The organism is Cupriavidus sp. 05L310 (genome assembly GCF_056398185.1).
The window spans coordinates 1-55674 of the sequence record NZ_JBFTOX010000059.1 but is presented as its reverse complement, the minus strand read 5'-3'; the positions used below and the strand labels follow the sequence as shown (position 1 = coordinate 55674).

Genomic DNA, 55674 nt, shown 5'->3' with positions numbered 1-55674 from the left:
CGCCGTTGTCCTGCGTGGTCTCCAGCCACAGCGCACCGCCGAAATGGCGGATGATTTCCCGGCTGATCGGCAATCCGAGCCCGGTGCCCTGGGGCTTGCCCGCCAGCCTGTCGCCGCCCTGGCGGAACTTGTCGAAGATCAGCTCTCGATCCTGCGGGCGCACGCCGCAACCGTTGTCGCGCACCGCGACGCGCAAATCGCCGCCCGCCGCCTCCAGGCTCACCGCGACCCGGCCGTCCGCGCGGTCGCAGAACTTTGCCGCGTTCGACAGCAGGTTGAGCATCACCTGCATCAGCCGGTCGGGGTCGGCCAGTATCAGCGGGACCTGCGGCGGCAGGTGCAGCTCAAGCTGAATGCGCTGGTCCGCAAACAGTTGCCGGGTGGCGCTTACCGCATCCTCGATCACTTGTTTCAAGTCTAGTGGCACGGGGTGCCATTCGGTGCTGCCGGATTCGATCTTGGCAAGGTCGAGCACGTTGTTGATGAGACGTGTGAGGCGCTCGCTTTCCTTGATCACAATGTCAAGGTATTCGCTGCGCCTGGCAGCGGCAAGATCGGGATGGTCGCGAAGAATTTCGGAGAACGCGCGGATTGACGTAAGCGGGGTGCGCAACTCGTGCGTCACTGTCGAAATAAAGTCGTCCTTCATGTGATCAAGCTCGGTGAGCCGCATGTTGGCGGCCTTGAGTCCGGCCGATACCATCTCCAGTTCTCGCGATTTCTGTTCCAGTTGCCGGCTGTAGGCGACCGCTTGCGAGGTCTCATCCAGTATTGCCATGACTTCGTCCAGGCCGAGCGGCTCTTCATTCACCGCCGAGGCGATCATCGCGCGCGCCGATGCGGCGCCGATCGCACCTGCCAGCTGGATTTCCGCGAAATGCACCAGCGCGGCGTCGGCGGCCAGCGGGCTGGCGCCGGCACGCTCGCGGTGGAACCGCGCGTACGCTTCGTCGGCCCGTACGCCGCCAAGGAAGCGCCGCAACAACGCAAGTACCGCTTCGGCCGAAGCGCTGCCGCGCCACACATGGGAACCCAGTGCGCTGCCGCCGTGGGCATAGGCATCCACGAACAGGATGGCCTGCACCCGTTCCGCCGCGCTTTGCGGACTGGTGAGCGACACGCCGGCATAGCCGCCGACGTTCGCCAGCATGCTCCAGAACAGCGCATGCGAGACCGGGTCCAGCCCGGCCAGGCCAAACAGTTGCTGCGGCTTCAGCCACCCGATGCCGAACGGCCCGTATTCGACAAAACTGGCCGGCAGCCAGCCGGACTGCGCGAACGATGGCAGCAGGAGCGTGTACAGCCAGAGCAGGAAGCCTGCGCCGAGGCCAGCCAGCGCGCCGCGCCGCGTGCCGTTCTTCCAATAGATGGCGCCCAGCATCGCGGGCGCGAACTGCGCCACGGCCGCGAACGAGATCAGGCCGATCGAGACCAGCGCGTACGCTTCGCCGGCGAGGCGGAAGTAGGCGTATCCCAGCATCATCAACAGCACGATGGCCGCGCGCCGGATCGCGAGCAGCATCGCGCTGATATCGGCGCGATGGCCGAACCGCAGGGGCTTCAGGCGCAGCAGCAAGGGCATCACCAGGTCATTGCAGACCATGGTGCTGAGCGCGATGGTTTCGACGATGACCATGCCGGTCGCGGCCGACAGCCCGCCGATGAACACAAGGAGCGTCAGCGCCGGAGCGCCTTCCTGCAGCGGCAACGCCAGCACGAACATATCCGGGTCGACCTGGCCGCCCGGAAAGCGCAGCACGCCTGCGAAGGCGATCGGCAACACAAAGAGATTGATCGCCAGGAGGTACAAGGGCAGCATCCAGATGGCTTTCCTGAGGTGATTCTCGTCGACGTTCTCGACCACGGCGATCTGGAACTGGCGCGGCAGGAGCAGGATCGACAGCATCGACAGGAATACCAGCGCGGCCCAGCTGCCGAATGTCACGGTACCGCCATTCAATGTCAGGAGCGCCTTCAGCGCGGGAACCGCGCCCGCGCGCCCGAACAGATCCCCGAAGCCATCGTACAGGCCAAAGGTGACGAAGATCCCTACCGAGAGAAAGGCCGCCAGCTTTACCAGCGATTCAAACGCAATCGCGGCGACCATGCCCTCATGGCGCTCCGCAGCATCGATATGGCGGGCGCCGAACAGGATGGTGAATATGGCCAGCATCAGCGCGAGGTACAGCGTGGTGTCCGACCACACCGGCCCTGCCGTGCCGCGCCGGATGCCGATGTCGGCGGAATGCACCAGTACCGCCACGCTCGCCGAGACGGCCTTTAGTTGCAGCGCGATATAAGGCACGATGCCCACCACCGACACCAGCGTGACAAGGCCGCCAAGCAGCGCGCTCTTGCCGTATCGCGAAGCCAGGAAATCGGCAATCGACGTGATGCGGTTGTTCTTGCTGATACGGATGATCTTGCGCAGCACGGTCCACCATAGCGCCGCCATCAGTGTAGGGCCGAGGTAGATGGGCAAGAAGCCGATGCCGCTGACGGCGGCGCGGCCGACGCTGCCGTAGTATGTCCACGACGTGGCGTACACGGCCAGCGACAACGCATACAGGTATGGGTTGTTGATGACGCTGGCGCCCGCGTCCGAGCGCTTGTCGCCGTAATACGCAATGGCGAACAGCATGCCAAGGTACGTGAACGACGCCAGCGCAACGACCCAGCCCTGCAGCATGTCAGTCCCTCGGCGCAGGTGCGGGCGGGGCGAACTGAGGGTTTCCTTTTCGCGGTGCTTCCTGCTCCGCGGTGACTGCCAGCAGAACGATAAGCACCGCCCATGCGGCGAACAGATAGGCGTACAACAGCGGGATGCCGAACCAGGTGAGCGTGTTGTTGAACAGGGCCAGCAGCGGATAGTTGAACAGCAGCCAGCCCAGGGCAAACAGCGCGATCAGGCGGTGTCCGACAAGGTTGCGGCGCAACACGGCGCGTCCTTCAGTGGCCGGAAGCGCCCGACGCGCCAATGCCGGTTTCCGACCGGACTCTCTGCGCCTCGTACCCTGCGCGGTCAACCCGGGCACGATCGCTATTGTCGAGAATCGAGAACAGCCAGATGCCGACAAAGCCTGCGGTCATCGAAAACAAGGCAGGCGATGTGTACGGAAAGATCGCATCCTTGTAGCCGAATACATCCACCCAGACCGATTTGGAGACAATGGTCAGCCCGACCGCGGTGATCAGGCCGAGAAAGCCGCCGATGGTCGCGCCGCGCGTCGTGCAGTCTTTCCAGAGCACAGCCATGAACAGCACGGGGAAGGTAGCCGATGCCGCAACGGCAAAGGCCAGGGACACCATGAACGCGATGTTCTGCTTCTCGAACGCAATCCCGAGAATCACCGCCACGACGCCCAGCGCGACTGTCGTATACCGCGAAACGCGCAATTCCTTATCGCTGGCCGCCTTGCCTTTCTTGAACACGGTCGCATAAAGGTCATGCGAAACCGCAGTAGCGCCGGACAGCGTCAGCCCGGCGACCACGGCAAGAATCGTGGCGAAGGCCACCGCGGAGATAAAACCGAGGAACACATTGCCGCCAACGGCGTTCGCAAGGTGGATGGCAGCCATGTTGTTGCCGCCCAGCAAGCCGCCAAGCGCATCCTTATATACCGGGTTGGTGCTGACCAGCACGATGGCGCCAAAGCCGATGATGAATGTCAGCAGGTAGAAGTAGGCGATCCACGTCGTCGCCCAGAACACGGACTTGCGTGCTTCCTTGGCGCTTGGCACGGTAAAGAACCGCATCAGGATGTGCGGCAGCCCTGCCGTGCCGAACATCAGCGCCATGCCGAATGAAATGGCGGAAATCGGATCCTTGATGAAGGTGCCGGGACCCATGATGGCATCCTTCTTGGCATGGACGTCGACCGCCTTGGCAAACAGCGCTTCGGGATTGAAATGGAACTGCGCCAGCACCATGACTGCCATGAACGTCGCGCCCGCGAGCAGCAGGCCGGCCTTGATGATCTGGACCCATGTGGTCGCCGTCATGCCCCCGAACAGAACATAAACCATCATCAGCGTGCCGACGATCACCACGGCAAGCCAGTACTCCAGGCCGAACAGCAGCTTGATCAGCTGTCCGGCGCCGACCATCTGGGCAATCAGGTAGAACGCCACCACCACCAGCGTGCCCGAGGCCGCGAATACGCGGATCGGTGTCTGCTCGAAGCGATAGGCAGCCACGTCGGCGAAGGTGAAGCGGCCGAGGTTACGCAGCCGCTCGGCCATCAGGAAGGTGATGACGGGCCAGCCGACCAGAAAGCCGATCGAATAAATCAGGCCGTCATAGCCGTTCGAATAAACCGCGGCCGATATCCCGAGGAAAGATGCCGCGGACATATAGTCGCCCGCGATTGCCAGGCCGTTCTGGAAGCCGGTGATGCCGCCGCCGGCCGTATAGAAATCCGCGGCGGACTTGGTTTTGCTGGCGGCCCATTTCGTGATGAACAGGGTAAACACCACAAAGACAGCGAACATGGAGATCGCAGTCCAGTTGGTCGGCTGCTTCTGCATTTGGCCAAGGTCGCCGCCGGCTCCCCAGACCGCCCCGCACAGGGCAAGCAGCGTCAGTGTGCTCAGGATGCGGTTCCGGGTCGACATTACAGCACCTCCTTGCGAATCTGAGCCGTCAGGTCGTCGAATTCGCGATTGGCGCGCCAGACGTAGATGCCGGTGATGGCCACGGTAAATACGATCACAAAGAGTCCGATCGGAATACCCCAGGTCATCACGCCGTCGCCGATCCTGGTGGAAAGCAGGGTCTTGCCGAAGGCAACCAGGAGAATGTAGCCGTAATACACGACCATCATCATCCCGGCGAGCACCCATCCGTAGGTAGAACGGGTCGATACCAGCCGCTGATAGTTGGGATTGGACCGTATCCGCTGAACGAGATCTTCTTCCATGTCTTATCTCCGGTTCTTCGGGCAGGAGGTGCGCATGCGACGCGCTGTCTTCAGTCTTATGTCGAACAGCGGCAACAATCAATGGCGATATGCATGCAGCCCATGGGCAAGTGACGTAAAGCCGATCTTCGCTGCAGTCTCGTTCATGGCATCCGGCATGCGCGGAAAGTCAAAAGGCAACCGGCGGCATCATGCCCGGGATTGAAATAAGAATCGGTACGGTCCCGTACCGGTTGTCTTACGGCTTGATGCGCGCCCGCGTTTCGGCATTTCAGACTTCTTCTTCAGACATTCTCCGGACATTTGCCGGACAGTTTCCAGCTGAAGCGCGACGGCAGCAAAGCTGCCCGGCAGGACTGACACATTCGCTGGCGAGGCAGAGGCAGCAATGCGATATGGGTTCATCAGCCAAGTCCCGCAATCGCAAGCGGGCATGCCCGCTTGCGTACCGACGCGGTGCCGGCATTCACGTAGTGTCATGCGGAATGGCCGTGCCCCCATCGCGGGAATTTCCCGTGACGGCGCGCGAGACTGTTCCTCACGCCATCCGGCCCTGGATACGGCGACTGAAGAAGGCTCGCCAGACGGAGCCAGAGGAGACGGATGCCTGCGCCTGCGGCTTTTCATTCGCCCTGGGGCCGGGAGGCGGCGGCGCGATGTTTCCGCGCGCCGCGCATAGCAGGGTGGCATCGTCGCAATCGATCATCGCGGTGATGGTTTCACGCTGCAGGTCGGCAGGGTAGATCACGGGGAGGATTTCGCTAACGATGCGTTCACTCTCGAACGGCCCGAACCGGTAGATGTCATTGCCAGCCACTTCGGCAAAGAACCAGCTGGCCGGACTACTTCGATAGACAACGACGACGGCGCGACAAACTTCCTTTGACATACCCTTACCCCCAACCAGAATCTGGTTCTTTATCCCACATTCAATATGAAAATATCCGGACAGGGATCGATTCTATTTCTGTCAATTCTTATAAAATATCGCCAACCATCAAATCCGAATTTGAAACTGGTGGGGCCCCATACCGGACATCTTCCATAAAATCCCGGCGCCGAGTCTGGTATGTTGCGGCATGTGCGCCCCTACGTGTATTTATACCTTGTTTTTGAAATAATTACTGTCCGCAAGCGTACCAATTTGCAAAATCATATCGCCCTGGATTCCTGCCAAAAATCCGCCATCGCCGGTTGGCTCACCTATATTTCAATACATGGCCTTCCAACCCATTGCACGCATCTCGCCGGCAGAGAGCACATGTGACGGATCAACGGCCCCGGAAGGCTCAGGGGGGCGTGAGGCAGGCATTCGAAGAGCGTGACGCGTTCCGGCGCTGCCAAGAGAGGCACTCTGGCCGGGCTGGCGACGCAATCATGGCTCCGGTTCGGGCAAGAGAAGGATCATGGGAAACGCTGGCGGTAACTTGTGGATGCGATTCTGGGAAATCGCGAAACCTTACTGGTTCTCGCGGGAAAGATGGAAGGCCAGGCTGTTCCTTTTCCTGTTGGTCCTGCTGCTTCTTGGCCAGACCGGCGTCAATGTGCTGTTCAACGAGCAATCCGGCGAGTTCACGTCGGCGCTGGCGGCGAAGGATGCCGGCAGATTCTGGCACTCCATCCTCTTGTGCGTCTATGTCATGATCGCAGCCGTGCCGGTCTACGCTCTCTACTACTACGTCAGAAATACACTTGGCATCCACTGGCGGCGCTGGCTGACCAGCCACTACCTGGATAAATATTTCAGGAATCACGCTTTCTACAAACTGAACGCCAATACCGAGATAGACAACCCCGACCAGAGAATCTCGGAAGATATCAACACGTTCACAAACCAATCCCTGTATTTTCTATTGCTTGGCCTGGGGGCACTGTTACAGCTTTTTGCGTTTAGCGGCGTGCTCTGGTCGATCTCCAAGGAACTGGTCCTTTTTCTTGTCCTCTATGCAATCGCGGGCACGCTGGTCTCCATCTTCCTGTTCGGGAGAATCCTGATCGGGTTGAACTTCTACCAGTTGAAACGGGAAGCGGATTTCCGCTTCAGCCTGATCCGGGTACGCGAGAACGCTGAATCGATTACCTTTCATCGCGGCGAGGCACTTGAGTCCCTTCACGTGCGGGACCGTTTCGATCACGTCTTCGCGAATTTCAGCAAGCTCATCCGATGGCAACTGAACCTCAATCTGTTTCAGTATGCCTATGCATTCCTGACCATCATGCTGCCGAGTGCCATCGTGGCTTCGCGCGTGCTCTCGGGCGAGCTCGAAGTCGGCCGGGCCATCCAGGCAGCCGGCGCCTTTGCCGCGATACTGGCCGCGCTCACCGTCATCGTCGATAACTTTGAAAGCCTGAGCCGATTTGCCGCCGGACTCGACCGGCTGAGCACGTTCTCAGGTTCGCTGAAGGAAGCACCGGCGACGCCCAGGCAAGCCGGGGACCGGATCGAAGCCACGCGCGACTCGCGCCTGGCGCTCGAGCATGTCACCTTGCAAACGCCAAATTGCGAGCGGACCCTCGTCAGGGATCTCACCGTATCGATCAACCCCGGACAGGGATTGCTGATCGTGGGTGCGAGCGGAGGCGGCAAGAGTTCGCTGATGCGTGCGATAGCGGGGCTGTGGAACTGCGGCACCGGACGCATCGCAAGGCCGGAACTTGAGCAGATGCTGTTCCTGCCGCAGCATCCCTACATGGTGCTGGGAAGCCTGCGCAGCCAACTGCTGTACCCCAATCTCGATGACCGGAAGATATCCGACGAGGAACTCCTGCAACTGCTTGACGCGGTAAGCCTGCCGGACTTCGTGGAACGATTTGGCGGGCTGGATGCGGTTCTGGACTGGGGGAAGGTTCTCTCCGTGGGGGAACAACAGCGTCTTACCTTTGCCCGCGTGCTGCTTGCGCAACCACGCTATGCGATGCTGGATGAGGCCACCAGCGCCCTGGACATTGGCAATGAAGAACGTCTCTATTTCCAGTTATCCACCGCCCCGACGACGCTGGTCAGCGTCAGCCACCGGCCCACGCTCCTCAAATACCACCAACAGGTGCTGGAACTGAAGGGAAACGGCGATTGGGAACTCCACCGCTCCCGGAGCTACCGCTTCAGCTGGTAACTCCGGGAGGCGGTCCGGCAGCTCTCCTCTGCCAGGACGGACCGCCTACGGTTGCTTCCTGGATTCCTCCTTCGCGTCACCATACAAAGCCTGCGTGGAGCCGACGATCTGTTCTATCTTGCCGGCCAGCTCGGTCTTCTTGTTACCCGTTCCTTTGCCAAACATTGCCTTCATCTTCCCCTTTGCCTGTTCGATGCGACCCTTCACTTGATCTGAGTTCATGATCTTGCTCCTTGAAGACGGCGAATGGCCGGCCAGCGCTACGCCTGGCGCGTCATCGCGCGAACCACGAGACATCTTTCCAGGACAGTCAGGCTGACACCAATTTGCGGCAGTGTCGGTACGATGCCGGACAGTTGGCGATCGCCGTCGCCTGCCCCGTACCGGCGAAGGGCTCCCCCCTCATCCTTGTCCGTTGCCGGACAGACGCGCACCGGAAACTGGCGCACAAGTACGCATGCGATCGCGCCGCCAGCACTGGCGAGCCGCCGGCGAGATCATGGAATGTCCAAGGAGACCGATCATGAAACTCACCGCCCGCTATTTCCAGCCAAGGACGGCGTTCGTCCTGCCGTCCATCGCGTTTCTTTCGGCGCTGGCGCTGGCCGGTCCCGCCGGCGCCATCACGGCCACGGATGCCCAGGGTACCTCGCACGTTTTAAAGATTGCGAAGCAAGAGCGCATCGATATGCACATCAGCGACCTGCATGCGAAGCTCCAGATCACCCGCTCCCAGGAACAGCTCTGGCTGAAGGTCGCGCAGGTCATGCGCGACAACGCGAGCAGGATGGATTCGCTGCGTCAGGAGCGGGCTGACGACGTCAAAGGCATGACCGCCCTTGGCGACCTCAAGTCTTATGGCGAGATTGCCGACGCCCATGCCGATGGCATCAGGAAGCTCACGCCCGTGTTCCGGGACCTGTACGACAGCATGTCGGACGTACAGAAGAAGAATGCCGACCTGATCTTCCGGACCAGGGAGCAACATGCTTCGAGGAGGAACTGAATCCCGGACCCGGCTGGCAGCCGCGGGCGCAAGCAACGCGGTGCGGTCCGGGCTTCCACCCGAACACAGGAGATCATGATGAACACCTCAACAGCGCGGTCAAGGTGGATGCGCTCTGCGAGCGCGCGGACCGTCGCGGCATTCGGCCTGGCGATGGCCATCGGCGCCGTGTCGACGGCACCGGCCTTCGGCGAAGACCGCGACCACCATCCCAGCCAGCAGAACCATGGCAACCCGCATCCTTCAGCCCATCAGGGACATAACGGCGCGTGGCATGGCAACCAGCGCTACGATCACAATCACTATCGCGGCAACTACTATGACGACCAGCGCTATGGCTACGTCTATGCGCCGCCACCCGTGGCTTATGTACCTCAGCCGGCACCCGGCATCAGCCTGTTCTTTCCTTTGCAGATCCGCTAACCGGGTGATGCACAGGCAGCCTGGCATGTATCCCGCATGCCAGGCTGCAAGCCAAGGGTAAGCCTCGGGCAGCGTCATCCCCCCTCCCCCCTGCCGTCCCCCGGCAAGGTTTCCACGCGGCTCCACGCGCACTCCTGGCCGTGCAGCGCCTTCTGCTTCCGATATTGCTGCCCTATATTTATAGAGGCCGTCTGTTGTCGTCCCCGCAGTTCCGCGCGCGGGCAGACAACGCCAATGTGACCGGCAGTCAACCCAAACAGTATTGGGAGGCGAAGCGTGACTTCCGTCCAGGATCCCAAGGCCAACCACCTTCTGGCCGTGCTGCCGGAAGCGGAGTGGCTGCGCCTCGCGCCCCATCTGGTTCTGACCGATCTCCCGCTGGGCCATGTCGTGTACGAGTCGGGCGACCAGATGGCGAATGTGTACTTCCCGACCACGTCGATCGTCTCGCTGCTCTACGTGATGGAGGACGGCGCGTCCGCCGAGATTGCCATCGTCGGCAATGAGGGAATCGTCGGCATTGCCCTGTTCATGGGCGGCGAGACGACGCCGAGCCGGGCCATCGTGCAAAGCGGCGGCCACGGATACCGGCTAAATGCAAAGATCCTGAAACAGGAGTTCACCCGCGGCGGTCCCATACAGCATTTGCTGCTGCGATATACCCAGGCCTTGATCACCCAGATGGCCCAGACCGCCGTTTGCAACCGCCATCACTCCATCGAGCAGCAACTCTGCCGCTGGCTGCTGCTAAGCATCGACCGGCTGCCGTCCAACGAACTGACGATGACGCAGGAACTGATTTCGAACATGCTGGGCGTGCGGCGCTCGGGCGTCACCGAGGCGGCCTTGAAACTGCAGAACGCCGGCCTGATTCGATACAGCCATGGACATATTGCGGTGCTCGACCGGCCAGCGCTCGAAAAGCATGCCTGCGAGTGCTATGCCGTTGTGAAGCGCGAGTTCGACCGCCTGTTGCCCGGTAAACCTGCAACCTGAGAATCCCGGCGGCAAGGCGGTCGCGAAGCGGACCAGGACGAGCTTTCCCGGCGAGGTGGACATCGCCGGGGCAGTCGCCGCGGCGTCGCGCTGAACGTGGCGGGCCGCGCTTGCGGAAGACCCGCGTTGCCCGGCCCGCGCAGCCCTGCCCTTAATCTTCGCTCGTCCACTCCACCTGCACGCCCAGGCTGCGCAGGTTCTCGACGAAGCGGGGATGGGCCCGGCGGATCGGCGCCGCGTTGCGGATCTCGGACCGGCCGTCGATGCTGGCGGCCACCATGAACAACGCGATCGCCACCCGGATGATGTACGGGCTTTCCACCACCGCCGGCGTCAGCGGATTGCCGCCAAAGGTGATGAGCCGGTGCGGGTCGGACGAGAACACATGGGCGCCGAACTTCGACAGCTCGCCGGTCCAGCCCAGCGCGCCGTCGTACACCTTGTTCCAGAACATGGCGTTGCCCTGCGCGCGCACGCCCAGCGCGATAAAGATCGGCAGCAGGTCCACCGGGAAATACGGCCAGGGCGCGGCCTCGACCTTGGTGAGTACGTTGCTGGTGAAGGGCGTCTGCACTTTCAGCGGGCCGGCGCAGGTGGCGCGCGACCAGCCGTCCTCGTGCGTGATCTGCACGCCGAACTTGGCAAAGGTCCGGTCGATCAGCGGGAAATTGCCGGGCGCGCTGTTGCGCACGACAACATCGCCGCCGGTGATGGCGCCCAGCGCCAGGAAGGTCGTGATCTCGTGGAAATCCTCGTCGAAGGTGAACTCCCCGCCACGCAGGGCGTTGCCGCCGTGCACCGTCAGGCGCGAGGTGCCAATGCCTTCGATGCGCGCGCCGATCATCGCCATGAAGCGGCAGAACTCCTGCACATGCGGCTCCGATGCCGCATTGGTCAGCGTGGACGTGCCGCCCGCGGCGGCGGCGCACAGCACGAAGTTCTCCGTCGTGGTGACCGATGCGTAATCCAGCCAGTGGTCGGTGGGTGTCAGCAGGCCGGCACTGCGCACGAGCAGCGAGCCGTCGACACGCTCCACCTCGCCGCCGAAGCGGCGGAAGACGTCGACGTGCGGATCGATCTCGCGCACGCCAAGCGTACAGCCCTTGACGTTGTCCTCCAGCCGGGCAACGCCGAAGCGCGCCAGCAACGGGGGCACCAGCATGATCGAAGAGCGCATTTCCTCGGGCAGCCGATGGCGGGCAGCATCGAAGACGGTTTCGCAATGGTGCAGTTCCAGCGTGCCGGTGGCGTGGTCCATATGCACCTTGCTGCCCAAAGCGCGGAAGATATCGAGGATCTTGCGCACGTCGGTGATATCGGGCACGCCATGCAAGCGCAAAGGCTCATCGGTGAGCAGCGTGGCGCAGAGCACGGGCAGCACTGCATTCTTGTTGGCCGAGGGAGTAATACGGCCGCGGAGCGGCTTGCCGCCGTGCACGATGAGATTGGACATGGGATCAGGTATAGCGGGGCGGACCCGGACATTCCGGGACGAAGCCCAGCATTGTACTTGCTATGCGAATGCCGGAATGACGGGAATGGTGCGGAAACGGGTCTACGGTGCAGGCAAAGGCGCTTGTGGCCCCGCCGACACCACGTCATGCACGAAGCGAAGCTTGTCCACGACAAGCGGCGACAGCGCAAACGGGTAGCCATCCGGCAGCCCCAGGCTCCGGTTCAGGCTGTTGAGCACATAGGTGAGCGGAAACCACCGGTTCATGAGGCTGTCGAAGCTCGCATCCTCGACCGGCGTCTGGTCCGTCAGGGTCGGCTCCCCGGCGCTGCTTGGCTTGAGTGCAAGCCCGCACGCCGCGGCGGTGTCCACGGTATCGACAATGTGCAGGTAATGCGCCCAGGTTTCGGCCCAGTCCTCCCACGGGTGCACGGCCGCGTAGGCGCTGACGTAGGTCTGCTCCCATCCTTGCAGGACACCCAGGCCGTAATGCGCCTGCAGCGCCGCCCCATAGTCGGCCCGCTCATCGCCGAACCGCTCCCGGAACGCTTCCAGCCAGCGCGTGCCGGCAATCAGGCGGTCGAAATAGTAATGGCCAATCTCGTGGCGGAAGTGGCCGAGCAAGGTACGGTAGGGCTCACCCATCCGGGAGCGGGTCATTTCACGATGGGCATCGTCGGCTTCCGCGATGTTCATGGTGATGAGGCCCTTGTCGTGCCCCGTCATCACGCGTTTGCCACCGGCATCTTCGAGGAAATCGATCTGCAAGCCATTTTCGGGATCTTCCTCCCGGGACACGACGGGCAATCCCAATGCCACAAGGGTATAGAGCACGCGGCGTTTCGCGGTCTCCAGGCGCGCCCAGTACAGGCGGTTGTTTGGCATCGCGAGATTTGGCGTGGTGCGGGTCAGCTTGCAGGCCTGGCAAAGCGCATCCTCCGAACCAGCGGGGATCATCCAGTTGCACACACCGTGCACCGCATAGTTTTCGCACTGCTTGTAGAGCCGGTCGTCCGCGCCGGCATGCAGGCTCCGCCACACGTTGCCTTCGGCGGGTTCGAAGGCCCTGATCTGCGCGTCCTCGCAGACGTAGCCAAGGAGGGCATTGCAGCGTTCACAGATGACATTCTCGAAGAAGACATGGTTGGAGCAATTGCCGCAGTGAAAAGTCTTCATGAACGGTTTGACTCAGTAGGGCATGGCGCAGCCAGGCAGAACCGGGCAACAGGTCACGACGCGATGGGATCGGCCGCCGCCACGCAAGGCGGGTTTTCCTCGTGCCCGCGGATCACGAGCGATACGCCTCGCCTGGCAGCCATCACGGCGCCGATGCTCGCCGCCTCCTCGCGTGTTTCGTACTGAAGAATGGCCGTGGCGGCGCCATCGACCTTCAATGCCCAGCCCCCGCCTGCGGGGAATACTACGAAATCGCGAAACATCTGTTTCTCCGGCTGCGTGCGTTACAGCAAGGGTAGGCAGTGCGCGCCCGTCCGGCAATTGGGCGCCGTCCTACAAGCCCGGTACCGGGAGCCACCCGCGCATTTCGCCGCGATATCATGTGGATCGCAAGCAAGCCATGCCTGACCGGCCAACGCTCAGGTCCGAATGCCCAACGCGTGGAGCGGCAATGCAGATCGAGCAGATTGCGCAGATTGACTGGACGACAATCCGTACCGGCGCGGCCGACGCGCTGCATGACACCCTGGTCGAGGTGACAGGCTGGATGATGCCGCTGGATCCCGCGGAAAAGACTGCCGACTATGCCTTGCTCACCGCCGAGGCGCCATGCTGCGGCGGGTGCGTGCCACGCGATCCGCTGGCCTGCATCGAGGTGTACCTCGCGGCGCCGCTCGCGCGGCAAGAGCGCGCTGTTTGCCTGCGAGGGCGTTTGCTGCGGCTGCGCGACGATCCGGCGGGCTGGCGCTATCAGTTGGTGGAAGCCTCGGCGCTTGCGCCCGCGCCGCAAGCAGGGGTGGCGCCGATAAGCCGGCGCGTGTTCCTGGCGTCCGGCGCGGCGCTCGGGCTTGCCGCCTGCGCGCCGGGACGCTTCGCCGGCTACACCGAAGCGCGCGAGTCATCCGCGGCATCCACCCCACAAGCGGCTGACGCTGCCGCCAGATGGGCGCCGCCCGCCAACGCGCTGACGATCGACATGCACAGCCACGGCGGCCGCGTGACCGTCTCGCGCGATCCCGCCATCGGCGCGGACCGTCCCTTCCAGCCTCTCGCCGCGCCGATGCGCGCCGGCGGCATGAACGTGATCTGCCTGGCGATCGTGACCGACACCACCGTCACGCGCGTGTCCGCGGACCGCTCGCGCTTCGAAGCGTGGCGAGCGCCGGAGGAGGGCGAGCTTTACGCGCTCGGCGTGGCCGAATTCGCGCGCGCGCACCGGCTGATCGAGCGTGAGCAGATGCATGTGGTGATAGACGCGGCGTCCCTGGCCGCCCGTGGCCGCGCCGGGCCGTGCGCGATCATCGCTTCCGAAGGCGCCGATTTTCTTGAAGGCAGACTGGAGCGCGTCGACGAAGCGTACGCGATGCACCAGTTGCGCCACCTGCAGCTGACGCACTACCGCGTCAACGAACTCGGCGATATCCAGACCGAGACGCCGGTGCACGGCGGCCTGACGGATTTTGGCGCCGAGGTGGTGCGGCGCTGCAATGCGCGAGGCATCGTCGTCGACGTCGCGCACGGCACCTATGCGCTGGTGAAGCGCGCCGCGGCGACGTCCACCAGGCCGCTGGTGATCTCGCACTCCGCGCTGGCGACGCGTCCGGGCACGCGCAGCCGGCTGATCACGCCCGACCACGCCCGCGTGATCGCCGGCACCGGCGGCGTGATCGGCGTCTGGCCCAGTTCAGGCACCTTCCGCGACCTGCGCGCGATGGCCGAGGGCATCAAGCGGATGGCCGACGTGGTTGGCGTCGAACATGTCGGCCTGGGCACGGACATGCTCGGCTTTATTTCCCCACCGGTGTTCAGGAGTTACGAGCAATTGCCTTCGCTGGCCGATGCGCTGCTGGCGGCGGGCTTCACGCAAGACGAAATGATCGGGATTCTCGGCGGCAACTACCGGCGGGTATTCGAAGCCTCGGTCGGCTAGGCGCCGCCGCGCAGCCGCCGGTATTCCTCGCGGCCAACATAGCACGCGGCGCCAGCCGCCATCAGCGCCAGTACATACCAGGTAATGGCATAGCCGAGATGGTTGTTGTTGAAGGTGACCACCGTCAGGCCGCCTTCCGGCCAGACGCGCTTGCTGCCTTCGCCGCCCGGCGCGGCCGCATCCGCGTCGATGAAATACGGCGCCACATTCGAGAGCCCGCGGGCGGCGGCAATGGCGGGCACATCGCGCCCGTACCAGAGGCCGGCCGCCGGGTCGTTGTGGCGCAGGAATCCGTTGCCGGGCTCGCTGAAGCGCAACAGGCCGGTCACCGTGGTCTCTCCGGCCGGGTCGCTCCCGCTGCGTGTGGCGCGATCGCGCTGCTCCGGCGGCACAAAGCCCCGGTTGACCAGCACCACGCTGCCGTCCGCCGCGCGCAGCGGCGTCAGCACCCAGAAGCCGCCACCCAGTTCCGTCACGGCCTGGACCAGGGTCTCGCGGTCATGCAGGAACGTGCCGGTCACTTGCACGCGCCGGTATTCGTCGTCCGTCTTGTTCAGGCGCGGCCACTGACCGGGGCCCGGCGCCGCTGTGGCGGGGGCATGCACCCGCTGGTTCACGCGTTCGATGAGGTCGAGCTTCCAGGCGCGCCGCTGGACTTGCCAGGTGCCAAGCGCAGCCAGCCCGGCAACCGCGATAGCGGCAATCAGGGCCAGCACGATCAGTGCACCGGCGGTTCGTCTGCGAGTTGGGGTCGGGCGGGCTAAATCTTGTTGCGGGAGAGTCAAGGCAGGTTCTTCATATCGTGCATCGGCATCATGTTCTGGTCGAGGTGGAACATCACCCATAGCGAGCCAGTCAGCGCGATGACCACCAGCACGATGGTGAAAATCAGCGCCAGCATGGTCCAACCGCCTTCCGACCTGGCATTCATATGCAGGAAATATATCATGTGCACGACGATCTGCACCGAGGCGCAGGCCAGCACGAGCAGCGCCGTGGTGCTGGACTTGTCGAACACCTTTGCCATCACCAGCCAGAAGGGGATGGCCGTCAGGATCACCGCGAGCACGAAGCCCGTCATGTAGCCCCTGAAGGTGCTGGGGGCGTGGTCGTCGTGGCCATGGTGGTCATGTCCATGGGCATCGAGGGCATTGTCATGCGCGCTCATGGCAGCACTCCCATCAGGTAGACGAAGGTGAATACGCCGATCCAGACCACGTCCAGGAAGTGCCAGAACATGGACAGGCACATCAGCCGGCGCTTGTTTTCCGGAATCAGCCCATGCTGCCCGACCTGCGCCATCAGCGTGATCAGCCAGACGATGCCCACGGTCACGTGCGTGCCGTGCGTGCCCACCAGCGTGAAGAACGAGGACAGGAAAGCGCTGCGCTGCGGCCCCGCTCCCTCGTGGACCAGGTGCGCGAACTCGTAGAGCTCGATGCCGATGAAGGTGGCGCCCAGCAGGCCGGTAATGCCGAGCCAGATCAGCGTCGTGCGCGCCTTGTCCTTCTGCATCTCCAGCACGGCGAAGCCGTAGGTGATCGACGACAGCAGCAGCATGGTGGTGTTGAGGGCGACCAGCGGCAGCTCGAACAGCTCGGCGCCCGTGGGACCGCCGGCATAGCGGCGGCCCAGCACGCCATACACGGCGAACAGGCAGGCAAAGATGAGGCAGTCGCTCATCAGGTACAGCCAGAAGCCGAGCAACGTGCCGTTCTGCGGATGCACCTCGCTCAGTTCATGAAAACGGAGCGCTTCCGCGCGCGTCCGCTCAGGCAGGCTGGTGTCGCCGCTGCCGTAGGGGAGAGAGGTTTCAACCATGGCTGGCAAGCAGGCGCGAGCGCTCTGCCTCGGTGCGGACGACAACGTCGGCCGGGATGTAGTAGTCGCGCTTGTAGTTGAAGGTATGGCCGATTGCCACTGCCAGGGTGGCAACGAACGAGACCACGGCGATCAGCCACATATGCCAGATCATGGCAAAGCCGAACAACGTGCTGAGGCCCGCGATTATGATCCCGGCAGCGGTGTTCTTCGGCATGTGGATCGGTATGAAACCCTGCTGCGGGCGCTGGTATTGCAGGGACTTCATCTGCCACCATGCGTCGTTGTCGTGGATGACCGGCGTAAAGGCGAAGTTATAGGCGGGCGGCGGCGAAGAGGTGGACCACTCCAGCGTGCGGCCGTCCCACGGGTCTCCGGTGGTGTCGCGCAGCGACTCGCGCCGGCGGAAGCTGACCACCAGCTGGATCAGGAAGCTGCCGATGCCGAGCGCGATCAGCAGGGCGCCGAAGGCCGCGAGCTGGAACCAGATCTGCAGGGACGCATCCTCGAAATGGCTCATGCGGCGCGTGATGCCCATCAGGCCGAGCACATAGAGCGGCATGAAGGCAACGTAGAAGCCAACCAGCCAGAACCAGAACGAGCACTTGCCCCAGAAGGGATCGAGCCGGTAGCCGAAGGCCTTGGGGAACCAGTAGGTAATGCCGGCCATCATCCCGAACAGCACGCCGCCGATGATCACGTTATGGAAGTGCGCGATCAGGAAGAGGCTGTTGTGCAGCGAGAAATCGGCGGGCGGCACGGCCAGCAGCACGCCGGTCATGCCCCCTATGACAAAGGTCACCATGAAGCCGATGGTCCAGAGCATCGGCACCTCGAAGCGGATGCGCCCGTGGTACATGGTGAACAGCCAGTTGAACATCTTCGCCCCGGTCGGGATCGAGATGATCATCGTGGTGATGCCGAAAAAGGAATTGACGCTGGCGCCCGATCCCATGGTGAAGAAGTGATGCAGCCAGACGAGATAGGACAGCACCGTGATCACCACCGTGGCGTACACCATCGACGCATAGCCGAAGAGGCGCTTGCCGCAGAAGGTCGACACCACTTCCGAGAAGATGCCGAAGGCGGGCAGGATCAGGATGTACACCTCCGGGTGGCCCCAGATCCAGATCAGGTTGATGTACATCATGGCGTTGCCGCCGAGATCGTTGGTGAAGAAATTGAAGCCCGCGTAGCGGTCCAGCGCCAGCAGGGCCAGCACGGCGGTCAGCACCGGAAAGGCGGCGATGATCAGCACGTTGGTACACAGCGCCGTCCACGTAAAGACCGGCATCTTCATCATGGTCATGCCCGGCGCGCGCATCTTCACGATGGTCACGAGCAGGTTGATGCCCGAGAGCAGCGTCCCCAGCCCCGCGACCTGCAAGCCCCATATGTAGTAATCCACGCCCACATCCGGACTCTGCAGGATGCCGGACAGCGGCGGATAGGCCAGCCAGCCAGTGCGCGCGAACTCGCCCACGAACAGCGACATCATCACCAGCACGGCACCGCCGACGGTCATCCAGAAACTGAAGTTATTGAGGAAGGGGAAGGCCACGTCGCGCGCGCCGATCTGCAACGGCACCACGAAGTTCATAAGCCCGGTGACCAGCGGCATGGCCACGAAGAAGATCATGATCACGCCGTGGGCGGTGAAAATCTGGTCATAGTGGTGCGGCGGCAGGTAGCCCAGCGAATCGCCAAAGGAGACCGACTGCTGCAGGCGCATCATGATCGCGTCGGCAAAGCCCCGCAGCAGCATGACGATGCCAAGCACGACATACATGACGCCGATCTTCTTGTGGTCGATGCTGGTGAACCACTCGTGCCACAGGTACCCCCACACCCGGAAGTACGTCAGCGCGCCGACCAGCGCCAGGCCGCCGGCCGCGACCACCAGGAAGGTCACCAGCAGGATGGGCTCGTGGAAGGGAATCGCTTCCCAGGTCAGGCGGCCAAATATCAGCTTCGCAAGGTCAAGGTGCTCGGGCATGGTGGTCACCAGGGCCGCAGGGGCGTTGTTGCGGGAATCGGGGAGCGGCGGGTCATCGCTGCGACACCCTCGCGGATGCTGCGGCGGGACCATTGCCGATGCCGGCGGGGTCGCCCGCGGTGCAGATGGGGCCGGTTCGTGTTCCGGCCCCGCCCTCGAGCGCGGCCACATCGAAGGACCGCGGCTTGCCCTGCCCGCGGCTCGCGCTCATGGCCATCATGTCCTTGATGCAGGGGCGATTGGCTTCCACGCAGCGGTTCAGGATCGCATCGTACAAGCCTGGCGCCACGCTGGCGTATCGGCGTACCGGCTCCAGCTCGCTGGGCTTTTCCAGCTGCAGGTAGGCGTCGCGCGTCAATACGCCACCTCCGGCCTTGGCCTGCCGGACCCAGCGCTCGAACTCCTCGGTGCTCATGCCATGGAACTTGAAGTACATGCCGGAGAAGCCCGCGCCGCTGTAGTTGGCGGAGAAGCCCTCGTAGACCCCGGTCCGATTGATGACGGCGTGGAGCTGGGTCTCCATGCCCGGCATGGCATAGACCTGTCCCGCCAGCGAGGGGATGAAGAAGGAATTCATCACCGTGGAGGCCGTGATCTTGAAACGGATCGGCTGGTCCACCGGCGCCGCCAGTTCGTTGACCGTGGCGATGCCCAGCTCGGGGTAAAAGAAAAGCCACTTCCAGTCCAGCGCGACCACCTCGACCGTCATTGGCGCCACACCCATGGGCACATCGCGCTGTGCGTCGATGCGGCTCAGCGGCTGGTAGGGGTCCAGCTTGTGGGTGCTGACCCAGGTCAGCGCGCCCAGGGCGATGATGATGAGCAGCGGCGCGGCCCAGATCACCAGTTCCAGCAAGGTGGAATGGTCCCAGTCCGGCTCGTAGACCGCCTCCCGGTTGGCGGCGCGGTAGCGCCACGCGAACAGCAGCGTCAGCGCGATCACCGGCAGGATGATCAGCAGCATCAAGCCGGTTGAAATGATGATTAGATCACGCTGCCTGACCGCAAGGTCGCCGGCCGGGGCCAGCAATACCGCGTTGCAGCCCGCCAACAGCAGGATGGCAGGAAGCAACAGCCACCCTCGCCTTGCGTAGCGGGATGGCACTCTCCGAATGCGAAATTGCATAGCCGTGGAAGTGATCGTTGAAACTACGCCGGTGGTCTGGCCGCGGAAACTCAACATTTCCTATGGCACTGTAGTCAAAGAAGTGCCATTCTTAAAGGAGTGACACAAAACGCCACCCCGAACCACGAGAGGGCCTGATGATGTCAAGCGTTACGCACCAGCACGACCCGTCACCATCCCCGGCCCTGACAGAGCGCGAAGCCATGCACCGGGAGGTCGCTCCGGGAGAGATCGCCGCCGGCGTCGTCATCGGACGCGCTTCCGAGTATTTCGACTTCTTCGTGTACGGCATCGCCTCGGTGCTGGTCTTTCCCTCCGTCTTCTTCCCCTTCGTCAGACAGCTGGACGGACTGCTGCTCTCCTTCACCATCTTCTCTTTCGCGTTCATCGCCCGGCCCTTCGGGACGGCGCTGTTCATGGCCATCCAGCACCGCTGGGGGCGCAGCATCAAGCTGACGGCGGCGCTGTTCGTACTGGGCACGGCTACCGCGGGCATGGCGTTCCTGCCTGGCTTCGACACGCTCGGGCGTACGTCCATCGTATTGCTGGCCCTCCTTCGCATCCTGCAGGGCATCGCACTGGGCGGCTCGTGGGACGGGTTGCCTTCGCTGCTGGCGTTGAATGCCCCGCCACACCGCCGGGGCTGGTACTCGATGCTGGGACAGTTGGGCGCGCCAATCGGCTTCCTGATCGCCGGTTCGTTGTTCCTCTTCCTGCGCGTTACCCTGGAGTTCGATGAGTTCCTGGACTGGGGCTGGCGCTATCCGTTCTACGTAGCGTTCGCGATCAACGTGGTTGCCCTGTTCGCGCGCCTGAGGCTGGTGGTGACCCGTGAGTACACCGAGTTGCTGGACGAGGGAGAACTGGAGCCGATCAACCCGGTCGCATTGCTTCGCGCGCAGGGCTACAACCTCTTCATCGGTGCGTTCGCCGCGCTGGCGAGCTATGCGCTGTTCCATCTGGTCACCGTGTTTCCGCTGTCGTGGGTCGCGCTGCACGAGACGCAGGACATCAGCTCCGTGCTCATCGTCCAGATCGCGGGCGCGGGGATCGCCATGGCGGCCACCATCGCATCCGGACTGATCGCGGACCGCATCGGCAGACGCACGACGCTGGCGCTGATGGCGGTGCTGATCGCCATATTCAGCTTGTTCGCGCCCTACCTGATGGACGGCGGCCCGGCCCGGCAAGACATGTTCATCCTGATCGGCTTCGGCTTGCTGGGCTTGTCTTATGGGCAGGCCGCGGGCGCCGTCACGGCGAACTTCGACGCCAGGTTCCGCTATACCGGCGCGGCGCTGACTTCCGATTTCGCGTGGCTGTTCGGGGCGGCATTTGCGCCGCTGGTCGCGCTGGGGTTGTCGGTGGAGTTCGGGCTGGTTGCTGTCAGCGGCTATCTGCTTTCCGGAGCGGTGTGTACATTGCTGGCGCTCTGGTTTAACCGGAAGATGGAGGCGCGCGACTGACTCGGCCGATGGCGCGCTGCATGACCCACCCGAGCACCTGGGAGTTGCCGTTGTCGTAGCGGAACGGGCTCGCGCCATGCTCGCCCGCCGGTTGCGCGCTCATCAGCTCCGCTCGCGGCAAGGCGAGATGGATCAGGCGCCGGAACGCACCCGGAAACCTAGCCCCGGTGACAGCACCGCAGCTTCGCCGTCGCGCAGTTCGACGGCTTCCAGGCTGCCGTTGGCCATGGACTCGGCGGCGAACTCGGCGATATTGCGCAAGCGCGCGGCCGGGATTCCGCAAGCGTTGAGCCGCACTTCAAGCTCCGCGGCATTGCCATCGGCCAGCACGGCAGCCAGCGCATCCTTGAGCGCCGCTGGATCCAGCGATCGCACAAAGGCAGGCAGATCGCTGCTCTCCAGCGGCGGGTTGAACAAGGCGGGGTCTCTGGCGAGATAGCCAAGCCCGAGCGCCTCCAGCAATGCCAGCAGTTGCCTTGGCGTATTCGCGCCGATGGCCAGCCAACCGTCCCGCGTGCGGAAGAAATCGGCCGAGGGGCTGCCCGAGTAGCCCTGGTTCCCCTGCCTGGCAGGCGTGGCGCCGCGCGTGAGCGCGTCGCAGGTCATGGGATACATCAGTTGCATGCCGGCGCTGGCCATGGAGATATCCAGCAGCATGCCGCGCCCGGTGCGCTCGCTCTCGCGCACGCCGGCGAGAATGGCAAAGGCGGCGAGCAACCCCGTGGCGGAATCGATCACCGGGAAGCCGGTCTTGATCGGCGGATCGCCTTCGTTGCCGGCCATGAACGCCATGCCGGTAGCGGCCTGCACCACATGGTCGTAGGCGGGCCGGTCCTTCCAGTCCGGCGCGCCGCGCCCGAAGCCGGAGATGCTGCAGTAGACCACGCGCGGGTTGCGTGCGCGCACCGCCTCGAAGCCCAGGCCGAAGCGCTCGAGCACGCCGGGCCGCAGGTTGTCGACGAAGACATGGCAGGAGGCTGCCAGCTTCAGCGCCTGTTGCCGGCCTTCCTCGCCGGACAGGTCGATGGCAAGCGTGGATTTTCCCGCGTTGAGCGCGACAAATCCCTCGCGGCCCCGGCCGGCGCGGCGCATGACGTCGCCGCCATTGGCGTTTTCGACCTTGGTGACATCGGCACCCAGCTGGGCAAGCAGGAAGGTGGCAAAAGGACCGGCGATGACGTGCGAGAAATCGAGCACGCGGATACCGGCGAGCGGGCTGAACGCATGGGTAGCGGTGTTAGGCATGGCAAGCTCATTCAATGGTGATGTGGTTCTTGTCGATCACCTGCCGCATCCTGGCGGTTTCTTCGGCGATCAGGCGGGAGAAGGCTTCCGGCGTCGGGCTCGGGTCGACCAGAGCGCCCGTCTCGGCGTAGAAGCGGCGCAGCTCCGGATCCGCCAGCGCCTTGAGCATGGCGCCGTGCAGGCGCGCCACCAGCGGCTTCGGCAGGTTCGCGGGAGCCCAGATGCCGCTCCAGGCGTCGAGCGTCAGATTGGTGCGGCCGAGCGCTTCATTCAGCGTCGGTACCTGGGGCAGCGTGGGAATCCGGTGCGCCGAGGTCACCGCGAGCGCCCGCACCTTGCCGTTGGCGATCTGCGGCACCGCGGTGGCTGCCACAGGGAAGCCGAACTGCGTATCGCCCTTGATCAGCGAGGGCACGATCTCCACCGACCCCTTGTAGGGAATATGGACCACGTCGATGCCTGCCGCCGACGCGAATGCCGCGCCGGAGATATGCGCGGCGGAGCCCACGCCGCCCGATGCGTAGTTCAGCGAGCCGGGCGAGCGACGCGCGGCGGCCACCAGGTCCGCCACCGTGCGGTACGGAGAATTCGTGCCCACGACAAGCACGGCCGGGCTGATGCCGATGCGGATCACGTGGGTGAATGTTGCAGGGTCGAACTTGACTGCCGGCTGCAGCAGCTTTTGCGCGACATGCGTCGAGGCGCCCAGCAGCAAGGTGTAGCCATCAGCCGGTTGCTGGGCCACCGACTCGGCGGCAAGGATGCCAGCCGCGCCGACCTTGTTCTCCACCACCACGGGCTGGCCCAGTTCCCTGCCCAGCACCTCGGCAAGCTTGCGGGCCTGGATATCCGGGCCACCGCCGGCGGCATACGGCACCACGAGGCGAAGCGGGCGGTTGGGATAATTGTCCGCGGCAAACGCGGAGGCCGTCATGCCGGAGGCCGCCGCAACGGGCAGCACCAGCATGGTCCTCAACAGCAGGCGGCGCGCGCGGCGCTCGGATGCAGGCATCTCGTCTCCTTTATGGTTTTGCCCGATTGTCGCGCCTCTCGGTTATTCGAGACAATTATCCAGTTCTTATGAATCCATCAGGATTGGTTATGGCAAAGGTTTCTCTCCCGCCCGTGGCTGCAGCGCCTGTCGCCCTTCCCAATCGGGTCGATCGCCTGCGCATCCGCCATCTGCGGCTGCTGGACCTGGTGGCACGCACGGGGTCGCTGACGGCCGCCGCCGAGGCGATGCATATCAGTCAGCCGGCGGTAACCAAGATGCTGCAGGAACTGGAACAGGCATTCGGATGCACGCTGATCGAACGCACGACGCGCGGCGGCCGCCTGAGCCCCGCGGGCGAGCGCGCCCTTGAACGCTTGCGCATCGCGCTGGGTGCCCTGGATGCCGCCAGTGAAGCACTGGCGGAGCGGCCCGAAGTCCCGCTGGTCAGGATGGGGATACTGCCGCTGGTCGGAGTCAATGTGTTGCCGAGGCTGGTCGCCTCGCTAAGCCGTCAGGGCATCCTGCCGCGCCTGCAAGTGCGGGAATACACCGTTAGCGGACTGTTCGGCATGCTCTCCCGGGGTGACCTCGACTGCGTGGTGGGGCGGCTTGAAACCGGTCATCGCGAGCAGTGGCAGGAACGCCTGGACATCACGCCGCTGTGGGACGAGCACCTGGCAATCGCATGCGCCCCGGACCATCCGCTGTCCCGGCGCCGCGAGGTAAGCCTGTCGGCATTGCGCGAAAGCCCGTGGATACTGCCGCCGCGCGGCACGCACACCCGGGAGATATTCGAGCAGCCGTTTCTCGACGACGGCCAGCTGCCACCCGTGCCGCATATCGAATCGATCTCATTCCACAGCAGCTTGTCGATGGTGGCCACGAGTGATTTCCTGGCCGTTGCGCCGGACAGCGCCGTACGGCACTACAGCGCGATGTCGATGGTGCGCAAGGTACGGTTGCGCACGCCTTTCGCCTCCGGGCGGATGGTGTTCATCACCCAGCGGGATACGGCGTCACCAGCCGTTACGCTGATTGCCACAGCCCTGCGGGACGCGGGAATCCATAGCGCAGGAATCCCGCGTCAAACGGCAAGGCAGCGTTGACCGCACCGATCGCCCGGCACCCGGCTTCCGACCGGATATCATATGGCCACCAGACAAAGCGCTCCAGACTGACTCACGATCGGGCTCGAGCAAGCAGCTTCACCTTGCGATGCCACCCATGACCACCTCCGATTCCGACACTCCCGACACCCCCGCGCGCCCAGCCATCCGTTCCCTGACCCAGCTTGAAGGGCGCGTGCTGGCCGTACTTGTCGAGAAGCAGCACACGGTGCCGGACACCTACCCGCTGTCGCTCAATGCACTGGCCTCGGGCTGCAACCAGAAAACCGCGCGCTCCCCGGTGATGAATGCCAGCGAGGCCGAGATCCTTACCGCCATCGATGGCTTGAAACGCCTGAGCCTGGCGATGGAAGGCAGCAGCAGCCGCGTGCCGCGCTTCGAGCAAAACATGAAGCGCGTGCTGGGCATCCCAAGCCAGTCGGTCGCGCTGCTCACCACGCTGCTGCTGCGGGGTCCGCAGACGGCGGCTGAACTGCGGCTGAACTCCGCGCGCCTGCATGCTTTTGCCGATATCTCGTCGGTCGAAGTATTCCTGGAAGAACTCGCCTCCGCCGAGCCTCCCTTTGCGGTGAAGCTGCCGCGCGCGCCCGGCGGGCGCGAGCATCGCTGGATGCACCTGCTCTGCGGCGAAGTCAGCCTCGACGATATGCCAGAGCGCAGCGCCACCGACGAGTCGGTCCCGCCTTCGGAGTTCGAGGCACTGAAGGCCGAGCAGAAGGAGCTGGCCGAGAAGGTGGCACGGCTGCAGGCGCTGGTTGAGCGCATGGCTGGCGAATTGGGGATATCGCTCGACAAGAACGGCCTATAGCCCAAGGGACCCGGCGTCCGTGACATGAATGCCGGGCTCCGTCCCGCGAATCCGAGACGGACCGGCTTAGCCGAAGACCGCTTTCGCCCGGCGATAGACGTGGACAGGCATCCCGACTGCCAGCCACCCCCATCCGCAAAAACTGACCCAGAAGAAAACCGGATGGCTCTCGGGAGAGATCAGCGTGCCACTACGAGACAGCGCCAGGATTCTGTGCTCGGCGAAGCCGCGCCATACGCAGTAAATAGCAAACGCCGTGACCGGCAGCGCGATCAGCGTCAGCAACACGAACTTGACGCGAAGCCAAAGCCGCTGCGCATCTTCGCTGCTCTCCAGCCACCCGGCAAATACGCCACCAATGGTAAAGCCGATACACGCCAGTACCGCCATTCCAAAGCCGATCGGAAGGCCTATGTAGAGGCCCACCAGGAAAATGGCGGTCCATGATGACTCGATACCCGGACGCAGCGAAAGCAGCAGGCCCAGGGGAATCGCAAGGGCGACGGCCCATTTCAGGCAGAAGAACGCGTACCGCATGCGAAACCTGCTGACAGGCTCGGAAGCCTGGCGGACCGGACTAAGTTGCATCATGTTTTTTGGGCAAGGTGGAACTACGGCATTCAAGCGATGGCAGCCTGGCAGCAGGTCCGCAAGGAATACGGGATCAGGCGTCCTGGCAACCGCCTTTGTGGAGGAAACCAGCGGGAGGCTATCACACGCTTGTGACGCAAGCAGCGCTCGCAGACCTGTATAAACGCCACAACAGTCGACATTGGCTCGGCAAGGACTTGCGGCGTATGATCGTGAATAGCCGCTCCAGATCAACGGCGACGCCGCAAACCAGAACTGCCGCGGCTTCGCCAGGCGCCTCATTGCAGGCACCATATTGGCGCTGCAGCCGGGCACACTACTTGTCACAATAGTGTCGTTCGAAGGCAGCGATAATTTGCAGTCCAAACACGTTGAGGCCGTTGACGATGCGCGTGACGATTCGCACGATTACGATTCCGGGAAGCCAGGGCCGGGCCGCCCTTCACCAGGCCGTTGTGTACGCGACTACGGAGCAGGAGGCCACGCCACTCATGACGAGTGACTGGAGCCAGCGCGAACCGGAAGTCTTCATGGCTGCCCAGACCTGGGCCAGGCGCAATACCTATATCGTATCGAACCCCCGCACCGGCGCGTATTACGGCAGTCCTGCCGCCCGCTAGTCCGGGGCCACGCGGCGCCTCGGCCATGCCGATAATGTATGGACATGGCGCATTGCCCGCAATCTACATTGCCGCATAGGCGGAACGCCCGCCCAGCGTTGCGGTCATGGCCTCGTGCAGCGCCAGCAGCAGGCGGCTGTCTTGGTCGGCCTTGCGGATGACCAGTGAGATCCGCAGCGTAGGCGCGTCGGCACCCAGCCGCACGATCCGCACCGGATAGATCTGGCAGATACCGGGATCCATCAACTGCACCAGCGAGACGCCAAGCCCGGCGCTGACCATGGCGACGATGGCGGGCACGGTGTCAAGTTCCAGGGTGCTGCGCTTATCGGGCATGCGGGCGTGGACATAGCGCGCAGCCATTGCGCCGGTGGCCGTGCCGCGGTCGTAGCGGATCCAGTCATGCCTGCGCAGCAGCGCCTCCGCCGAATCCGGGCGCTCCCCCGGTGGGGCCACCAGCACGATTTCCCGTTGCGTGAGCGGATGCCAGCGCAGGCTGGCCAGGCGGCCTTTCTCGGGCTGGGCCACCACCGCCGCATCGAGTTGGCCAGCCTTGACGGCATCCATCAATCCCGCGCTGCGCCCGCGTATGGGCCGCACCGCCAGGCGCGGGTAACGATCCCTCAAGTAGCGCATGGTGCCGGGCAACAGCACCGGCTGGATCGATTCGATCATCCCCAGGCGCAAGGTGCCTTCGATGGCGACCGACGTGCGTCGCCGCAAGGCATTGAGATGGTGCAGCCCGTCGCGCATCGCTGCCACCACCTCAACGGCCGCCGCGGTCGGGCGCACCTGCAGGCCGGAGCGGTCGAAGAGCGTCTGGCCCACGTACTGCTCCAGCTGCTTCATCTGCATGCTCACGGCGCTGGGGGTGAGATGCATCACCGCCGCGGCCGCGGCGAACGAGCCCTCCTCGATCACCGCCTGGAGGGTGGAGAACGCTTCGAGCTTCATCAAGATTCCTTATGTAAGGCGCGAATTTTCATCACTATTTCTTGGCTCTCGCGCAGCTTAGACTGGTCTCAGGGCACAACGCAAGATCGGCAAGACCGCTGCGATTGCGCCAGCGATACCCATCAAACGGAGACCAAACCCGCCATGACCGCCTTCAGCCCCGCCGCCTGGCATGCCCCGGATGCGCAAAAAGATACCTCGTGGATTCAACGCCTGTCGGCCGATGAGGTGGCCAGTTTCGACGCCGCGCTGGCGCATGCCAAGGCCACCGGCAAGGCCTTTCTCGACCTGGCGCAGGAAGACTTTCCACTCAGCCCCGCGGCGCGGGCAGCGCTGGACCGGGCCATCGCCGCCACGCAGGGCCGGTGGGGCATGTGCCTGCTCAAGGGCTTTCCGGTCGACAAGTGGACCGAGGACGACACGCGCCTGGCCTACTGGTGCATGGGCCTGCACATGGGCGTGGCGCGCACGCAGAACCGCGCCAGCGAATTCCTCAATGATGTGCGCGATATCGGCGCGGCCTACAAGACCAGGAACGGGCGCGGCTACAACACCAATGCCGCGCTGGACTTCCACACGGACTCCAGCGACGTGGTTGCCCTGCTGTGCCGCCGGGCGGCCAGGAGCGGCGGGGAGAGCAAGGTGGTCAGCTCGATCGCATTGCGCGACGAGGTACGGCGCAGGCGGCCGGACCTGGAGCCGGTGCTGCGCCAGCGCTTCTACTTCAGCTATCAGGGCGCGCAGGATCCGGCCCAACCGCCGTATTACGGCTTGTCCATCCTGGGCAACCACCCGGACCATTTTGCGTTCCGCACCAACCGGAAGAATATCGTCGCCGCGCAAGCGGACTTCGACACCGTGCCTCGCCTGACCGGCCCGCAGCAAGACGCGCTGGACCTGCTCGACGAACTGCTGACGGACCCGCAACTCTGCTTCTCGATGTCACTGGAACCCGGCGACATGCAATTGCTGAACAACTACGTGACGGTGCACTCGCGGACCCATTTCGAGGACTACGAGGAGATGGACCGCAAGCGCCATCTGTTGCGGCTGTGGCTGGCCGTGCCGTCGGCGCAGGCCTTGCCCGATGACTGGGCCGAGTATTTTGACGACGTGCGTGCCGGCGCGGTCAGGGGCGGCCTGCGCGGCGCCGCGCGGCCGGAAGCGTTTGCCGTGTTCGAAGCGCGGCAGGCTGCGGCGATGGGCATGCCGTTGCGGGCATGGACGCCCGGCGTGCCGGCGCCAGCATCGGCAATGGCGGACTGATCCTGCCGCCAGGTAGCAAGTAGCAAACACGCCCCACGCGGCGGGCTCGATCCCGCCGACGCACTATAACGACAAGCAAGAGATGGAGACAACATGCAACGACGCGACTTCCTGGCGCTGCTGTCCGCGGCCCTGCTGATCCCGCCCGACCTGAGGGCGGCGACCACCGTGACCAAGCTGCTGGTCGGCGCAACGCCGGGCGGCGGCACCGACATCGTGGCGCGTTCGCTTGCGATGGAACTGGAAAGCCGGCTGGGGCGCACCTTCATCGTCGACAACAAGCCGGGCGCCGCCGGCAATATCGCGGCGGGTGCGGTGGCCAAGGCCGAGCCCGACGGCGGTACGCTGTTGCTGAGCTATACCAGCCATGCGATCAACCCGTCGCTGTTCCAGAAGCTGCCGTTCGACACGCTCAAGGATTTCACGCCCATCAGCCTGATCGCCAGCTCTCCGCTGATCCTGGTCGCCCGGCCCTCGCTCAAGGCCGGCAACCTGCGCGACGTGATCGCACTGGCCAAGGCGCAGCCCGGCCACCTGAGCCTGGCGGTGGCGGGCGTGGGCAGCGCCAACCATCTCGCGGGCGAGATGCTGAAAGCCGAAGCCGGAGTCGATATCGTCAGCGTGCCGTACAAGGGCGCGGGGCCGGCCGTGGCCGATGTGGTCGGCGGCCAGGCAGACCTGCTGCTCGGCAATGTCGCCACCGTTCAGCCCTTGCTGAGCGCGGGCAAGCTCAAGGCCATCGCCGTCAGCACGCCGCAACGGCTGCAGGCGTTCCCCGATGTGGCGCCGATCGCCGAAGTGGTGCCCGGCTTCGATTACAGTTCATGGTATGGCCTGTTCGGCCCGGCCAATATGCCGCCCGACCTGGTCCGGCAAATCGAGAAGGCTGCGCGCGCGGCGGTCGCGTCGCCAGCCATGCGCCAGCGCTTGCTCAAGGAGGGACTGGTTCCGGTGGGGAGCAGCGCGCAGGATTTCGCGCAGTTCGTGCGCAAGGAGATCGACCGCTGGGCCAAGGTAGTCGCCGTGACCCATACCAAGGTTGCCTGACAATGTCGCCTGGAGCAGCAGCCTGATGACGTTGCCTGATGACTCTGCCGCCATGCGCGGCCACACCTGGAAAATACAATGACCACCCCGTTGCTCGAACACCGCCTGCGCGAACCGCGCGTGCTGCTGGCGCCCGGCGTCTATGACGCGTTCTCGGCGCTGCTGGCCGCGCAAGCGGGATTCGAAGCCCTCTACCTGTCCGGCGCCGCCGTGGCCTACACCCAGCTTGGGCGCTCCGACGTGGGGCTGACCACCGCGACGGAGACGGCGGATATCGTCGGCAGGATCACCGACCGCGTCGACGTGCCCCTGATCGTCGATGCCGATACCGGCTACGGCAACGCGCTCAACGTCATCCGCACCGTGCGTTCGCTCGAACGTGCCGGCGCCGCCATGATCCAGTTCGAGGACCAGACCTTCCCCAAACGGTGCGGCCACCTGGACAACAAGCGCGTGGTCTCCACCGCCGAGATGTGCGGCAAGCTGAAAGCCGCCCTGGACTCGCGCACCTCGCCGCAAACCCTGATCCTTGCCCGTACCGACGCGGTTGCCATCGAAGGACTCGATGCGGCGATCGAGCGCGCCGAGGCCTATGTGGAGTGCGGTGTCGATGCGCTCTTTATCGAGGCGCTGCGCACCGAGGAAGACATGGCCCTCGTGTGCGAGCGCTTCGCGGGACGCATTCCGCTGCTTGCCAATATGGTGGAAGGCGGCAAGACACCCGTGCAGAGTGCTGCCGCGCTGGGCAACAAAGGCTTCCGGATCGTGATCTTCCCTGGCGGCGTCGTGCGCTTCCTCGGTGCGCAGATGAAGCATTACTACTCGACGCTACTTGAGCATGGCACTACCGCGCCGATGCGCGATGCCATGCTGGACTTTGACGGGCTGAATGCCGTGATCGGCACCCCGGAACTGATCGCGCGGGGCCAGCGCTACGGCGAGTGAGGGCGGCGGCCATCTCCCGGGCGATGGCCGGTTCCGCCTGGCATCAGTCGTCGGCCGTAAAGCCGGAAGCCTCCACGATGGGCTTCCACTGCGCGCGCTGCGCCTGGATGGTCTTGCGGGCTTGCGCGCCGGGCTGTCCCGCCATCTCCATGCCGAGCGCCGCCATCCTGGCGCGCACGTCAGGCTCCTTCACCGCGTCCAGCAATGCCTTCTCCAGACGTGCCACGGTCGCCGCGGGCGTGCCCGCGGGCACAAACGCGGAATACCAGCCCGATGCCATGTCGAACCCCGGTACGCCGGCCTCCTGCAGCGTCGGGACATCGGGCAGCAATACCGAGCGCTTCGTGCCGGTCACGCCGAGAAAGCGGATCTTGCCCGCCCTGTGCAGTTCCATCTGGCCGCCTATCGCATCGACGCCGATGGGCAGCGTGCCCCCGATCTCATCCGTCAACATCATCGCCGCGCCACGGTAGGCCGTCGGGGTCAGCGGCACATCGATGGCCTTGCGCAGCGTGAGTACACCGAAGTGAACGGTGCCGCCCAGCGTGACCAGGCCAAACCCGGTGGATGCCGGATTGCGTTTCACCCACGCGATGTACTCCGGCATCGTCTTGTAGGGCTGGCTGACACTGGCAGAGGCGACCAGGGGCACGTCCGCCAGGTAGGCGACGGGCACGAGATCCTTGTCGGGATCGTAGGGCAGCCGCTTGTAGGTCAGCGGAAAAATGGTGAACGGAGGCGCGGGCGAGATGAGGATGGTTTTTCCATCCGGGGCGGCACGCTTCACGGATTCGAGCGCCAGCCGGGCTGAAGCGCCGGGCCGGTTCTCGACCAGAATGGTTTCGCCGAGCGAGACGCGCAGCTTTTCCGCGACCGTGCGCGCGAACACGTCCAGTGCTCCGCCCGGTGCAAAGCCGATGACGATGCGTGTGGGGGTGTCGGCGCTGGCGGCACCGGCCGCAGCCGGCACGCCTGCCGCGACGACGGCAACGGCGGCCGCGAGCGCGGTTGCCAGCTTAGGCCAAGAGAAGCGATTGTGCATGTCTGAGTCCTGTGTGGTGTGCCGTGTGGTGTGCCGGGTCATGCCGCGGCCGGCTCGAGCGTCGTGTCCGGCTCCAGCGGATATATCGGCCGCCGGAGGTTCTCGAACGGAAACAAGCTGTAGTCCGAGCTGCAAACCCCCGGTCCGGCCACCAGCACGATATGCCGGGCAATCGGGCCGAACCCTGCGCGGAAGTGCTGGCGCGACTTGATCAGGATGTACTTCTTGCGCGCCAGGTCGATGCCCGCATGCGTGAACACGCCGGTATCGAACGGCTCCTGCGGCTTCTCGCAGACCATCACCAGGACGCCGCCCGCCTCGAGCACCGCGACCCGGCCAAGGCTTAGCCGTACGCCGGTAAACATCGGCCCGGTCACCTGGTAGTTGCCATCGGTAATGCACTTCACCCGCCCGGTCAGCGTCAGGGGCTGGCCTTTGAGGCGCAACGCCGGCATGTCGGTCCTGCCGCCCACCGCGACCGTGATCTGCTGGCCTATGCCCGCCCGGATCATCTGTTCGACGGCGGCCGGGTCCCAGAACGGGCCGGCCACGACATCGTCGAGGCCCTGGCGCATCACTTCGGCCAGCACGCTCATCTGGTCGGTCGGGCCGCCGGCGCCGCAATTGTCGCCATGGTCCACCAGCACCACGGGGCCGCCGTCGAGCGTCCTGGCACGCGCCACCGACTCCGCCATCGGCTCGATCGGGAAAACAAAGTCGGCGCGGCGTGCCCAGGCCATTGCCGTCAGTTCGTCCAGCAACTGGCGCGCGGCATGCTCGCGCCCGGCATCGGCCACGATCACCACGGTCAGGCCAACGTGCGGGATATCGGCGAGCGGAAATCCGCCAAACACCGAGGCATTGAGCACTTCGCCATCGCGCTCCGCCGCCATGGCGCGGTCCATGATGTCTTTCATGGGCTGGTCCTGCGGGGTCTGCCGCAGCATATGCGTGAGCATCGGCAAAGTGCGCGACAGGATGACCGGCGTGGCCTCGCCGCGCAGCGCGGCCATCAAGGTACGCGCCGCCCGCGCGCCGGTCTCGTACACGTCTACGTGGGGATAGGTGCAGTAGCCGGCGATGGCCGTCGCATTGCCCACCAGCGTATCGCTGAAGTTGGCGTGGAAATCCAGCGCTACCGCAATGGGCACGCCAGGCGCCACGGCACGGATGCGCCTGAGCAGTTCGCCCTCGGCATCGGGATAGCCCTGCGCCACCATCGCGCCGTGCAGGTCGAGCATGACGGCGTCGCAGCCTTCGCGCACCGCCGCCACGATAGCCCCGGCCATCGATTCGAACGCTTCGGCGGTCACGATGCCGCTCGGCACCGCGTTGGCCAGCAGCGGCATGACGAACTCGTCGCCCTGGCTGCGCACCATGTCGATAAAGGCCGCGGCGGCATTGTTGGTGCCTTCGCAGGCGCGGATGGCAGCCTCGCCGGATACCGGCCCATCCACGCCCGTGCCCCGGCAGAACGACGAGAGCGGCGTCGCGATAGGGGAGAAAGTATTGGTTTCATGCCGCATCAGGGCAATGACAAAGCGCATCTTCTTATCCTTGGGCTGCATGGCTTTAGTTTGCATCGAGGTTGACTGCCTTCGCGATCGCGCCATAGCGGGCGGACTCGGCCTGGAGGAATTTGCGGGCCTGCGCGGGCGGGCTCAGCACGGGTTCGTAAGCCAGCGACTGCAGGCGTGCGATGAAGTCAGGCTCTTCCACGCTGCTCTTCACCTCCCTGTACAACCGCTCGATGATCGGCTGGGGCGTGCCGGTCCTCACCACCAGCGCCAGGTTGGCGCGCACCAGCAGTGCATCGGGGCTATCGGCCTTTTGCGTCTCCACCCTGGGGAACTGCGTGACGGCATGGCCCTGCAGCGTGGCCAGGGGCTTGACCTTGCCGTCGGTGACATAGGCCGCCGAGGAACCGATCACGTCGACGTGCGCGTCGGTCTGGCCGCCGATGAGATCGGCCATGGCCGGCGGCGAGCCGCGATAGGGAACGATGGTGAAGTCCAGGCCGTTGCTTTGCTTCCAGCTGGCCAGACCCAGGTGGGCCGCACCGGCCACCGTGTTGATGCTGATCGAGACCTTGCCGGGGTTGCTGCGGATATACGCCTTCAGGTCGGTCAGGCTTCCCTCCTTGCGGTCGGAGCGGGCGACGATCCAGTGCGGCACCGTGTTCAGGATGGTGACCGGCGTCAGGTCGGTGTCCGGGTTGTAGCGCAGGCCCTTGATGACGTACTGGTTGATGTTGAGCGAGCCATCGCTGGCGAGCAGCAGGGTATAGCCCTCCGCCTTGTCCTTCAGGGCCGACATGACGCCAGGCACGGTGGCGCCGCCCGCGATGTTCTCGACCATGACGGGTTGCCCGAGCCGCTTCCCCAGCTTCTGGGACAGCGTGCGCGCGACGATGTCGTAGGACCCGCCCGCGGGGAACGGCACGACCAGCCGCAACGGCCGCTCGGGCCAGGCTGCATGGGCCGCGAAACTCGCGGAGAGAAGGCTGGCGCCGGCGATGGCCGCCTTGACTGCTGCACTGAACTTGATCACTTGCTTGTCTCCTGACCTTGGATCTTTGTGCTTCCCGTTGCCGCGGGAACGGCGGCGCGACGCAGGCCTGCCGGGGAAGAGGCGTGCTCATGACGGCACTCCGATGGCTCACTATAGAGGAGCCCACAATCAACCAAAAGCGAATTAAAATTGATAGTTGTTGAGCATTTGGTTAATGACCTGGTTAATGCCGCGGCGAGGTCTTCCTGCTTTTTTATCGCCGCAGATCTCCCTTGGAATCCCCCATGCCGCCCGCCGTCCATCCCGTTCACGCCCTGCTCGCCCGACTCAAGTTCCGGCACCTGCGCGTCATCCTTGCGCTGGACGAGCTGCAGAGTGCGGCCGAAGTCGCGGCACGGTTCCATATCAGCCCGGCGGCGGTGTCGAAGACATTGGGCGAAGTGGAGGCCATCGTGGGCATGCCGTTGTTCGAACGTGGACGCCGCGGCATGCGCGCCACCGACATCGGCCGGGAGATGATCGACGGCGCGGCATTGGTGACGGCGCAACTGAGCCGCCTGGCCGAGTCCCTGCAAGCCGTGCGCGCGGGCACGCGAGGCCAGATGAGCCTGGCCTACCGGACCACATCGGTCCAGCCCGCACTGGCGCAGTTGCTCTGCGCCTTTCATGCGGGCAATCCAGGGGTGGATATCAGCGTGATCGATGGCGGCATCATGGACCTGATCAGCCAGGTCGAAGAAGGCGAACTCGATCTGCTGTTTGCCTACGAAGACCCACGCCTCGAACGCAAGGACTTGCGCCATGCGCCCATCATTCCCGGACAGAAACTGGTCATCGTCGCCAGCACGACGCATCCGCTGCTAGGGCGCGCGCGCATCACCGCGCAGGACCTGGCCGACCAGCAGTGGTGCATTCCGGCGCATGGCGCGCGCATGCTGCACCACCTGCACACCGCATTCCGCGCGCTGGACATGCCGCCGCCGGAGCGCGGCATCCGGACCAGCGACGTGACCATGACGGTCAACCTGCTCCAGGCCGCGCACTTCCTGGCCGTGTACCCCGAGCGCATCGCCGCCCAACTGGCGGCGGCGAATCTCGCCACGGTACTGCCGTTCAAGCTGGCAAGCCAGGTGGAACCGGTGGTCATGGTGTGGAATGGCGCGCTGGCGCCGCGCGCCCCGGCGCGCGCCTTTCGCGATTTCATCCTGCAGCACGCGGCGGAGATGCCGGCGGATCCGTCGGCGTGGCTGGCCAATGCGGGATTGATGAACCCGGCGAACGGCTCGTGACAAGCGGCGCTCGCCTCTTGCAGCGCGCGCACGCTTGCCGTACGCTGCCTGCCCAGCCCGCCAACCGGACCCCGGACATGTCACAGCAAAAACCCGCCAGCTCGCTGGTCTACTCCACGGAACACGGCCGTATGTGCCCCGGCTGCGGCAATGCGCTGGCGGCCTGCACCTGCGGCAAGGCCCGGCCGGTCGCGCAGGGCGACGGCATCGTGCGGGTTTCGCGGGAGACCAAGGGCCGCAAGGGCAAAGGGGTGACGCTGGTGCGCGGCATCGCGCTGGATGCGCTGGCGCTGGCGCAACTGGGCAAGGAACTGAAAGCCGCCTGTGGCTCGGGCGGCACCGTCAAGGATGGCGTGATCGAGATCCAGGGCGACCACTGCGACACGGTGATGGAAAAACTCCGTCAGCGCGGCATGACGGTGAAGCGGGCCGGTGGCTGAGCAAGAGTCCGCGGGATCCGCTTACCTGGTGCGCTGCTTGTAAACGATGCTGCCGTCGGCCTTGCGCTGGGGCACGACCGGGTTGCGGGAATTGCACACTGGGCAGCGGAACAGCGGGCCCTGGCCTTCGTCCTTGACCGTCACGTCCTTGGGGTCCCAACGCGTCTGGCACGACTGGTTCTGGCAAGTAAAAAACATCTTCATTCTCCGTAATAGGCGCGGATCGTAGCACGGCGGGCGAATGCGGCCCCGGCTGGTGCGCCATCCTGCGCATCGGCGTCTCTGCCTCGCCTCCTTCGCGCTCTCCGCCTATTCTGCTCCGTTTCCGAAAACGGATAGCCCTGCGTCCGTGCGCCAGCCCGCCGCGCGGCTGGCCGCGCACAGCCGCGGTGCAGGATCGCGCGGCGGCGGGCTGGCGGGCACCGCCGGCGGGCGCAGCCACGTTGGCGGCCCAGCGGCCATGCACCCGCTGTGGCGCTGAAGGCACGTCCCGCGGCAAGCCATCGCCCGCCGGCATCGGTGAATATCCCCGTGCCGCGGTTGCCGATTTCGGATAACGCCCCTGCCACGCGCGTTCGTAGACTGGCCTCATTGCAAAGCGCACCAAGGAGCCAGCAAGTGAACGAGGTAAGCACCAGGGCCTTCACGCGACGGCCGGGCACGGGACTGGCGGCAGCGGCGATATTGAGCGCGCTCGCCATGCCTGCGCCCGCCGCCAACGCCGCCGAATTGCCGCCCGAAACCCTTTCCGTGCAGGCGCTGGCGCCCGCCGACGACAGCCGCCTCTATATCTCCGATGTGGCGTTCAAGCACATGGTGGACGGGCGCCTGCACGTGGTGGACGGCAAGCGCATGCGCTACCTCGGGCTGGTACCCACCGCGTTCGGCGGGCAAAGCGTGCTGTCGCCGGACAGGCGCACGCTGTATGTGATCTCCACGTTCTACACGCGGCTGGCGCGCGGCGAGCGCACCGACGTGGTCAGCCTCTATGACACCGCCACGCTGGCCTACCGCAGCGAGATCGTGATCCCGCCCAAACATGCGCAGTCGCTGAACTACCGGAGCATCGCCACCGTGTCCGCCGACGGGCATTTCCTCTACGTGCAGAACGCCACGCCGGCCACCACGGTCAGTATCGTTGACCTGCAGGCCGGCAAGTTCGTGGCGGAGGCGCAAACCCCGGGATGCTGGGGCGTGTTTGCCACGGAGGCTTCCAGCCTGCGCTTTCGCACCCTGTGCGGCGACGGCACCATGCTGACGGTGACGCATGACGCCAGTGGCCAGCCCAGCGGTCAAAAGCGCAGCGCGCGCATGTTCGATCCCGATACCGATCCGGTCTTCCTGCACAGCGAGCGCGTCGGCAACACGCTGACCTTCGTGTCCTTCAACGGCAATGTGTACAGCGCCGACCTCTCGGACGAGACGCCAGCGTTCGCGCAACCGTGGCCCGTGGTCGACGCCGCCGACCGCAAGGCTGGCTGGAAGCCGGGCGGCTACCAGTTGTTCGCGCTGCACGCCGCCACCGGCCGCCTGTACCTGGGCATGCATCCGCGCGCCAAGGACGGATCGCACAAGTCGCCCGCCGCCGAGATCTGGACCATCGACCTGGCCCAGCGCAAGCGCGTTGCCCGCGCGCCGGGGCAAAACGCGCTGGCGCTCACGATCACGCAAGGTTCCCAGCCAACGCTCTACGTGCTGGACGCGGCAAAGGCCGGCGTGGTGTCACTGGACCCGGCCCGCGGACTGAAGCCGATATCCCGCCTGGACCAGGTCGCGGAGAACGCGGTGCAACTGGAGCTGCATCAATGAGCGCCGCCGAAATCTCCGACGTATTGCGCGATCCCGTCATGGTGGCGGCCTGCTCCGCCGCCGCCGCGCTGGTGCTGGCGCATTCCCTCTGGCCCAAGCTGCGCGACTTCACCGGCTTCCAGGCCGCCGTGAGTGCTTACCGGCTGATGCCGCAGGCATGGTCGCGCTGGGTGGCGCTGGCCTATGCCGGCGCCGAGGCGGCCAGCGTGGCGGCGCTGGTAGCCACGCCGCTGCAGCCGGGCGCGGCGCTGCTGGCGGCCCTGGTGGTGGCGATCGCCAGCGGCGCGGTGGGCATCAACCTGCTGCGCGGCCGGCGCGACATCCGCTGCGGCTGCGGCAGCGCCGCCGACAGCTTGCGCCTTTCGCCGGGCCTGCTGGCGCGCAACCTTGGACTGCTCGCGGTGCTGGGGCTGGCCGCGGCAACGGCGGCCGGCCTGGCGGCGGACGCGGCGCCGCGCGCGTTCACCTTGCTCGACTACCTGGCGGCCGGCTTCTGCGCGCTTGCGCTGCTGTTGCTGTGGCTCGGCGCCACGCAAGTGCTGGTCAATGCCGATCGCGCCGCCGCGCCCTCTCGCCGCACCCATTCAACCTACTCGTGAGACTGCCATGACTGCCCTTGTGATTGCCAATATCGTGCTGTGGATCGCCGTGCTGGCGCTCCTGTTCGGCTTCTACGCGCTGGCCCGCCAGGTCGGCATCCTGTTCGAACGGGTCGCGCCGATGGGCGCGCTGGTGATCGACGCCGGCCCGCGCGTGGGCGATGCGCTGCCGCCCTTTGCCCTGCGGGACGTGCGCGGCGGCCCGGTTGCGGTGGGCGGCGCGCAGCCGCGCAGCACGCTGCTGTTCTTTCTCTCGCCCACCTGCCCGGTGTGCAAGAAGCTGCTGCCGGTGCTGAAGTCGATGCAGGCCAGCGAGGCCGGCTGGCTGCGCGTGGTGCTCGCCTCGGACGGCGAGCAGCCGGAGCACCTCGCCTTCCTGCGCCAGGCCGGGCTGGAAGCCTTCCCCTATGTGCTGTCGCCCGAGCTAGGCATGCACCTGCAGATCGGCAAGCTGCCGTATGGCGTGCTGATGGACGAGCAAGGCACGCTGCGCGCCAAGGGCCTGGTGAATTCGCGCGAGCAGCTGGAGAGCCTGTTCACCGCGATGGACCTGAATGTGGGCTCGGTGCAGCAGTTCCTGGAAACGCGCGCCTGAATGCGGCTGAGCCTGACTGAACCCGAGTGAACCTGACTGAAGGCAGGAGAAAACAAGCAATGTGGCTTGACCGATTTTTCGAACACCAGACGCGGCGCGCGGCGCAGCGCACCGGCCGGCGCAGCATGCTGGCCACGCTTGGCAAGGTCATGGTGGGCACGATGGCATTGCCCGTCCTGCCCTTCGACCGCAGCGCGCATGCGGCGGTCGCGCATGGCGGCAAGGCCGCCGGCCCGCAGGCAAACGACGAGACCGCCTGCGACTACTGGAAATACTGCGCCGTGGACGGTTTCCTGTGCTCGTGCTGCGGCGGCAGTTCCACCACCTGCCCGCCCGGCACCGAGCCCTCCCGCGTCTCGTGGGTAGGCACCTGCCACAACCCGGCCGACGGCAAGGACTACATGGTCAGCTACAACGATTGCTGCGGCAAGACCACCTGCGGGCGCTGCGAATGCAATACCAACGAACGCGAGCGGCCGGGCTACCGGCTGGGCGTGCACAACGATGTCAACTGGTGCATGAGCAACGACAGCACCATGTTCCATTGCACTACCTCGATCATCCTCGGAGTCCAGGAATGAAGCTGTCCTTGCCGTGGCTGCCGCCACGCTCCGTTCCCGCTCGCCTGCTGGCCGTGTGCATGGCTTGCGCAGCGCCCGCGGGCACCGCCCTTGCCGACTCGCTGGCCGATCAGGGCAAGGCCTTGTTCGGCACCCATTGCGCCGCTTGCCACAATGCCGACGGATCCGGCATTGCCGGCGTGGCGCCCCCGCTGGCCGGCGCGCTGCGCGAGCGGCTGGCGTCGCCGGCGGGGCAAACCTATCTGGCCAATGTACTGACCCATGGACTCGCCGGCCCGATCCAGTCGCAGGGCCAGTCGTTCAACGGCATCATGCCCAGCTTCGCCAGCCTGCCCGACGATGCGCTCGCCGCCGTGTTGTCCTGGCTGGCCGCGAGCAACGGCGTACCGGAGCAAGCGGTGAGCCCCGATGCGCTGGCCCGCGCACGTGCCGAGCGCAAGACCCCCGGCGCCGTGCGCAAGCTGCGCGATGCGGGGCAATGACATGGCATCGCCGCGACCACGCTCCTCGCGTCCGGCCACGCTGCGCGGCCTCGCATTCGTGGCGCTGGCCACGCTGTCGGCCGCCGCGAGCGCGCAGGCCGAGCTGCGCCACGCGCGCGACAACTATCTGCTGCACTGCTCCGGCTGCCACCAGCCCGACGGCCGCGGCAAACCCGGGGCCGGCATTCCCGACATGCGCGAGACCGCGCCGCTGCTGCTTGTCACGCCGGCCGGCCGCGCCTTCCTGATCCAGGTGCCCGGCACCTCGGCCTCCGCGCTGAGCGACAGCGAGATCGCCGGCCTGATGAACTGGCTGCTGCCCGAGCTGACCGGACACCGCGATGTGGCCGCGTTCAGCACCGAGGAAGTGGGACGCTACCGCCGCCAGCCGCTCGACGACGTAAGCGCGCATCGCGCCGCCATCCTGGGCGGCGCCGGTGCCCTGCCTGATGCAACACCTGCGGCAACGCCGGGCACCACCGCCCGCGCGAGCCCGCGGCCGATGTGACAGACTCACGTACCCAGGCGCATCATCGCGGCAGGAAAAGCCAGAGACGCGGGACAAGGACAAAGACCGAGGAATGAGACGATGAACCCCATTGGCAACACCACCAATAGCGGCAAACCACAAGACGCAGGCACCGGCGCCGCGCCGGCCAGTCCCGAACAGCGCTTGCGGCGCGACTTGCTAGGCCGTCTCGCGGGCGCGACGCTTGCCGGCATGGCAGCGGGCGTAGCCGCAAGCGGGGCCAGCGCGGCGCCTCCCGCCAGCAGCGGCGGGGCATCGAACGCATCCGGCGCGTCCTCGGCCGGCCCGGCGGCAAGCGGCCCGAACCCCATCGTGATGATGCCGGCATGGCAGCTCTCGCGCGCCATCCATGCACGCCAGCTTTCCAGCCGCGAGGTGATGACCGCCTATCTGGACCACATCGCGCGGGTCAATCCCGGCGCCAATGCCATCGTGGCGCTGCGCGAGCGCGAGGTGCTGCTGCAGGAAGCCGCCGCCTGCGACCAGGCGCTCGCCGCCGGACGCCCTGCGGGCTGGATGCACGGCATGCCGCAGGCGCCCAAGGACCTGGCGCTCACACGCGGCATCCGCACCACCTTCGGCACCCCGATCTTTCGCGACAACGTACCGACCGTGGACGCCATCATCGTAGAGCGCGCACGCGCCGCCGGCGCGGTGCTCATCGGCAAGACCAACACGCCGGAATTCGGGCTGGGCTCGCAAACCTTCAACCCGGTCTATGGCGCCACCCGCAACCCGTTCGACGCCGGCCGCACCGCCGGCGGCAGCAGCGGCGGCGCGGCGGCGGCGCTATCGCTACGCATGCTGCCGGTAGCTGACGGCAGCGACTTCGGCGGCTCGCTGCGCAACCCGGCCGGCTTCTGCAACGTCTACGGCATGCGGCCCTCCGCCGGCCGCGTGCCCTACGGGCCGGCCGCCGAAGTCTTTATCCAGCAACTCGGCTACGAAGGGCCGATGGCACGCACCGTGGCCGACGTGGCCCTGCTGCTCGCCACGCAAGCCGGGCCCGATCCGCGCACACCGCAAGCGCTGGCGCAAGACCCCGTGCTGGCCACGCTCACTCCCGCCAACGTAGCCGACGCGCTGAAGACCAACCTCAAGGGCAAGCGCGTGGCATGGCTGGGTGACTGGCATGGCTACCTGTCGATGGAAGCCGGCATCCTGCCGCTGTGCGAAGACGCGCTCAAGGCCTTCCCGGCCTTCGGCGTCAGCGTGGAAGCCATCAAGCCACCGTTCTCGCCCGAGCGGCTCTGGAAGACGTGGCTGGTGCACCGTCATTTCCTGGTCGGTAACGGCATGCTGGCCTTCTACCAGGACCCGGCCAAGCGCGCGCTGCTCAAGGACGCCGCGATCTGGGAAATCGAAGGCATGCTCAAGCTCAGCGCCAGCGATATCTACGCCGCCAGCATGGAACGCACCGCGTGGTATCAGGCACTGCTCGGCGTATTCAAGGATTTCGACTACATCGCCGTACCGACCGCGCAGGTGTTTCCCTTCGACGTGAACCAGCCCTGGCCGAAGCAGATCGCCGGCCGCGAGATGGATACCTATCATCGCTGGATGGAAGTGGTGTTCCCGTGGACGCTGTCGGGATGCCCCGCGATCAGCGTCCCGGTGGGATTCGGGCCGCAGGGGTTGCCGATGGGGATGCAGCTGATTGGAAGGCCGCGGGATGATCTGTCGGTGTTGCGCCTGGCACGGGCTTATGAAGAAGAGCGGGATTGGGTGGGCAAGCGGCTGCCGTCGGCGATGATGGGGTAAAGCGAGACATCACACTCCTGCCAGCGCCCGTCCTCTCCCGCAGGCGGCGCAAAGAAGAGCGATGGCGCCAGATCACGACCCGGTGTAGCCGTGTGGAGCGCCCCCAAGGGCGGTCCACACCCCAGCGCGATGCGAAGCGAGCCGTCAAGGTGTACCAGGCCGTATGGGGCGCCTTCTTTGCCTACTTTCTTGGCAAGACAAGAAAGTAGGTCGCCCCCCGCAGGGGGGTGAAACCGCCTTTGACTTTGCAGTTAAGCAGTTAAGCAGTTAAGCAGTTAAGCAGTTAAGCCTTTGACGTTGACCTAGAAACAGTCACCGACGGCAACTCCCCAAAAAACGCCCGATACTGCGCCGCAAACCGCGGCAAATGCGTAAACCCCCACCGCGCCGCCACAGCCCCCACCCCCTCCAACTCCGCCGCCTGCCGCCCCCGCAACGCCTGCCGCACCCCATTCATCCTCACCGCCCGCACAAACTCCAACGGAGCCAGCCCGGTAACCTCGTTAAAGCTGTATTGCAACGTCCGCCGGGAAACCCCGAGCCGCTCGCACAGCGCCAGCACGCTCCAGGGCGCCTCCGGCGCAGCCCGCACCATCTCATAGGCCTGCGCAACCAGCCGCCGCCGCGCCGGCGGCGTAGGCAGCAAGGCATCACCGCTGTCATGCGCAAGGGTGGAAACCACCGCCATCAGCAAAGCATCCCGCATCGCGCTTTCAACAAACCGTTGATTGAACAAGTCGCTCTGCACCGCTGCCGCGGCCAGCACCGCCAGCATCGCCGCGCGGAACTCTTCCGAAGCGGCACGCCGCACCTCGGTAGCCGGCTGCAAGCGCATCAGCAGACCGGCCTCCCCCTCGCGTTCCAGCACGCGCTCCAGCGCAGGCAAGGGCAAGGTCACGCCAAGCAGGTCCAGCCCCGGTGGCGTGCGCATGGCCAGCGGCTTGCCATTGCCTGCCTGCAGCACGGTATCGCCGCTCATGCGGTAGCCGGCGAACCAGCCGTCCTGGCACTCGCGGTGCGGCAGGGCAATGGAGAGATAGCCGCGCCGCGCCTCGCCCTCTTCCAGCAAGGCCTGGTTGGTCTGTTCGCGGAATACGTGGACGTCGCCGTAGGTAGCCTGCTGCACTTCGGCAAGGAAACGCCCCGGCGTGAGTTGCTGGTAGCGCTGCTGCCAGCCGTCGAGACCGCCTGCCGCCATGGTTGCCTCGGTGGCTACCAGGTGGCGTACCGGGCGCGCGCCGGCGCCTGTGTCGAGGGGCTCTGTGTTGCTGGGCATGGGCGGCAGCCTGTGGGGGCCAATCAACACCATCGGCGCCGGCCTGGCATGGCCACGCGCGCCAAGGCTTTCAGGTGCGGGACTGCGCAACGATTGTATAGCTGGCCCGGGCCGCCGTCGATGCACGGCGCAACAAGCCGGCGCCACGGCAGGGTTTGCCCGGAAGCCACCTTTGCATTTGTTGACAATAACCGCTGCGAAGGCCGCCTAGAATGCGGCGCTATTCAAAGCGGGCATCGATATGGGATCCAATCGCAACAAGTTGCTGGGCTACGTCGCGCTTTGCATGGTGGGGTTCGCGCTGATCACCGTGCTGTGCGTCACACTGCAGGACGACAACGAGCAGCGCGCTGCGCGCAAGGTCCGGCAGATGGATAGCCGCGCCATCGCTACCGCCACCGTGCCCGCCGCCAGCCACGCTGGGCAGCATACGGCCGCGAACACGCCGCGCTGAGCGCCGGCGCACCCTGCTCAACAGGGCAGGATGATGGTAAAGGTGGCGCCGGCGCCCGCGGCGCTGACCAGCCTGATCTCTCCGCCGTGGCGCTCCACCACCGTCTTGACGAACACCAGGCCAAGCCCGCTGCCGGCGGGCGCGTCGCGGCCGGTGCCGTGCAGACGCGCGAAGGGCTGGAACAGTCGCCCCTGGTCTTCCTCGGCAATGCCCCTGCCCTGGTCCGCCACATCGATCGCCAGCCCCTTGGGCACGCGGTACAGGCGCACCGTCACGGTGCTCTGCGGCGGGCTGAACTTGATCGCATTGCTGACGAGGTTGGCAATGGCCCGGACCAGCAGCACCGGCTCGGCCACCACCTGCGTCTGTTCCTCTTCCAACTCGATCTTTAGCGCGATGCGCGCGGCGCTGGCCAGCGCCCATAGTTCGTCGGTGGCGTCCAGCACCACGCCGGCCAGGTCGACTTCGACGAAGCTCAGGTGCGGCGCCTCTGCGCGGGCCAGCCGGATAAAGTCGTCGGCCAGGTCCAGCGTGCGGCTGGCGTGCTCGCCGATGCGGGCCAGCAGGGTCGCCTCGGGCAGCGCCCGGCCGGGCTCGTTCTGCAGGTCGATCAGGGCGAGGATGGAGGACTGCGGGGATCGCATGTCATGCGAGATAAAGCGCAGGGACTCCTCGCGCCGCCGCTCGGCCACGCGCACCTGGGTGATATCGATGACGCTGACGATCAGGCCGGCCACGCCGCCGGTGTCACTGCGCAGCGGTGCGCCGCGCAGCAGCATGGGACGTTCGCCGCGGGCTTCGAGTTCCACGCCGGGCGGGGCCTGCGCCGGCTCCGCGTGGACGGCCTCGCCGTCGGCAAAAGCGCTGCGCAACTGGTCCCAATAGTCCAGCCCTGCCTTGGGCTGGGCGAATACTTCGTCGATCATTTCGCGAATGCCGGGGCGCGGCGCGCTCATGTCGGCCAGCGGCCCGAGCGTGCGCGGCGCCAGCAGCAGGCCACGCCGGTTGGCCAGCAGCACGCGCCCCGACGGATCGCAGATCACGGTGGCTTCCGGCAGGCCTTCCAGCCCGTCCGACAGGAACTGGCGCAGGTCGCGCAAGCGGGTGGTCATGCGGTACACCGCGCGCATGCGGGTATCCAGATTGCGGCCGGATTCGCCCTCGCCGGCGGGCATGGCCAGCAGGCCCGGCTCCTGCTCCAGCTGCGCCAGCTCATCCGTGAGGAACTTCAGCGCCGCTTCCTGGCGCCGCCAGCTCCACAGCGGGTAGAACAGGCTGCAACCCAGCAGGGCGCTGGCCGGCGCGAACCAGAGGTGCCCGAGCACCACCAGCAGCAGGCTGGCGGCCAGCGAGCCAATCAGGAGCACCGCAGTGACCAGCAGCGCGTTGCGCGGCGTCGTCGCCAGCGAGGCGAGGCTCGCCAGCAGTACCGGCAGCAGGGTGCATAGCCAGAACCACGGCGCGGGCAAGGTGACGATGGCGCTGTCGTTCTGCAGCGTCTGCATGGCGTTGGCGATGATTTCCACGCCACTCATGCCATGCCCGCTGCGGGATACCGGCGTGGGAAACACGTCGCCCAGCCCGCTCGCGGTCGCACCGATCAGCACTGACTTGCCGCGGAAGAAATCCGCGGGCAGCGCGCCGCCCAGCACATCGAGCACCGAAACCAGGCGGAACGTGCCGGGCGGCCCGGCAAATGGAATGCGCAACCGGTAGTTGCGCATCCAGCCATCGGCGCCCAGGTCATTTGCCTGGTCGTCGTGCCGGTAGCTGGACACCGGCCGCGGCGGCTCGCCGAAACCGACCATCGCGACCGAGAAATGATTGAGTTGCCGGCCCGGCAACCCTTCCTGCAGGAAGACCTGGCGGGCGATACCGTCGAGGTCCACCGCGATATTGATGTGCCCCACCCCGGCGCCCAGGCCGGTCAGCGGATAGCGCACCATCAGGCCATCCTGCCCCGCTTCGGCCAGCGCGGGCAACACCACGTTGCCCGCGCGCGCCATGCTGCCTGCCAGCGCGCGGTCGTCCTCGGGATGCAACTGGTCGGGCTCGGAGAGGATCACGTCGACGCCGATCACGCGTGGGGCATCGGCCGCGATGCGCCCGATCAGGTCGGCCAGCACCCAGCGGCGCCAGGGCCAGCGGCCAATGGCGGAGATGCTGGGATCGTCGATGGTGACGATCACGATGTCGTCACTGGGGGCGTGATGCTGGGCCGCGACAGACAGGTCGTAGACCGCCTTGTCGGCGCGCTCGCTCCAGCCGAATGCGGCGCAAGCCACCACCAGCGCCAGCACCGCGGCCGTCAGCACGGCCCACTCGATCAGCGTGCGGCGCTGATAGCCAGCCAGGATGCGCGCCAACACACGGCGCACGGAGTGCGCGCGCGAGCCGGCGCGCGCGGCCAGCCGGGCCAGGCTAGTTGGCACGATTGAGCAGACGCCCGCCAGCGCTCACGGGCTGGCCCTGCGCATCGCGCACATACTGCTTCACCTCGATGCGTTGGGGCGCGGAGAAGTGCGGCCGCGCTGCCGGGCTAACGGTAGCGGCATTGGTTGCGGCATTGGTTGCGGCAGCCGCTGCGCCCTCACGCCCCACCCGCACGAAATACGTGCCGCTGCCAGGACGGGGCAAGCGGCCTTCGTTCGTTTCCGTGCGCACGTCCGCCACGATCTGCGTAAAGGCTTCGTCGGACGCCATCTGCAGCCGGTAGGCTTGCGCAGCGCCGGCGGCGCCGGCTGCCGGCCAGGCGATGCGCAGCGTGTCGCCGCCATCGTCCTCCAGGCGCGGCTGCGGCGGCGACGGTTCCAGCGCGAACGCCCCCGGCTCGCTCCAGGGACCGGGCTGGCCACCGGCGTCAAGCGAGCGTACCCGCCACCACCAGCGGCCCGGCGCGAGCGCCTGGCTGGCCGACGGCGCGGCGCTTCGCGCCTGCATGGCGCCCTGCCTGAAGTCCGCGTCGGCCGCCACTTCGAATTCGTATTGCGCCGCGCTGGCGACCTCGGCCCAGCCGAACGTGACCGTCTCGCCGTACGCAGTGCCGTTGCGCTCGGGCTCCAGCGTAAAAGGCGGGGGCGGGTTGAGCCGTACCGCGAACGGCAGCACCACGCCCGCGCCGCCGAGGTGCGTGGCATCCAGCGCGCTTACGCCCAGGTAGAGCTCGCCTTCGGGCAAGTCCTCAAGCGCGGCTTGCTCGGCGCTGACGGTCTGGGAGGACAGCAGCTCGGTCTGGGCCGCATCGCGCGAGACCACCACGCGGTAGCCGGCGGCTTTCGCCACCGGCGACCAGCTCACCGTGGCGCGGCTGGCCAGCAGGGGCTGGGGCAGCGGCGCCAGCACCGGCGCGGGCAACAGCGCGGCCGGCCGCGCCAGCACGCCCGTTGGCGATACGCTGACGCCATAGCCGGCGCCCACCACCGCCTGCTGGCCACGGCGCGAGCGTGCCTGCACTTGCCCTTCGAGCACGGCGCTCTGGCTGGCGCCAGCCTCGGTGCCAACGCGAAAGCGCGTGCCGCGCACGCCAGTCACCAGCGAAGGGGTACGGATTTCGAAGCGCCCGACGCCCGTGCCGCGCGGCGCCACGCGGGATTCCACCTCGCCCTGACCGACGCCGAACACGGCGTCGGTCAGGCCCGAGCGGGCGAAGGCCCGCAGCCTGCTGACTTCCATCCTGGAGGCGGGCGGCAGCGTGACGCGGGAGCCGTCGCCCAGTTCCATGGTGACGGTGCCGCCTGCGCCGGTTTCAATGCGGGCGCCTTCGGCGAGTTCCATGCCAGCCTGCAGCTCGCGGCCATCCGCGCTGGCCGGCCCTGTCACAAACACCACGCGGGCGGTGCCGTTGGTGACCGGAATGTGGACCAGCGGGATGCGCAGGCGCATGCCGGGCGGCAGGCGGTAGGGGTCCGCCACCTTGTTCAGTGCCTGCAACTCGCGCCAGCGGGCGGGTTGCGCCATGAAACGGTCGGCCACGCCGATGAGCGTGTCGCCCGGGCGAACCAGATAGATAAAGTTGGCGCCCTCTGTGCCCGCTGCCTGCGCGGCGGCGTCGAGCGGCCACGCGGCCCCCAGCACACCAATCCATCCGGCCACGCCGATTGCGCCGATTGCATCGATTGCGCCCTTCGCACCCGCCTCGCCAGATCGCACTGCGATGCCGCGCTTCCTGCCTGCCGCCATTTCGAACCACTTCATAAACTCAGTCTTCCTGCTTATCCTGCAAACCCTGCGAATCCCACAAATCCGTCAACCCCTGCAAGTCGTGCAAGTCCTGCAAACCCTACAAGTCCGGCTTGCCCAAAGCGTCCGGGGTATTCTGGTGCTCCTGCTTGTCACCGTCTCCCGCGGCTTCGAAACGGTAGCCGTGCGAATACACGGAGGTCAGGCGCACGCCGTTCTCGGGCCGCAGCGCCAATTTGATCCGCAAGCGCGAGATATGCGTGTCGAGCGTGCGCGAGCCCGCCCCGATGTCACGGCCCCAGACAGCTTGTTCCATCACCTCGCGCGACACCAGGCGGCCAAGGTTGCGGAACAGGAACAGGGCCAGGTCGAACTCGCGCGGCGAGATCTCCGCCTTGTTCTCGCCGCAGGTCACGGTGCGCGCTTGCGGATCCACACGGTAGTTGCCCACCCGGATCACCGCGCTGTCCTGCTGCGCCTGCGGATAGGTGCGGCGAAGCAAGGCGGAAACACGCGCCACCAGCTCGGCGCGCCGGATCGGCTTGATCATGTAGTCGTCGGCGCCGGCGCCCAACCCGGCGACGATGTCTTCCTCCATCGCGCGGCTGGTCAGGAACAGGATGGGCGGATTGGGACCGGAGTTCTGCCGTACCCAAGTCACCACCTCGAGACCGCTCGTATCGGGCAATTGCCAGTCCACGACAAGAAGGTCGAACGCCTGCTCGCGCAGCGCCCGCAGGAACGTGCTGCCATTGGCGAAGCACTCGCACTCATGGCCTGCCGAGACCAGGATCTGCTGGATCAGCTCGGACTGGCTCTTGTCGTCTTCCACCGAAGCTATTCTCATACTTACCTCTTCCTTGCCGCCATGTTCCGCCCCGCACTTCCTGCGCACTTCTTGCGCAACTCCTGCGCAACTCCTGCGCAACTGCTGCGTTCATCCCGCGTTTTCCGTCAGGGAGAAAGCGCGAGCGCGAGCAGGCCAGGCCAGGCGCGTAGGGGGGAATGGTACAGAATCGGGCGTCGCCACGCCAAGACTGGCGTGGGGGGGGTACCGCGGCACCCGCATCGCCCCCGCCCCCCGGGGCGTAGCACCATTATTGCAGCATGTAGGTTTCGTACTCGAGGCGATCGAGCTTGCGGTCGAGCATGTAAACAGCCAGCGCCACCACGACCAGCAGCGAGATCGCGAAACCGTAGCCGTACCAGGCCGGGCCCAGTTGCAGCGTCACCGCGGTGAGCGCCAGGTTGAGGATCACAAACAGCCCGGTGAGCAGCAGCACTTCGCGCCGGCGGTCGAGGTAGAAGTAGATATTGAGCACCCCGAGCAGCACCACCTGCAGGCTGGCGCCGATCACGTCCACATACAGCAGCGGCAGGTAAAGCTCCGAGATGCCCAGCGCCCCCAGCACCCAGCTGCCCACCACGAACAGCAGCAGCGCCGCGATGGCCTGCACCTTGACGATCTCGTACAGCCCCAGGCGGATCGTCTGCACCATGGTGTTGCGCATATCCTCGATATGCTCAAGCGAGCTGCCGCCGCGCACGGCGTTGTAGAAGGCGTCGTAGTACTCGACGAAGTCCGTCTCGATGCGCACCAGGAACACCGCCATGCCGGGGATGATCGCCAGGTAGGCCAGGAACACCGGGATGTCGTAGATGATCGATGCGTGCAACGGTCCGATCACTTGCTGTCCGGTGGACGGCGAATACCAGAACATGAACTTGTCGAGCCAGATGCCAAGGTTGTACAGCAGCCCGATCGCCATCAGGCTCGGGTAGGCATAGCGCCGCTGGAACACCTCGAACGACATGAAGCGCTGGCTGGTGTAGTTGCGGTAGATCAGCACCACCATCGCCGTCAGCAAGCTCAACTGCCCGGCCACGAAACCCAGGAGCAGGCCTTCAAGGCCATAGCCGCGCAATGCCAGCGCCGCCGCCACCGTCAGCGTATAGCCAAGCAGGAAGGTCCAGACGATAGCCTTGTACTGCTTCATGCCCGTCAGGAAGATCACCGCGATCCAGATATTGCTCATGACCACGAAGCCCGCGGTCATCAGCAGCCGGTAGAGCACCGACTGGCCCTGGAAGGCGAAGAGCGCGCAGCCGATGCCGGCCGCGCCCGCCAGCACCGTGACCAGCAGGGCCACCGCGTGGTAGTTCGACAGCACCAGGCCATCGCGCTTCTCGAACAGCCGGTCCGATGTGAAGCGGGTAAACGAGAGCTGCATCGGCCCGGTCAGGATCAGGCTGACCGCGATCAGGTAGGTCACCGACACCTGGAACTGTGTCACCAGGCTGCCCGGCACCACGAAGGGCAGGCTCAGCAGGCCGATCAGCAGGATGCCGACAATCGACAGGACCCACGGCCCGGAGCTGATGATGCCGGCATAGGCGTACGCGCCGAGCATGCCCGACAGGCTGTCCCGCCGCAGCATCTTGCGTAGTTCGAAACCAATCCCCGCCATTTCAGCGCCCTCCCTTCATGGGGCAGCCCGCGGCCTGGGCCGCCCTGGCGGGCGACGCGCCCGCAGAGGACGCCACCCGTGGCTGCGCCATCAGGCGCGTGTACAGTTCGCGGTAGCTGCCCACCATCATCTCCTGCGTGTAGTACCGCTCCACGCGCTGGATGCCGGCTTGCTGCGCGGCATGCCAGGCGCGCGGGGAACCTAGCAGGCCGATCGCCTTCTCGGCCAGCGCGGCCGGGTCGGCGATGCGCACCACGTCGCCGGCGGCGCCCAGTGCGGCATCCTCGCCGGGCAGGCCGAAGATCAGTTGCCGGCACGAGCCCACGTCGGTGGTCACGCACGGCACGCCAGCGGCGAAGCCTTCCAGCACCGCCAGCGGCAAGGCCTCGCTGATGGAGCTGAGTACCAGCACGCCCACCTTGGGCAGCAGGTCGTCGATGCGCTGGAAACCCAGGAATTTGACCTTCCCGGCGAGGCCCAGGCTCTCGGCCAGGCTGCGGCATTCCCGCGCGTATTCGGGATCCTCGTCCTCGGGTCCCGCGATCCAGCCCTCGGCATCCGGGAACTGCCGCACCACGGTCAGCATGGCGCGGATAAAGGTCTTGATGTCCTTGATCGGCACGACCCGCCCGATCAGGCACAGCACGGGCGGCACGCCGGACGCGCGCCGGGTGCGCAGCGCGGCCAGCCGCGGCAGGTTGATGCCGTTGGGAATATTGCGGGTGCGCTCGGCCCTGGCGCCGTCGGTCACCTGGCGCTGGCGGTTGCCCTCGTAGAGCGCGACGATGGTGTCGCCGGCGTCGTAGCACACGCGGCCCAGCGTTTCGAAGAAGCGCACCCACAGCTCGCGGAAATAGCTGATCTGCGAGATATCGCGCTCGAACACGTTGCGGTTGTCGCGGATCCACTGGCTCTGGAACAGGTCGATCTTGCGTTCCTTGGTGTAGATGCCGTGCTCGGACACCAGCAAGGGCCGGCCCGTGCGGTAGTGCAGCATGGCGCCGAGGAAGCCGGCATAGCCGGTGGAAACCGTGTGGTAGACCCTGGCCGGGATCAGCCCCTCGGCAATGCGCGCCAGCTGCCACAAGGGCTTGTGCATGATGCGCACGGTCCAGAAGTAATCGGTGAAGGACGGATCGGTGCAGTACTGGCGATATTGCTCGGTGATGGTGCGCCAGGCATTGCGGCTGTACAGGAATGCATCTTCCGACAGGTTGCCGCCGTCATTGAGCTCGGGCATCAGCTCGCGGATCAGTTCGCCGGCCTCCTGCTCGCGACCGGGCTGGCGCAGCACCTCGTGCAGTTGCGCCGAGGCGGCGAAGGTATCCGGATCGCCGTCGCTGCCGTGCACCAGCGGCGGCGGCGCGAAGTCGTAGAGGAAATGGGTCTCCAGGTGCACGACATTGTCCGGCAGCGCATAGACCATATCGCCGTAGTCTTCGCGGCGGCTGCCGATAAAGACGATGGCGAAGCGGATTTCCGGGAACGCCCGGATCATCTGGTTGACCCAGCTCGACACCCCGCCGCTCACATACGGAAAGGTGCCCTCAAGCAGCAGGGCCACATCGGCCGAGTCGGCGCGGGGCGAAGGGGTATTGCTCATGATTGCCAGTAACGCAGCAGGGGCCGTACCAGTGGCAACGGCGATGGGCTGTCGAACAACAGCAGGATGGTGCGCACGGCGGCGTAGTCGCGCTCCAGGTAGGCGGCTTCGGCCAGCAGCGGCAGCGTGCGCTCTCGCGCAAAACCCAGCGCCTCGGCCCGCTCCAGCCACTCGCGCGCTTGCGCGGGCTCGTGGCGGTTCAGGGCCAGGCGGCCACGCATGTACCACAGCCCGGCCTGTTCAGGGTCCACCTCCAGCGCGGCGCGGGCGTAGCGCTCGACCTGGTCCGCGGTGTAGCGGTAGACGTCGCCTTGCACCAGGTTCTGGTAGATCAGCTCCCAGTGCAGGTCGGCCAGGCGCTTGTTGATCTCGCCGCGCTCGCTCGCGTCGAGGGCCTCTTCAAGACGCGGCAGCTCGGCCATGATCTGCTGGGTCAGTTGCTTCTCGGCGCCGTCCAGCATGCCGTAGGCCAGCAGGCGCACGTCGTCGGCGCTATCGGCCAGCAGTTCGCGCAACACCGGGCTGGATGTGCGCGCCGGCATCGATTGCATGGCCACCAGCGCGGTCATGCGCTCGGGCAGCGGCGCGCGCGTATTGCCAAGCTGCGCGCGCAAGCGGGCGCCTCCGCCATGGGTCACGCGCGAGATCAGGTGAGTGACGAACACCGGCAGTCCGACCAGGCCAATGCCGGCCGTCTGGCGCGGGCCCGGGAACAGGCGCGCGATCAGCAAGCTGCCGAGGCAGACGATGGCACCCGCCATCGGCACCAGGAAGCAGAACGCGAACAGATAGCCGTAGCTCCACGCGAACGGCACGCGGAAGCGCCGAGGCAGCAGGCGCCACAGCACTATCGCGATCATCGCGGCGGCAATCCCCTGCGACAGCAGGAAAGCCAGCAGCAACGGCGTGCTGGTACCGGCGCGCGCCAGCAGCGCCAGGGCTGCGATTTGTGCGGTGAGGCCGCCGACGCCGAGCTTACCCACGGGCAGCCTCGCCCAGTGCCACGGGCACCGGTACCGGCGCCGGGTGTACATCCACATGACAACGGTGCAGCAGCCGGATCAGCGGCTCCACCGGTGCGCTGGCTGGCACGGCCAGCATATGCACGCCGATGCGCGCGGCTTCGAAATCCGTGCCGAACTGGGCTCGCAACATGTCCTCGATCCGCACCAGGTAGGCCGAGGCCGCCTCGTTGTCGGACAGCGGCATCAGGGTCAGCAGCGCGCGCTGGTGCACACTGGTAAGCGGCCATGCCACGTCGAGCGCGCGGCGGCTGCGGATGACCTGCTCGAACAGCGCATCGCGGGACTCGTCCAGGTCGAACACCAGCGCAACGATCGTGCTTTCGATGCCGCTATCGCGGCGCAGCCGGGACAAGCGGGCGTAGTCCAGCGCGAAGTCGTACGGGCAGCCTGGCACGGCCGCCTCGATGGCTCGGGTGGACGCGGCATGCTCGACGCCATCGGCGTAGTAGCCCATCAGCACCATCAGAAGTTGCAGGTTCTCGTAGCTGAGCGACAGGAACGGCATGCGCTCGACCACCAGCAGGCCAACCAGCTTGTCGGCCCCGGACAGCACCGGTGCCACCGCCACATAGCGGGTCTGCGGATGATCCGGCGACTGGCGCGACAGCCCGCCGGCCTGCAGGTGCGCCAGCTGGCGCGTCTCCAGGCAATGGCGCACCAGCGCATCGTTGGCGTCGAACTCGAATGCCGGGCCAACTTGCGCCGAGGCCTCGTCCGCCACCTTGTCGCCAACGACCGCGTACAGCGCTGCCCCTTCCACCTGGCAGGCCTGCGCCACCACTTGCAGCATGGGGCGCGCGCCAACCAGCGCACTGCCGGACGCGCTATCTTCCAGCGTCACGGCACGCATTTGCGACAGCGTATCGCGCAGCGTGGTGGGCCTGGCCAGCAGGTCGTTCTCCAGCCGCGCGTGGGATACGCGCAGCAGGTAGTGGTTCTTGGTCAGCGCGGCAAGGCGCTCTTCCAGGTAGCGATTGACGGCGCGCGCGCGCGCCAGCCGCGTGCCCCACACATCGCCGAACTGCCCGGCCACCAGCACCGTCAGCAGCCCTCCCAGGAAGAACAGGCGCGGAAATGCCCCCGGCTGCGCTCCGACCTGGTGGAAAAAGAACCAGCCAGCCAGCATCATCAGCACGCTACCCACGCCAATCAGCGTGCCATAGCGCAGCGCCAGTATGATCGGCAGCAGCCATGCCCAGGGGAAACCCAGCCCGAGCAGCAGGGGGTTGTCGGGCAGGACCGCGTATCCCAGTGCCATCGCCAGGGCCATCGTCACCACCAGCTCGACCGCAGAGACCGGTCCGCTCGTGGCGGGCGCGAGCAACCGCAAATAGCGGCCGCCCGCGCCGATGCCTTGTCCTTCCCGTATCTTGTCGGCTGTATTGGCCACGATCACGCTCTCCCGCGACTCAACCCTGGCGCAGCGGCGCCAGCAGGCGGCGCAGCAGCTTCTGCGCGGTACCGGACAGCGATTCGCGGCTCCAGCCACTGTCGCTGCCGGTGGCGGTCCACACCACCTCGCCGGTGCTCACGTCGAGCAGCTGCAGGGAAATGCCCACCGCCGGCTCGCCATCCACGCCGACCTTGTAGCGCCATTCCTGCACCGCGCCGGTGAGGGCATAGCGCACCTTCTGGGTACGCGCCCATTCCAGCGCCTTGCCCACCGATTCCCGCTCGGCCGGCTCGAACAGCGTTTCCGGGTTCAGGCTGGCCGGATAGCGCTTGACGTTGGCAATGCCGCCGGTCTTCAGCAAGCTCTCCGCAATCGCCTCGGCGCGCAGGCCCGCTTGCGGCGTCTCGGTGTAGTTGACGATCGGCAAGACCGCCAGCGATTCGCCGGCAGGCAGCGCGGGGGCGCGGCCCAATCCACCCAAGATAAGCCGCCAAATAAAATCGCATTTTGCGCCGAGGACACTTGACAGGTGACGAGGTTCGAGCGGCCGCCGCCCTGCTTGCGCTGGCTGTTTAGCGCAAGCAGGGCGGCGGCCAATAGAGGATCATTTCTCGAT

General features: G+C 65.8%; 53 protein-coding genes (1 of these 53 only partly in view). 22 read left to right on the top strand and 31 right to left on the bottom strand.

Features of this window, described 5'->3' with window-relative positions; translation table 11 throughout:
- The 5 genes from AC1DS6_RS33170 to AC1DS6_RS33150 all read right to left on the bottom strand — a co-directional run.
- Nucleotides 1-2689: the 5' portion of an ATP-binding protein gene (locus AC1DS6_RS33170; protein ID WP_477103988.1), read on the bottom strand. Its footprint begins 53 nt before the window's first position; the window shows 2689 of its 2742 coding nt (coding positions 1-2689); its start codon is at nt 2687-2689; its stop codon lies off the left edge, out of view.
- 1 nt (nt 2690) lies between these two features.
- On the bottom strand, nt 2691-2939 hold the full coding sequence (locus tag AC1DS6_RS33165) for a hypothetical protein (RefSeq protein WP_441625935.1): 249 nt from the start codon (nt 2937-2939) through the stop codon (nt 2691-2693).
- A gap of 10 nt (nt 2940-2949) precedes the next feature.
- Nucleotides 2950-4614 (bottom strand): cation acetate symporter, encoded by a 1665-nt coding sequence (locus tag AC1DS6_RS33160; RefSeq protein WP_441625933.1) that lies wholly within the window; start codon nt 4612-4614, stop codon nt 2950-2952.
- Nucleotides 4614-4919: a DUF485 domain-containing protein gene (locus tag AC1DS6_RS33155; RefSeq protein WP_441625931.1), complete on the bottom strand. Its 306-nt coding sequence runs from the start codon at nt 4917-4919 to the stop codon at nt 4614-4616. Before AC1DS6_RS33155 ends, AC1DS6_RS33160 begins: the two co-directional genes overlap by 1 nt.
- A 538-nt stretch (nt 4920-5457) precedes the next feature.
- A complete protein-coding gene (locus tag AC1DS6_RS33150) occupies nt 5458-5808 on the bottom strand; it encodes a hypothetical protein (protein ID WP_477103987.1) in 351 nt (116 codons plus the stop codon).
- Between the two features lie 517 nt (nt 5809-6325).
- On the opposite strand from AC1DS6_RS33150, the gene AC1DS6_RS33145 reads away from it, so the two are divergent.
- Nucleotides 6326-8032 carry an ABC transporter ATP-binding protein/permease gene (locus AC1DS6_RS33145; protein WP_477103986.1) on the top strand — a complete coding sequence of 569 codons (1707 nt, stop codon included), beginning with the start codon at nt 6326-6328 and terminating at the stop codon, nt 8030-8032.
- 45 nt (nt 8033-8077) lie between these two features.
- On the opposite strand, the gene AC1DS6_RS33140 is transcribed toward AC1DS6_RS33145, so the two are convergent.
- On the bottom strand, nt 8078-8254 hold the full coding sequence (locus AC1DS6_RS33140) for a CsbD family protein (RefSeq protein WP_477103985.1): 177 nt from the start codon (nt 8252-8254) through the stop codon (nt 8078-8080).
- A gap of 301 nt (nt 8255-8555) precedes the next feature.
- On the opposite strand from AC1DS6_RS33140, the gene AC1DS6_RS33135 reads away from it, so the two are divergent.
- The 3 genes from AC1DS6_RS33135 to AC1DS6_RS33125 all read left to right on the top strand — a co-directional run bounded on the left by AC1DS6_RS33135 (nt 8556) and on the right by AC1DS6_RS33125 (nt 10457).
- Nucleotides 8556-9038: a Spy/CpxP family protein refolding chaperone gene (locus tag AC1DS6_RS33135; RefSeq protein ID WP_477103984.1), complete on the top strand. Its 483-nt coding sequence runs from the start codon at nt 8556-8558 to the stop codon at nt 9036-9038.
- A 78-nt stretch (nt 9039-9116) separates the two neighbouring features.
- Complete coding sequence (locus tag AC1DS6_RS33130; protein ID WP_441625921.1) at nt 9117-9461, top strand: hypothetical protein; 345 nt, start codon at nt 9117-9119, stop codon at nt 9459-9461.
- 276 nt (nt 9462-9737) lie between these two features.
- A complete protein-coding gene (locus AC1DS6_RS33125; RefSeq protein WP_441625919.1) occupies nt 9738-10457 on the top strand; it encodes a Crp/Fnr family transcriptional regulator in 720 nt (239 codons plus the stop codon).
- A 151-nt stretch (nt 10458-10608) separates the two neighbouring features.
- On the opposite strand, the gene AC1DS6_RS33120 is transcribed toward AC1DS6_RS33125, so the two are convergent.
- The 3 genes from AC1DS6_RS33120 to AC1DS6_RS33110 form a co-directional block, all read right to left on the bottom strand.
- Nucleotides 10609-11910 (bottom strand): UDP-N-acetylglucosamine 1-carboxyvinyltransferase, encoded by a 1302-nt coding sequence (locus AC1DS6_RS33120; protein ID WP_441625917.1) that lies wholly within the window; start codon nt 11908-11910, stop codon nt 10609-10611.
- A 102-nt stretch (nt 11911-12012) separates the two neighbouring features.
- Nucleotides 12013-13086: a zinc-binding metallopeptidase family protein gene (locus tag AC1DS6_RS33115; RefSeq protein ID WP_477103983.1), complete on the bottom strand. Its 1074-nt coding sequence runs from the start codon at nt 13084-13086 to the stop codon at nt 12013-12015.
- A 53-nt stretch (nt 13087-13139) separates the two neighbouring features.
- Nucleotides 13140-13349: a DUF2188 domain-containing protein gene (locus AC1DS6_RS33110; protein WP_441625913.1), complete on the bottom strand. Its 210-nt coding sequence runs from the start codon at nt 13347-13349 to the stop codon at nt 13140-13142.
- Between the two features lie 188 nt (nt 13350-13537).
- Between AC1DS6_RS33110 and AC1DS6_RS33105 the strand changes: the two genes are divergently transcribed.
- Nucleotides 13538-15016 carry a dipeptidase gene (locus tag AC1DS6_RS33105; protein WP_477103982.1) on the top strand — a complete coding sequence of 493 codons (1479 nt, stop codon included), beginning with the start codon at nt 13538-13540 and terminating at the stop codon, nt 15014-15016.
- Here the strand turns inward: AC1DS6_RS33105 and AC1DS6_RS33100 are convergent.
- The 5 genes from AC1DS6_RS33100 to cyoA all read right to left on the bottom strand — a co-directional run bounded on the left by AC1DS6_RS33100 (nt 15013) and on the right by cyoA (nt 19959).
- On the bottom strand, nt 15013-15732 hold the full coding sequence (locus tag AC1DS6_RS33100) for an SURF1 family protein (RefSeq protein WP_441625909.1): 720 nt from the start codon (nt 15730-15732) through the stop codon (nt 15013-15015). The two genes, AC1DS6_RS33105 and AC1DS6_RS33100, sit on opposite strands and share 4 nt — an antisense overlap.
- Before the next feature lie 65 nt (nt 15733-15797).
- Nucleotides 15798-16184 (bottom strand): cytochrome o ubiquinol oxidase subunit IV, encoded by a 387-nt coding sequence (gene cyoD, locus AC1DS6_RS33095; RefSeq protein ID WP_441625907.1) that lies wholly within the window; start codon nt 16182-16184, stop codon nt 15798-15800.
- Nucleotides 16181-16837, bottom strand: a complete 657-nt coding sequence (gene cyoC, locus AC1DS6_RS33090) for a cytochrome o ubiquinol oxidase subunit III (RefSeq protein WP_441625905.1) — start codon at nt 16835-16837, stop codon at nt 16181-16183. Before cyoC ends, cyoD begins: the two co-directional genes overlap by 4 nt.
- On the bottom strand, nt 16830-18833 hold the full coding sequence (cyoB, locus tag AC1DS6_RS33085; protein ID WP_477103981.1) for a cytochrome o ubiquinol oxidase subunit I: 2004 nt from the start codon (nt 18831-18833) through the stop codon (nt 16830-16832). Before cyoB ends, cyoC begins: the two co-directional genes overlap by 8 nt.
- 52 nt (nt 18834-18885) lie before the next feature.
- A complete protein-coding gene (gene cyoA, locus AC1DS6_RS33080) occupies nt 18886-19959 on the bottom strand; it encodes a ubiquinol oxidase subunit II (RefSeq protein WP_441625901.1) in 1074 nt (357 codons plus the stop codon).
- A gap of 140 nt (nt 19960-20099) precedes the next feature.
- Between cyoA and AC1DS6_RS33075 the strand changes: the two genes are divergently transcribed.
- Nucleotides 20100-21425, top strand: a complete 1326-nt coding sequence (locus AC1DS6_RS33075; protein WP_441626076.1) for an MFS transporter — start codon at nt 20100-20102, stop codon at nt 21423-21425.
- A gap of 132 nt (nt 21426-21557) precedes the next feature.
- On the opposite strand, the gene AC1DS6_RS33070 is transcribed toward AC1DS6_RS33075, so the two are convergent.
- The gene (locus AC1DS6_RS33070; RefSeq protein ID WP_477103980.1) at nt 21558-22670 is read right to left on the bottom strand and encodes a CoA transferase; all 1113 of its coding nucleotides are present in this window, start codon (nt 22668-22670) and stop codon (nt 21558-21560) included.
- Nucleotides 22671-22677: 7 nt separating this feature from the next.
- The gene (locus tag AC1DS6_RS33065) at nt 22678-23682 is read right to left on the bottom strand and encodes a Bug family tripartite tricarboxylate transporter substrate binding protein (RefSeq protein ID WP_477103979.1); all 1005 of its coding nucleotides are present in this window, start codon (nt 23680-23682) and stop codon (nt 22678-22680) included.
- 89 nt (nt 23683-23771) lie between these two features.
- Here AC1DS6_RS33065 and AC1DS6_RS33060 point away from each other — a divergent pair, with 89 nt between their 5' ends.
- Together AC1DS6_RS33060 and AC1DS6_RS33055 are read left to right on the top strand one after the other, a co-directional pair.
- Nucleotides 23772-24770, top strand: a complete 999-nt coding sequence (locus AC1DS6_RS33060) for a LysR family transcriptional regulator (protein WP_477103978.1) — start codon at nt 23772-23774, stop codon at nt 24768-24770.
- Between the two features lie 118 nt (nt 24771-24888).
- A complete protein-coding gene (locus AC1DS6_RS33055) occupies nt 24889-25599 on the top strand; it encodes a YceH family protein (protein WP_477103977.1) in 711 nt (236 codons plus the stop codon).
- A gap of 66 nt (nt 25600-25665) precedes the next feature.
- Here the strand turns inward: AC1DS6_RS33055 and AC1DS6_RS33050 are convergent, their stop codons facing one another.
- Nucleotides 25666-26136 carry a hypothetical protein gene (locus tag AC1DS6_RS33050; RefSeq protein ID WP_477103976.1) on the bottom strand — a complete coding sequence of 157 codons (471 nt, stop codon included), beginning with the start codon at nt 26134-26136 and terminating at the stop codon, nt 25666-25668.
- A 545-nt stretch (nt 26137-26681) separates the two neighbouring features.
- Between AC1DS6_RS33050 and AC1DS6_RS33045 the strand changes: the two genes are divergently transcribed.
- Entirely contained in the window at nt 26682-26810 is a 129-nt protein-coding gene (locus tag AC1DS6_RS33045) for a hypothetical protein (protein ID WP_255350714.1), read from the top strand.
- 63 nt (nt 26811-26873) lie between these two features.
- Here the strand turns inward: AC1DS6_RS33045 and AC1DS6_RS33040 are convergent, their stop codons facing one another.
- Complete coding sequence (locus AC1DS6_RS33040; protein ID WP_441625889.1) at nt 26874-27764, bottom strand: LysR family transcriptional regulator; 891 nt, start codon at nt 27762-27764, stop codon at nt 26874-26876.
- 144 nt (nt 27765-27908) lie between these two features.
- On the opposite strand from AC1DS6_RS33040, the gene AC1DS6_RS33035 reads away from it, so the two are divergent.
- The 3 genes from AC1DS6_RS33035 (at nt 27909) to AC1DS6_RS33025 (ending at nt 31022) form a co-directional block, all read left to right on the top strand.
- Nucleotides 27909-29030 carry a TauD/TfdA family dioxygenase gene (locus tag AC1DS6_RS33035; protein ID WP_477103975.1) on the top strand — a complete coding sequence of 374 codons (1122 nt, stop codon included), beginning with the start codon at nt 27909-27911 and terminating at the stop codon, nt 29028-29030.
- 93 nt (nt 29031-29123) lie between these two features.
- A complete protein-coding gene (locus AC1DS6_RS33030) occupies nt 29124-30077 on the top strand; it encodes a tripartite tricarboxylate transporter substrate binding protein (protein WP_441625885.1) in 954 nt (317 codons plus the stop codon).
- A gap of 78 nt (nt 30078-30155) precedes the next feature.
- On the top strand, nt 30156-31022 hold the full coding sequence (locus AC1DS6_RS33025; protein WP_477103974.1) for an isocitrate lyase/PEP mutase family protein: 867 nt from the start codon (nt 30156-30158) through the stop codon (nt 31020-31022).
- A gap of 43 nt (nt 31023-31065) precedes the next feature.
- Here AC1DS6_RS33025 and AC1DS6_RS33020 read toward each other — a convergent pair whose 3' ends face one another.
- Genes AC1DS6_RS33020 through AC1DS6_RS33010 form a run of 3 tightly spaced genes read right to left on the bottom strand, consistent with a single transcriptional unit; the run spans nt 31066 to nt 34611 of the window.
- Nucleotides 31066-32064, bottom strand: a complete 999-nt coding sequence (locus AC1DS6_RS33020; protein ID WP_441625881.1) for a tripartite tricarboxylate transporter substrate-binding protein — start codon at nt 32062-32064, stop codon at nt 31066-31068.
- 38 nt (nt 32065-32102) lie between these two features.
- Nucleotides 32103-33611 carry a M81 family metallopeptidase gene (locus AC1DS6_RS33015; RefSeq protein WP_441626074.1) on the bottom strand — a complete coding sequence of 503 codons (1509 nt, stop codon included), beginning with the start codon at nt 33609-33611 and terminating at the stop codon, nt 32103-32105.
- Nucleotides 33612-33636: 25 nt separating this feature from the next.
- Complete coding sequence (locus AC1DS6_RS33010) at nt 33637-34611, bottom strand: Bug family tripartite tricarboxylate transporter substrate binding protein (protein ID WP_441626072.1); 975 nt, start codon at nt 34609-34611, stop codon at nt 33637-33639.
- 248 nt (nt 34612-34859) lie between these two features.
- On the opposite strand from AC1DS6_RS33010, the gene AC1DS6_RS33005 reads away from it, so the two are divergent.
- The gene (locus tag AC1DS6_RS33005) at nt 34860-35864 is read left to right on the top strand and encodes a LysR family transcriptional regulator (RefSeq protein WP_441625879.1); all 1005 of its coding nucleotides are present in this window, start codon (nt 34860-34862) and stop codon (nt 35862-35864) included.
- Between the two features lie 77 nt (nt 35865-35941).
- Nucleotides 35942-36304, top strand: a complete 363-nt coding sequence (locus AC1DS6_RS33000) for a translation initiation factor Sui1 (protein ID WP_441625877.1) — start codon at nt 35942-35944, stop codon at nt 36302-36304.
- A 21-nt stretch (nt 36305-36325) separates the two neighbouring features.
- Here AC1DS6_RS33000 and AC1DS6_RS32995 read toward each other — a convergent pair whose 3' ends face one another.
- Nucleotides 36326-36502, bottom strand: coding sequence for a hypothetical protein (locus tag AC1DS6_RS32995; RefSeq protein ID WP_200876849.1), 177 nt, complete (start codon nt 36500-36502; stop codon nt 36326-36328).
- Between the two features lie 420 nt (nt 36503-36922).
- Here AC1DS6_RS32995 and AC1DS6_RS32990 point away from each other — a divergent pair, with 420 nt between their 5' ends.
- The 7 genes from AC1DS6_RS32990 (at nt 36923) to AC1DS6_RS32960 (ending at nt 42660) form a co-directional block, all read left to right on the top strand.
- Entirely contained in the window at nt 36923-38113 is a 1191-nt protein-coding gene (locus AC1DS6_RS32990; RefSeq protein ID WP_477103973.1) for an amine dehydrogenase large subunit, read from the top strand.
- Nucleotides 38110-38712 carry a MauE/DoxX family redox-associated membrane protein gene (locus AC1DS6_RS32985; RefSeq protein ID WP_441635509.1) on the top strand — a complete coding sequence of 201 codons (603 nt, stop codon included), beginning with the start codon at nt 38110-38112 and terminating at the stop codon, nt 38710-38712. The genes AC1DS6_RS32990 and AC1DS6_RS32985 overlap by 4 nt, the downstream gene beginning before the upstream one ends.
- 7 nt (nt 38713-38719) lie before the next feature.
- Complete coding sequence (gene mauD, locus AC1DS6_RS32980) at nt 38720-39307, top strand: methylamine dehydrogenase accessory protein MauD (RefSeq protein ID WP_035875734.1); 588 nt, start codon at nt 38720-38722, stop codon at nt 39305-39307.
- Between the two features lie 59 nt (nt 39308-39366).
- Nucleotides 39367-39888 carry a methylamine dehydrogenase light chain gene (locus tag AC1DS6_RS32975; protein WP_441635507.1) on the top strand — a complete coding sequence of 174 codons (522 nt, stop codon included), beginning with the start codon at nt 39367-39369 and terminating at the stop codon, nt 39886-39888.
- The gene (locus AC1DS6_RS32970) at nt 39885-40370 is read left to right on the top strand and encodes a c-type cytochrome (RefSeq protein ID WP_477103972.1); all 486 of its coding nucleotides are present in this window, start codon (nt 39885-39887) and stop codon (nt 40368-40370) included. The genes AC1DS6_RS32975 and AC1DS6_RS32970 overlap by 4 nt, the downstream gene beginning before the upstream one ends.
- A gap of 1 nt (nt 40371) precedes the next feature.
- Nucleotides 40372-40878: a c-type cytochrome gene (locus tag AC1DS6_RS32965; protein WP_477103971.1), complete on the top strand. Its 507-nt coding sequence runs from the start codon at nt 40372-40374 to the stop codon at nt 40876-40878.
- Between the two features lie 213 nt (nt 40879-41091).
- A complete protein-coding gene (locus AC1DS6_RS32960; RefSeq protein ID WP_477103995.1) occupies nt 41092-42660 on the top strand; it encodes an amidase in 1569 nt (522 codons plus the stop codon).
- A gap of 283 nt (nt 42661-42943) precedes the next feature.
- Here AC1DS6_RS32960 and AC1DS6_RS32955 read toward each other — a convergent pair whose 3' ends face one another.
- Complete coding sequence (locus AC1DS6_RS32955) at nt 42944-43936, bottom strand: helix-turn-helix domain-containing protein (RefSeq protein WP_441635501.1); 993 nt, start codon at nt 43934-43936, stop codon at nt 42944-42946.
- A gap of 241 nt (nt 43937-44177) precedes the next feature.
- Here AC1DS6_RS32955 and AC1DS6_RS32950 point away from each other — a divergent pair, with 241 nt between their 5' ends.
- On the top strand, nt 44178-44390 hold the full coding sequence (locus AC1DS6_RS32950) for a hypothetical protein (RefSeq protein ID WP_441635499.1): 213 nt from the start codon (nt 44178-44180) through the stop codon (nt 44388-44390).
- Between the two features lie 17 nt (nt 44391-44407).
- Here AC1DS6_RS32950 and AC1DS6_RS32945 read toward each other — a convergent pair whose 3' ends face one another.
- The 8 genes from AC1DS6_RS32945 to AC1DS6_RS32910 all read right to left on the bottom strand — a co-directional run bounded on the left by AC1DS6_RS32945 (nt 44408) and on the right by AC1DS6_RS32910 (nt 55542).
- Nucleotides 44408-46822 (bottom strand): CHASE2 domain-containing protein, encoded by a 2415-nt coding sequence (locus AC1DS6_RS32945; protein WP_477103970.1) that lies wholly within the window; start codon nt 46820-46822, stop codon nt 44408-44410.
- Nucleotides 46812-48584, bottom strand: a complete 1773-nt coding sequence (locus AC1DS6_RS32940) for a FecR family protein (RefSeq protein ID WP_441635495.1) — start codon at nt 48582-48584, stop codon at nt 46812-46814. The genes AC1DS6_RS32945 and AC1DS6_RS32940 overlap by 11 nt, the downstream gene beginning before the upstream one ends.
- A gap of 85 nt (nt 48585-48669) precedes the next feature.
- Nucleotides 48670-49416: a response regulator transcription factor gene (locus tag AC1DS6_RS32935; protein WP_441635493.1), complete on the bottom strand. Its 747-nt coding sequence runs from the start codon at nt 49414-49416 to the stop codon at nt 48670-48672.
- Nucleotides 49417-49666: 250 nt separating this feature from the next.
- Nucleotides 49667-51037: an exopolysaccharide Pel transporter PelG gene (pelG, locus tag AC1DS6_RS32930; protein ID WP_035870095.1), complete on the bottom strand. Its 1371-nt coding sequence runs from the start codon at nt 51035-51037 to the stop codon at nt 49667-49669.
- 1 nt (nt 51038) lies between these two features.
- Nucleotides 51039-52640, bottom strand: coding sequence for a GT4 family glycosyltransferase PelF (gene pelF / locus AC1DS6_RS32925; RefSeq protein WP_441635489.1), 1602 nt, complete (start codon nt 52638-52640; stop codon nt 51039-51041).
- Nucleotides 52637-53623: a tetratricopeptide repeat protein gene (locus AC1DS6_RS32920; protein ID WP_441635488.1), complete on the bottom strand. Its 987-nt coding sequence runs from the start codon at nt 53621-53623 to the stop codon at nt 52637-52639. Before AC1DS6_RS32920 ends, pelF begins: the two co-directional genes overlap by 4 nt.
- Entirely contained in the window at nt 53616-55061 is a 1446-nt protein-coding gene (locus AC1DS6_RS32915) for a PelD GGDEF domain-containing protein (RefSeq protein ID WP_441635486.1), read from the bottom strand. Before AC1DS6_RS32915 ends, AC1DS6_RS32920 begins: the two co-directional genes overlap by 8 nt.
- Before the next feature lie 13 nt (nt 55062-55074).
- Nucleotides 55075-55542: a penicillin-binding protein activator LpoB gene (locus tag AC1DS6_RS32910; protein ID WP_477103994.1), complete on the bottom strand. Its 468-nt coding sequence runs from the start codon at nt 55540-55542 to the stop codon at nt 55075-55077.
- Nucleotides 55543-55674 lie beyond the last annotated feature (132 nt).

Bases quoted from the DNA above. Each gene is read 5' to 3' on its own strand.
- AC1DS6_RS33075 (WP_441626076.1), top strand. From the start codon at position 20,100: ATGTCAAGCGTTACGCACCAGCACGACCCGTCACCATCCCCGGCCCTG.
- AC1DS6_RS33150 (WP_477103987.1), bottom strand. From the start codon at position 5,808: ATGTCAAAGGAAGTTTGTCGCGCCGTCGTCGTTGTCTATCGAAGTAGT.
- AC1DS6_RS32940 (WP_441635495.1), bottom strand. From the start codon at position 48,584: ATGAAGTGGTTCGAAATGGCGGCAGGCAGGAAGCGCGGCATCGCAGTG.
- AC1DS6_RS33130 (WP_441625921.1), top strand. From the start codon at position 9,117: ATGAACACCTCAACAGCGCGGTCAAGGTGGATGCGCTCTGCGAGCGCG.
- AC1DS6_RS33055 (WP_477103977.1), top strand. From the start codon at position 24,889: ATGACCACCTCCGATTCCGACACTCCCGACACCCCCGCGCGCCCAGCC.
- AC1DS6_RS32985 (WP_441635509.1), top strand. From the start codon at position 38,110: ATGAGCGCCGCCGAAATCTCCGACGTATTGCGCGATCCCGTCATGGTG.
- AC1DS6_RS33065 (WP_477103979.1), bottom strand. From the start codon at position 23,682: ATGCCTGCATCCGAGCGCCGCGCGCGCCGCCTGCTGTTGAGGACCATG.
- AC1DS6_RS33060 (WP_477103978.1), top strand. From the start codon at position 23,772: ATGGCAAAGGTTTCTCTCCCGCCCGTGGCTGCAGCGCCTGTCGCCCTT.
- AC1DS6_RS33145 (WP_477103986.1), top strand. From the start codon at position 6,326: ATGGGAAACGCTGGCGGTAACTTGTGGATGCGATTCTGGGAAATCGCG.
- AC1DS6_RS32995 (WP_200876849.1), bottom strand. From the start codon at position 36,502: ATGTTTTTTACTTGCCAGAACCAGTCGTGCCAGACGCGTTGGGACCCC.
- AC1DS6_RS33155 (WP_441625931.1), bottom strand. From the start codon at position 4,919: ATGGAAGAAGATCTCGTTCAGCGGATACGGTCCAATCCCAACTATCAG.
- AC1DS6_RS33115 (WP_477103983.1), bottom strand. From the start codon at position 13,086: ATGAAGACTTTTCACTGCGGCAATTGCTCCAACCATGTCTTCTTCGAG.
- AC1DS6_RS33135 (WP_477103984.1), top strand. From the start codon at position 8,556: ATGAAACTCACCGCCCGCTATTTCCAGCCAAGGACGGCGTTCGTCCTG.
- AC1DS6_RS32935 (WP_441635493.1), bottom strand. From the start codon at position 49,416: ATGAGAATAGCTTCGGTGGAAGACGACAAGAGCCAGTCCGAGCTGATC.
- AC1DS6_RS32965 (WP_477103971.1), top strand. From the start codon at position 40,372: ATGGCATCGCCGCGACCACGCTCCTCGCGTCCGGCCACGCTGCGCGGC.
- AC1DS6_RS33105 (WP_477103982.1), top strand. From the start codon at position 13,538: ATGCAGATCGAGCAGATTGCGCAGATTGACTGGACGACAATCCGTACC.
- AC1DS6_RS32960 (WP_477103995.1), top strand. From the start codon at position 41,092: ATGGCAGCGGGCGTAGCCGCAAGCGGGGCCAGCGCGGCGCCTCCCGCC.
- AC1DS6_RS33015 (WP_441626074.1), bottom strand. From the start codon at position 33,611: ATGCGCTTTGTCATTGCCCTGATGCGGCATGAAACCAATACTTTCTCC.
- AC1DS6_RS33050 (WP_477103976.1), bottom strand. From the start codon at position 26,136: ATGCGGTACGCGTTCTTCTGCCTGAAATGGGCCGTCGCCCTTGCGATT.
- mauD (WP_035875734.1), top strand. From the start codon at position 38,720: ATGACTGCCCTTGTGATTGCCAATATCGTGCTGTGGATCGCCGTGCTG.
- AC1DS6_RS32955 (WP_441635501.1), bottom strand. From the start codon at position 43,936: ATGCCCAGCAACACAGAGCCCCTCGACACAGGCGCCGGCGCGCGCCCG.
- AC1DS6_RS33025 (WP_477103974.1), top strand. From the start codon at position 30,156: ATGACCACCCCGTTGCTCGAACACCGCCTGCGCGAACCGCGCGTGCTG.
- AC1DS6_RS33110 (WP_441625913.1), bottom strand. From the start codon at position 13,349: ATGTTTCGCGATTTCGTAGTATTCCCCGCAGGCGGGGGCTGGGCATTG.
- cyoB (WP_477103981.1), bottom strand. From the start codon at position 18,833: ATGCCCGAGCACCTTGACCTTGCGAAGCTGATATTTGGCCGCCTGACC.
- AC1DS6_RS33000 (WP_441625877.1), top strand. From the start codon at position 35,942: ATGTCACAGCAAAAACCCGCCAGCTCGCTGGTCTACTCCACGGAACAC.
- AC1DS6_RS33045 (WP_255350714.1), top strand. From the start codon at position 26,682: ATGACGAGTGACTGGAGCCAGCGCGAACCGGAAGTCTTCATGGCTGCC.
- AC1DS6_RS33035 (WP_477103975.1), top strand. From the start codon at position 27,909: ATGACCGCCTTCAGCCCCGCCGCCTGGCATGCCCCGGATGCGCAAAAA.
- AC1DS6_RS33160 (WP_441625933.1), bottom strand. From the start codon at position 4,614: ATGTCGACCCGGAACCGCATCCTGAGCACACTGACGCTGCTTGCCCTG.
- AC1DS6_RS33005 (WP_441625879.1), top strand. From the start codon at position 34,860: ATGCCGCCCGCCGTCCATCCCGTTCACGCCCTGCTCGCCCGACTCAAG.
- AC1DS6_RS33020 (WP_441625881.1), bottom strand. From the start codon at position 32,064: ATGCACAATCGCTTCTCTTGGCCTAAGCTGGCAACCGCGCTCGCGGCC.
- AC1DS6_RS32970 (WP_477103972.1), top strand. From the start codon at position 39,885: ATGAAGCTGTCCTTGCCGTGGCTGCCGCCACGCTCCGTTCCCGCTCGC.
- AC1DS6_RS33070 (WP_477103980.1), bottom strand. From the start codon at position 22,670: ATGCCTAACACCGCTACCCATGCGTTCAGCCCGCTCGCCGGTATCCGC.
- cyoD (WP_441625907.1), bottom strand. From the start codon at position 16,184: ATGAGCGCGCATGACAATGCCCTCGATGCCCATGGACATGACCACCAT.
- cyoA (WP_441625901.1), bottom strand. From the start codon at position 19,959: ATGCAATTTCGCATTCGGAGAGTGCCATCCCGCTACGCAAGGCGAGGG.
- AC1DS6_RS33120 (WP_441625917.1), bottom strand. From the start codon at position 11,910: ATGTCCAATCTCATCGTGCACGGCGGCAAGCCGCTCCGCGGCCGTATT.
- pelF (WP_441635489.1), bottom strand. From the start codon at position 52,640: ATGAGCAATACCCCTTCGCCCCGCGCCGACTCGGCCGATGTGGCCCTG.
- AC1DS6_RS33140 (WP_477103985.1), bottom strand. From the start codon at position 8,254: ATGAACTCAGATCAAGTGAAGGGTCGCATCGAACAGGCAAAGGGGAAG.
- AC1DS6_RS33030 (WP_441625885.1), top strand. From the start codon at position 29,124: ATGCAACGACGCGACTTCCTGGCGCTGCTGTCCGCGGCCCTGCTGATC.
- AC1DS6_RS32950 (WP_441635499.1), top strand. From the start codon at position 44,178: ATGGGATCCAATCGCAACAAGTTGCTGGGCTACGTCGCGCTTTGCATG.
- AC1DS6_RS32975 (WP_441635507.1), top strand. From the start codon at position 39,367: ATGTGGCTTGACCGATTTTTCGAACACCAGACGCGGCGCGCGGCGCAG.
- pelG (WP_035870095.1), bottom strand. From the start codon at position 51,037: ATGGCGGGGATTGGTTTCGAACTACGCAAGATGCTGCGGCGGGACAGC.
- cyoC (WP_441625905.1), bottom strand. From the start codon at position 16,837: ATGGTTGAAACCTCTCTCCCCTACGGCAGCGGCGACACCAGCCTGCCT.
- AC1DS6_RS33040 (WP_441625889.1), bottom strand. From the start codon at position 27,764: ATGAAGCTCGAAGCGTTCTCCACCCTCCAGGCGGTGATCGAGGAGGGC.